This window comes from Pseudomonas sp. 22082 (assembly GCF_052046055.1).
GTDB lineage: Bacteria > Pseudomonadota > Gammaproteobacteria > Pseudomonadales > Pseudomonadaceae > Aquipseudomonas > Aquipseudomonas pharyngis.
In genome coordinates this window covers 67209-124879 of the sequence record NZ_JBQEQB010000012.1, presented here as the reverse complement: position 1 = coordinate 124879, position 57671 = coordinate 67209, and the positions used below count along the sequence as shown (strand labels likewise).

The window sequence follows — 57671 nt, the reverse complement described above, 5'->3', positions numbered from 1 at the left end:
TCGCTGAAGATGCGCTGGCTGTAGCGCAGTCCCAGACAGCTCAACCGCGGCCCCAGCCGCGCCCGGCACAACCGGGCGCTGCGCCCCTGTTCATGCTGGACAAGGCTATGCAACTGCCCGTGAATACCATTGCCGCAAGGCCCGAAACACAGGCGCGCCGAACGATACATCAGCCCGGCAAGGTCCAGGTGCGGATCATCGACCAGCAAGTCGATCTCGAACGCGAAAGGCTCGCTGATGGCTTCGCAACCCGTAAATGCCAGGACTTCAAGCGAGTCGGACAGGCCCGCTACATCGAGACGAAACGACGGCTCGTCGGCTGGATCGAACATGGGGGGATTCTCTACAGGGGGGCGGGCGGGGATTCTCGCCGAGACCCATGGCCGAGTAGAGGGCCGAACTACAAATTCGGAAATGACCTACGCGAAAAGCAGACAACGTCACTTTGCTGGCCTGGAAACAGGCCATTTCGCGAAGAGAAAAAGAAGCGTCTCACCCGGTCATCTGAAACGTCCGCGGTGGGCGGAACAATTTCAGACAACCAGATAAAAGCGGAACCTGGCCTCAGGAGGACAGGTAGGAGGAGCGGGTCAGACCCAGGCGCAGGGCATCGAGGAACTGGGTGCGTTCGCTGGCGCTGATGCGGGCACTGGCGCACTTGTCGCGATAGTGAGTCATCAGTTCTTCCGGCGACAGGTGCACATAGCGCAGCATGTCTTCGATGGTGTCGTGGGTTTCAATGCCGGCGTGGTAAACGCTGCCGTCGGCGTTCTGGTAAATGTTCACCGAGTCGGTGTCACCGAACAGGTTGTGCATGTCGCCAAGAATTTCCTGATAGGCGCCGACCAGGAACACGCCCAGCAGATAGTCTTCACCTTCGTTCAGCGCATGCACCGGCAGGCTGGTCTCGATGCTTTGCTCGTCGACGTACTGGTTGATCTTGCCGTCGGAGTCGCAGGTCAGATCCTGCAGCACCGCGCGACGCAGCGGCTCTTCGTCGAGACGGTGCAACGGGATGATCGGCAGCACCTGATCGATCGCCCAGGTGTCCGGCAGGCTCTGGAATACCGAGAAGTTGCAGATGTACTTGTCGGCCAGCTTGTCGTTGAGTTCGTCCAGCACCTGACGGTGCGAACGCTGACGTGCCTTCAGCGAGTTGTGCAGACGACGGCATACGGCGAAGTAGCACTGCTCGGCCAGGGCCTTCTCGGCCAGGGTCAGTTTGCCGTCGGCGTACTGGGCGGCCACGTCGCTCATGTAGTGGGTGGCGCGCCAGTAGGTTTCGGTGACCATTTCGATGTCGGTCGGGCCCAGCAGGTCAACCAGCCACTGCACGGTTTCCGGCAGCGCTTCCTTGTTCTCGATCAACGGGATTTCGTCGTTGTGTTTCTCGACGTCGGTGACCTGCACCACCAGCATCGCGTGGTGCGCGGTCAGCGAGCGGCCGCTTTCGGAGAAGATGTGCGGATGCGGCAGCGCCTGCGCATCGCAGAACTCCTTGAGCATGCCGACCACGACACCGGCGTAGTCATCCATGTCGTAGTTGATCGAACTGGCGTTGCGCGAGTGCGTACCGTCGTAGTCCACACCCAGGCCACCACCGACGTCGATGTGATCGACCGGCAGACCGAGGTTGCGCAGCTCGCCGTAGTAACGGATCGCTTCCTTGAAACCGTGCTGGTAGTCGGCCAGGTTGGCGATCTGCGAACCCATGTGGAAGTGCAGCAGACGGATGCCCTGATCCAGGCCCGCCGCGCGGAAACGCTCGACCACCGACAGCAGTTGCGCCGCCGACAGACCGAACTTGGATTTCTCGCCACCGGTGTCCGCCCACTTCGACGACGCCAGTGAGGACAGACGCACGCGCAGACCGACCTGCGGCTTGACCTTGAGCGAGGCGGCCTCTTCGATCACCAGACCGACTTCGGATTCTTTCTCGATCACAATGAATACATTGTGGCCGAGCTTCTGGCCCATCAGCGCCAGACGGATGAACTCGCGGTCCTTGTAACCGTTGCAGACGATGGTGCCGCCCTTCGGCGCCAGCGCCAGCACGGCCAGCAGCTCGGGCTTGGACCCGGCTTCCAGACCGATGGAAACGTTCTGGGTGGCGATGATGTTCTCGATCACCGCTTCCTGCTGGTTGACCTTGATCGGGTACAGCGCGGTGTATTTGCTCTGGTATTCCAGACGCTCGATGTTCGCATCGAAAGCGCCGGTCAGCTGACGGACGCGGTCTTGCAGGATGTCGGGAAAACGCACCAGCAGCGGCAGGGACAAGCCACTCTTGCGCAGCTGGTCGACTTGTTCGAACAGATCGATAGGCGAGCTGCTCGGGCCGTTCGGACGAACTTCGACGCGACCGGCTTCATTGATCGCGAAATACCCGGCCCCCCAATGGCGAATCCCGTAAACACTGCGGCTGTCCGCAACTGTCCATTGGCTGCCATCGTCTTTGCGTGTGCGTCGTACGGACATCGAAGTCCCCTATAAAGAAGTCATAGTGCGTCGCCTGATCGCAGGCCGGCGCAGTCTAAAGAATGAAAATGACGGTTCGTCAGCGGGGCGGTAGACCGCGCTGACAGCGTTGAGTTTAGAAACCGGTCATGAACAGGCTCTGTGAAAACCATGGAAACGACGTCAGGCCCAGGGACTCTGGAGCTGAATCAAGCCGCCGGTGGGTTTCACAGAGGCTGCTAGCCGCCGGACTTCTTCGCTTTGAAGCCGTGCTTGACCAACTCGGCCAGGAGCAGCTCGACATGGTCGCCCTGGATCTCGATGATCCCGTCTTTCAACGCACCGCCGGTGCCGCAACGTTTCTTCAACGTTGTCGCCAGCTCCTTGAGTGCGTCTTCGGCCAGAGGCACGCCGGTGATGGTGGTCACCGTCTTGCCGCCACGCCCCTTGCTCTCGCGGCGCACACGGGCAATGCCGTCGCCGGCCGGGATCACGGTTTGCTTGCAGATACAGGCGTCCACCGGCTTGCTGCATTCCGGGCAATGACGACCTGCGTCGGTGGAAAATACCAGGCCGCCCAGGGCGGCGAAGGATGCGGCTTTTTTGGCCACCGGCAATCCTCTCGGGAGGACAAAGACTGATCGCAGCCTTGGGCAAGGCTATCGACCGCGAAGCCCCACTCAGGCAGGGGCAGCGCTACTGCACCGGTTCTTCAATAAAAGCAGGCCGGTGCAGCTTGAAAAGGTCGCGCAGTGTAACGGCAAAAACGCCGATTGCTAAGTGCCAATCGGCGCCAATTTATGTGTTCTTTGCGACGTTGCTTTGCTGAGCCTTCAGATAACGTTTCAAGGCTGCCAGAGAGTCCGGGCAATAAGGCTTTTGCTCGATTTCCCGCATGACCTGTTCGATCGGAATGAAGCGCGCTTCGAGCACCTCCTCCGGCTGCAGGATCAACGGGCCATCCCACACTGCCGAAAACGCCGAACACCACAGGCGATTGCCGGTGTCTTCGAAGTAGAAATGGTCGTGGGCCGTCAGTTCGACACCACTCACCCCCAGCTCTTCCTCCAGCTCACGGGCCGCCGACTCGGCGTAGGTCTCGTTCGCCTGCACCATGCCGCCGGCCGCCACGTCCCAGTAACCGGGATAGATGGCCTTGCTCAGGGTGCGCCGATGCACGCAGAGTTCACCGGCGGAGTTGAACAGCATGATGTAGGTACCACGGCCAATCAGTCCGCGTTCTCGCAGATCCGAACGCACCAGGGCGCCGAGCAGGTTGTCCTGCTCGTCGACCCAGGCGATCTGTTCGGCATCCGAGGCGGCGCGGTGGGCCGCCTCTCTGGCGCTCTCGTCCATGACTCAGCCCTGATTGAGCAGTTGACGCAAATCGATCACGGCCGCGTTGGCCCGGGAAATGTAGTTGGCCATGACCAGCGAGTGGTTGGCCAGCACACCGAAACCGCTGCCATTGAGGATCATCGGGCTCCAGATCGGTTCCTGGGAGGCTTCCAGTTCGCGGATGATCTGACGCACGCTGACGGTCGCGTTCTTCTTTGCCAGCACATCGGCGAAATCGACCTCGATCGCGCGCAGCAGGTGCGACAGCGCCCAGGCCTGACCGCGAGCTTCGTAGAACACGTTGTCGATCTGCATCCACGGAGTCTCGACGACTTCCTCGTCGACCTGCGGCACTTCACCCACCGCCGGCACTTCGGTTTTCAGCGCGGTGTTGAGCTTGACCCGGCCAACACTGGCCGACAGGCGTTGCGACAGCGACCCGAGACGAGTACCGACATCACCCAGCCAGTTGTTCAGGTTGTCGGCACGGGCATAGAACAAGGCATTTTTCTGGGTCGGATCGGACAGGCGCGCCTGATAACGGCTCAGGGAATTGATGCCTTCCTGATACTCCGATTCGCTGGATGGCAGGATCCAGCTCTTGTTGTCGAAGTTGAAGCGCGGCTCGGCCTTGGCCAGGTCGGCGTCTTCAGCCGATTGCGACTGCGAGCGGGCGAAGTCCTTGCGCAAGGCACGGGTCAGGTCGCGGACCTGCACCAGTACGCCGTATTCCCAGCTCGGCATGTTGTCCATCCACAGGCCCGGCGGGAAACGGTCGTTGGAAATATAGCCGCCCGGCTTGTCGAGCAAAGTGCCGGCAACGGTTTTCAGGGTTTCGACGGTGGTGTAGCCGACCACCATCTGCTTGCCCTCTTTCTCGGCGGCAACCTGAGCGTTCTGCGCCACGGGAAACAGCGCCGGCTCCTGGCTCCAGTACCAACCCAGGCCAATGGTCACCAACAGGTAAATGGCAACCAACGTGGCCAGCGCCCGGCTGAACAACAGCCCGCCGACATAGCTGCGGGCGGCCGACTTGGGCTCGGCGGCACGTTCAGGCGCGCTGCCCGCGCGGTTCTTCCAGTCCAGCATGGCGATATCCTTTCAATCTTGGGTTCAACGGTTCGACCACAACCATACAACAACGTGCCTCGACCGGGCACCCGTCAATATTGACAGGCGCTGCCTCGCCACCCGACACAAGGCCGGGACAGACCGCCCTAAGGGATTCCCCGATAGCGAATTCATCGCCATTGCGCTGCCGATACCCGCAACGGGACAGCACAAAGACCCTGCCATCCCTTCCCCGCGCTCCGGTAAATTCATGGTTGCGCAGATCGGCAAATGCCCGGCAGATGGGGGCTTCACCGACGATCAGGTTCAAATTGAAACCCGGCAGTCAGAAACTGAATGGTGACGCACAGCAGATTATTGACGTACGACACTCATGTAAGGGAAAAGAGGTGCTAGCATAGAGCCACCAGTCGATCTCAGCATGCACCCTAACTAGTAGTCAGGATATGACCGAGCCAGAAGACCCCAGCCGTGAGCGCCTCAAGCACCACTTTGCCCAGCGGGTAATTCATCAGGCACGTCAGATTCTTGAGATATGGCAGCGCCTGCAACGCAGTGAGTGGTCCACTGCCGACCTCGCCGAACTGAGCGAGGCCAATCTGCGCCTGCTGCGTTTTGCCGAGCGCTTCGAACAGCCCGAGCACACGCAGTTGGCCCGCCACATCAGCCAGTCGCTGGAAGCGGTGGACGCCAATCGCGGACGCCTGAGCAGCGGCCTGATCACCGATCTCAACCGTTTGATGCAGCGTCTGTCGCGCACCGGGCTGCGCCATGGCGATCAGCTCGATCAGACCTTCCTGCCGCCCCTGCGCAAACCGATCTACGTGATGCTGCAGGATCACGACCGCGCCGAGCGGCTGGCCAAGCAGCTGGAGTTTTTCGGTCTGAGCGCCCAGGCGCTGGACAGTGTGTCGGCGTTTCGCTCCTCAATGGTCGAGCGCCTGCCGGCCGCGATTGTCATGGACGTGGATTTCAGCGGCGCCGGCGTCGGTCTGAAGCTCGCCGCTGAAGCCCAGCAAGGTCTGGAAGAACCGCTGCCGCTGCTGTTCTTCAGCCTGCACGAAACCGACACCCCGACCCGCCTCGCAGCGGTGCGCGCCGGTGGCCAGGAATTTCTCACCGGTACCCTCGAAGCCTCGAGCCTGCTGGAGAAGATCGAAGTCCTGACCTGCGTCGCCCAGTACGAACCCTATAAAGTGCTGATCATCGACGACTCCCGCGCCCAGGCCCTGCACACCGAACGCCTGCTCAACAGCGCCGGGATCGTCACCCGCACCCTGATCGAACCGATCCAGGCCATGGCCGAGCTGGCGGACTTCCAGCCAGACCTGATCATCCTCGACATGTACATGCCGGCCTGCACCGGCACCGAGCTGGCCAAGGTCATTCGTCATAACGATCGCTACGTCAGCGTGCCGATCATTTATCTGTCGGCCGAAGACGATCTGGACAAACAGCTCGACGCCATGAGCGAAGGCGGCGACGACTTCCTGACCAAGCCGATCAAGCCGCGCCACCTGATCACCACCGTGCGCAACCGCGCCGCCCGCGCGCGCAATCTCAAGGCACGGATGGTTCGCGACAGCCTCACCGGCCTGTACAACCACACGCACATTCTGCAATTGCTCGAAGACTGTTCGTTCCGCGCCCGCCGCGAGAACAAGCCGTTGAGCTTTGCCATGCTCGACATCGACCACTTCAAACGGGTCAACGACAGCCACGGCCACCCCATGGGCGACCGGGTGATCAAGAGCCTGGCGCTGTTCCTCAAGCAGCGTCTGCGCAAGACCGACTTCATCGGCCGTTACGGCGGCGAAGAGTTCGCCATCGTCATGCCCGACACCGATATAGAAGCCGCGCACAAAGTGCTCGACGAAATCCGCCAGCGCTTTGCCGAGATTCACTATCCGGCCCAGCCGCAGGATCTGTGGTGCACCTTCAGCGCCGGCGTGGTGGAGATGCGCGACGACTCCGACAGCCTGATGATGGCCAGCCAGGCCGACGAGGCGCTGTACCGCGCCAAGGGCGAAGGGCGCAATCGGGTGCAGACCGCCCGCGACTCAAAGCAAAGTGCCACTTTTTCATCGGAATCGCCCCAATCGGTCATAACCCTGTAACAGAACCGCAATAAATTCAGGCGCTTACCATTCTGCCGTTGGTAGCCGTCATGCGCCTGAAGTTGCTCACCAATCTCAATACTCTGTTGCTGGTCGCCGTCTGCTTGGCGCTCGGCGCCACGTTGTGGTGGTCGCAGAAAGCCCTGGAACGCCCGTATCTGTTGATGGAGCGTTACCTGGGCCTGTCGCAGCAATTTCAGAATGACGTGGCACGCAACGTCGAGGATTACCTCGCCAGCGGCGACGCCCTGCGCCTGAGCAGCGCCAGTCAGGCCATCGATCAATTGCAGAAAGAACTCGGTGAGCTGCCGCCCGCGCTGGCCGACACCTTGCGCCCGAGCCTCAGCGGCCTCGATGAATTCAGCAAGACCGACCTGCTGGCCGCCGGCAAACTCGCCGGTGATCCGCAGGCGTTGCTATTGCAGGCCGAGCGCGAATTGAGCGCCAGTCTCGACCAACTCAGCACCTACGCCGGCGGTAACGCGACCTACCTGACACCCCTGCTGATTGCCTCTCAACATTTGGGCAAACTGTCGCTGGCCCGGGACAAACTGGTCAGCAGCGGACGCAGTGAACTGGCCGCCGATGTCGAGCGCGAAGTCAGCAACATCCGCGCCCAGGCCCAAACGATCGATGCCCTGCCCTTGCTCGGTGTGGTCGCCAGCAGTGAGTCCGGCAGCGACGACTTCGCCGCGCTGATGGGCATCGAAAGCACCGAAAAAGCCGCCGCCGAAGACGCCGGCGTCGGCCTCAAACGCGAACTCAACAGTTTGCTCGGCCGTTATCCGGCGGAGCTGGCGCGCACCCGCGAGCAGATCCAGAAACGCACCGACCTGAGCACCGCAACCCACCAGAAAATCGCCGCCGTGCAACAAGCCATCGCCGGCCTCGAACCGGTGGTACGCGCCCAGCACGGGCAGATCCAGGGCGAAGTACGGCTGATGCAAGGCGTGATGATCGGTCTGATTCTGCTGATCGCACTGCTGATCGATACCCTGCAGCGGCGCCTGGCCCGCACTTTGACCAACCTCGCGCCGGCGCTGTCAACCTGGGCCGAAGGCGACTTCAGCCGCGACATTCATCTGGGCAAGACCAACCGCGAACTGCACGACATCGAAGCCTCGCTCAATCGCTTGCGCGCCTACCTGGTGGATCTGGTCGGGACCATTCGCGGCAATGCCGAGCAGGTGGCGGGCAGCAGCCGCACCCTCGCCGAACTGAGCAATGACTTGCACAGCGGTGCCGAACATCAGGCCGGCGACACAGCGCTGATCCGTGATTCTCTCGGCGAACTGGAAGCGACCATTCAGCAAGTGGCCGGCGATGCGCGCCAGGCCGCCGACGCCAGTCGCCATGCCGGGCTGGCGGTCGAACACGGGCAACAGGTGATCGGCCAGAGCCTCACCGGCCTGCACGCGCTGGTCGGCGAAGTGCAAGGCAACGCGCAGATGATCGAACACCTGGCCGAAGAGTCGGCGACCATCGGCGGCGTGCTGACGGTAATCCGCTCGATTGCCGACCAGACCAACCTGCTGGCGCTCAACGCGGCGATCGAAGCCGCCCGCGCCGGGGAAATGGGCCGTGGGTTTGCCGTGGTGGCCGAAGAAGTCCGCTCACTGGCACAACGCACCGCCGGCGCCACCGCCGAAATCCAGACTCTGATTGCCGGCCTGCAAACCGCCGCCCGGCAATCGGTCGAGGGCATGCGCGCACAGGTCGAACATGCCGAAGCCACCGCCAATCAGGCGCAATCGGCGGACGGGGCGCTGGACAAGATTGTTGGCGCGATCCAGACCATCTCCGACACCGCGATCCGCATCGCCGACATCACCGCGCAACAGAGCGGCGCGGTCAGCGAGATCCGCGATCACAGCGAGCGGATTCACCAGTTGGGCGGGGACAATCTGCTGCGCATCGGTCAGGGCCGCGAGCAAGGCGAGAACCTGCTGTTGCTGGGCGGTCAGCTGCACACCGCCGTGCAGGCGTTCCGCGTGTGACACACAGCTCAGGGCCAAGTCCGCTATCATTCCCGCACCTTTGATTCGCGAGATTGTCATGCGCCGTCTGCTCTGCCTGCTGCTTTTCGTCTTCGCCCTGCCGGCCGGCGCCGCCGGTCTGTTCGACAGCAAACCCAGCGCCACGCTGGGCTCGGTCAACAACAGCGCCGATTTCCTGCCGGTGCGCGAAGCCTTTCAACTGAGTCTGGTCGAGAGCACGCCGCAATCGGTCAAACTGCGCTTCGTCGCCACCGAAGGCTATTACCTCTACCGCCACCGTTTCCAATTTCGCGCCGAGCCGGCGGACGTAAAACTTGGCGCCGCACAACTGCCGCAAGGCGAACAGAAACACGACGAGTATTTCGGCGACGTCGAGGTCTACCACGGCATTCTCGATGTGGAGCTGCCACGCAGTGATGCCCGAGCCTTCACGCTGGCCGTCACCTATCAGGGCTGTGCCGACAAGGGTTTGTGCTATCCACCGGAAACCGAACGCCTGAGCATCGAGGGCAACGCAGCGGCACGTGAGGCGTCCGCTCCGGTGACCGGTTGGGACTGGCGTGATCTGGCGCTGTTTTTCCTGGCGGGCCTGGGCCTGACCTTCACGCCGTGTGTATTGCCGATGCTGCCGATCCTGTCCGGTGTGGTGTTGCGCGGGCAGGTCGGCGGTTTGCGTGGTTTCAATCTGTCGTTGGCTTATGTGCTGCCGATGGCCGCGTGCTTTGCGCTGCTCGGGGCCTTGATGGGGCTCTTCGGCGCGCAACTGAATTTGCAGGCACGGCTGCAATCGGCGTGGGTGCTGGTGCCGTTCTCGATGTTTTTTGCGGTGTTTGCGCTGGCGATGTTCGGCGTATTCGAGCTGAAACTGCCGCACTTCATCAGCAGCCGCCTCGACCGGATCGCCGGGCGCACCGAAGGCGGCTCGTTGTGGGGCGCGGCGGTGTTGGGTGTGGTGTCGAGTTTGCTGGTATCGCCGTGCGTTTCCGCACCGCTGGCCGGCGCACTGCTTTATATAAGCGCCAGCGGCGACGCGTTGGGCGGCGGCCTGAAGCTGTTCATGCTCGGCCTGGGCATGGGCGCGCCGCTGTTGCTGGTGGCTACCGGTGGCGCGGCGTGGCTGCCGAAAAGCGGGCCGTGGATGATGTACGTGAAGAACGGCATCGGCGTGTTGCTGCTCGGGCTGGCGATCGGTCTGCTCAGCCGGGTATTGCCGGGACAGATCACCTTGCTGCTGATCGGCCTGCTGGCCGGCGGCGTCGGCCTGTTCCTCGGCGCTCTGGAATTCGTCTACAAACCGCCGCGCAAACGCCTCGGCCAGTTGCTGGGCCTGTTCCTGCTGTTTTATGCGCTGGCCTGCTGGTACGGCGCGTTCAGCGGGCAGACCGACCCGCTGAATCCAATAGCCCCGGCACGACTTGCCGACAGCGGCTCGACCGCGCAAAACAGCGGCTCGTGGCAGACCGTCAGCACCCCGGCGGAACTGGATCGGGCACTGCTCGAAGCGAAAACCGCCGGCACCCCGCTGCTGCTCGACTGGTACGCCGACTGGTGCATCAGCTGCAAAGTCATCGAACACGAAGTGCTCAATGACGCCACGGTGGTGGAGCGGCTCAAGGGCTATCGACTGATCCGCTTCGACATCACCGCGAGCAATGCCGAACAGCGCACCCTGCTCGACCGCTACAGCCTGTTCGGGCCACCGGCGCTGATGTTCTTCGGCAAGGACGGGGCAGAACGCCGCGATGTGCGGGTGATCGGCGAGATCAACGCCCGCGACTTCGCCGAACGTGTTGCCAGAGCGAATGACCGGATTTAATCAGTCAGTCACATATTTTGCGCAAACATCGGTCATCGTGCTGGCTATTGCAGAGAACTGGACAGTCACAAAGTCTTTGCGGCATAGTCGCCGGGTTCTGACGAAGGCTCACCCATAACAAGGAACACGCAGATGGCAACGCTACTGGTGCTGCACGGCCCCAACCTGAACCTGCTCGGCACCCGGGAACCCGGGACCTACGGGTCGACCACCCTGGCGCAGATCAATCAGGATCTGGAACGCCGCGCCCGTGAAGCCGGCCATCATCTGCTGTATCTGCAAAGCAACGCCGAGTACGAATTGATCGACCGCATCCACGCCGCACGCGGCGAAGGCGTGGACTTCATTCTGATCAACCCGGCGGCATTTACACACACAAGTGTCGCATTACGTGACGCGCTGCTGGGAGTGAGCATCCCATTCATCGAAGTGCATTTGTCCAACGTGCACAAACGCGAACCTTTCCGCCATCACTCCTACTTCTCCGACGTAGCGGTAGGAGTGATCTGCGGCCTTGGCGCCAGCGGTTACCGACTGGCCCTGGAGGCTGCACTAGAGCAGCTTGAACACCAAGCTATACGCCCCTGACCGACCCTTGGGAGTTGATGATTCATGGATATCCGTAAAGTTAAGAAACTGATCGAATTGCTGGAAGAGTCCGGCATCGACGAGCTCGAGATCAAGGAAGGCGAAGAGTCCGTACGCATCAGCCGTCACAGCAAGACCCCGGCGCAGCAGTACTACGCTCCGGCTCCGATGCAGGCTCCGGCCGCTGCACCTGCCGCCGCTGCCGCTCCGGTTGCTGCTGCCGCAGCTCCAGCTGCCGCTGCTGCTCCAGCGCTGAACGGCACCGTTGCCCGTTCGCCGATGGTCGGCACCTTCTATCGCAAATCTTCGCCAACCTCGCCGTCCTTCGTTGAAGTCGGCCAGACCGTGAAGAAAGGCGACACCCTGTGCATCGTCGAAGCCATGAAGATGATGAACCACATCGAAGCTGAAACCAGCGGTGTGATCGAGTCCATCCTCGTCGAAGACGGCCAGCCGGTTGAGTACGACCAACCGCTGTTCACCATCGTTTGAACTGCGGAGAGCCTTTGATGACTGCGAAGTTGGAAAAAGTTCTGATCGCTAACCGCGGTGAGATCGCCCTGCGGATTCTGCGTGCCTGCAAAGAGATGGGCATCAAGACCGTCGCCGTTTACTCCAAGGCCGACAAAGAGCTGATGCACCTGGGTCTGGCAGACGAATCCGTCTGCATCGGCCCGGCTTCTGCCGCTCAGTCCTACCTGCACATCCCGGCCATCATCGCTGCCGCTGAAGTGACTGGCGCTACCGCCATTCACCCAGGCTACGGTTTCCTCGCGGAAAACGCCGACTTCGCCGAGCAGGTCGAGAACTCCGGCTTCGCCTTCATCGGTCCGAAAGCCGAAACCATTCGCCTGATGGGCGACAAGGTATCGGCCAAGCACGCGATGATCGAAGCGGGCGTGCCAACCGTTCCAGGTTCCGACGGCCCGCTGCCGGAAGACGAGGAAACGGCGCTGCGCATCGGTCGTGAAGTCGGCTATCCGGTGATCATCAAGGCCGCCGGCGGCGGTGGTGGTCGCGGCATGCGCGTGGTGCACAAGGAAGAAGACCTGATCGCCTCGGCGAAACTGACCCGCTCCGAAGCAGGCGCGGCGTTCGGCAACCCGATGGTCTATCTGGAAAAATTCCTGACCAACCCGCGTCACGTCGAAGTGCAGGTTCTGTCCGACGGCCAGGGCAATGCCATCCATCTGGGCGACCGCGATTGCTCGCTGCAACGCCGCCACCAGAAGGTTCTCGAGGAAGCGCCGGCACCGGGCATCGACGAGAACGCGCGCAAGGAAGTCCTGGCTCGCTGCGTCAAGGCGTGCATCGACATCGGCTACCGTGGCGCCGGCACCTTCGAGTTCCTGTACGAGAACGGTCGCTTCTACTTCATCGAAATGAACACCCGTGTTCAGGTGGAGCACCCGGTTTCGGAAATGGTCACCGGTATCGACATCGTCAAGGAGATGCTCAGCATCGCCGCTGGCAACAAGCTGTCGTATACCCAGGATGATGTGGTGATCCGCGGTCACTCGCTGGAATGCCGGATCAACGCCGAAGACCCGAAAACCTTCATGCCGAGCCCGGGTACGGTCAAGCATTTCCACGCACCAGGCGGCAACGGCGTTCGCGTCGATTCGCACCTGTACAGCGGTTATGCCGTTCCGCCGAACTACGACTCGCTGATCGGCAAGCTGATCACTTACGGCGCGACCCGCGACGAAGCCATGGCCCGCATGCGCAATGCCCTGGACGAAATCGTGGTCGACGGGATCAAGACCAACATCCCGCTGCACCGTGATCTGACCCGCGACGAAGGCTTCTGCAAAGGGGGCGTGAACATTCACTACCTCGAGCACAAGCTGGCTGGCGAGAAGCACTAAGCTTCAGCCCGCACCTGACAAAGCCGCCTTCGGGCGGCTTTGTTGTTTCCGAAGGTTTCATCTGCTCACACATTCCCCGCTCCCACAAAACCGTCGCGCTCGCGTAAACTTGCGCGCTTCTCGCAGGCCGCTAGGCTGCAATCAATCTTTTTCACAGGTGCCCGCCATGCCTTGGCTGCAAGTAAGACTCGCCATCAGCCCGGAACAAGCCGAAACCTACGAAGACGCTTTCCTTGAAGTGGGCGCCGTTTCGGTGACCTTCATGGACGCCGAAGACCAGCCGATCTTCGAGCCGGAACTCAACACCACCCCGCTGTGGGCACACACCCACCTGTTGGCCCTGTTCGAGGGCGGCACCGAAGCCGCCCCGGTACTGGCCCATCTGGAACTGCTGACCGGCAGCCCGCTGCCCGAGCACCACAGCGAAGTAATCGAAGACCAGGACTGGGAACGCAGCTGGATGGATGGTTTCCAGCCGATGCGTTTCGGTCAGCGTCTGTGGATCGTGCCGAGCTGGCACGCCGCCCCGGAGCCGGACGCGGTCAACCTGCTGCTGGACCCGGGCCTGGCGTTCGGCACCGGTACCCACCCGACCACCGCCCTGTGCCTGGAATGGCTGGACGGCCAGGACTTGAAAGACTGCAACGTGCTGGACTTCGGCTGCGGCTCGGGGATTCTTGCGATTGCCGCCCTGCTGCTGGGCGCGAAAGAAGCCGTGGGCACCGACATCGACGTGCAGGCACTCGAAGCCTCCCGCGACAACGCCGGGCGCAACAACATCGCGGACGAACTGTTCCCGCTGTACCTTCCGGAAGACCTGCCGCAGGTCAAAGCCGACGTACTGGTGGCCAACATTCTGGCCGGTCCGCTGGTTTCCCTGGCGCCGCAACTGTCCGGCCTGGTCAAGTCCGGCGGGCGTCTGGCGCTGTCCGGGATCCTCGCCGAACAAGGTGACGAAGTCGCTGCCGCCTACGCGCAGGACTTCGATCTCGACCCGATCGCCAATCGTGATGGCTGGGTGCGCATCACCGGCCGTCGGCGCTAGAATGACCGCCTGCTCAATCCGGATCGCCGCATGACCGACAGCTTCGTCACCCAGTGCCCGCATTGCCAAACCAGTTTCCGCGTCAGCCACGCTCAGTTGAGCGTGGCCCGCGGGGTGGTTCGTTGCGGCTCCTGCCTGCAAGTGTTCAATGCCGCCAAGCAATTGCTGGAGCAACACGCAGGCAAGGAAGCGGTCACGCCGGTGGCGCCGTTAATCAGCGAGCCGCCGCCGATCAGCGAGCCGGCGCCAGTCGAACCACCGGCCATCGTCGAAACGCCCGAGCCGCGCGCCATCAGCCAGAAGCAATGGAGCGCCGCCGAGCTGGATCTGGACAGCCTGGATCTGGACGAAGAACTGGCCCGCCTCGAGCAACGGGAAATCCAGCCGACCACCGAGTTCGGCCGCCCACGCGAAGACGCCCTGAGCGCCCGCCGCGACAGCCACGAACCGGAAGACACGACTTGGCCGGACAGCCTGTTCAGCGAACCGGCAGATGAGCGCGCACCCGAAGTCGAAGATGAACCCGACGTCGTCGAGCCTGAACCCGTCCGACCGGAGCGAACCGAACCCTCGCTGTCGCTGGAGCCGGTGGATCTCGACGACGAACCGCCGATCCCGCAACTGCGCCTGCACGATCCGATCGACCCGAATGCCCGCCGCGAACGCCTGTCGGCCAGCGATGACGTCGACGACGAACTGCCACTCATCGAAGCACCGCGCAAAAAGCGCGAACGCGTCGAATCCAGCGTTCGCGCCGAAGCGTTGCAGGATCTGACCGACGACCCGCTGCAACTGGACTGGCAGAAACGCCGCTCGCCCTGGGGCCGTCGCCTGCTCTGGCTGTTGCTGATCGTGCTGGCCGCCGCCGGCCTGGGCGGACAATACATCGCCTATCACTTCGATGAACTGGCGCGCCAGGATCAATACCGGCCGTGGTTCCAGCAACTGTGCCCGCAAGTCGGCTGCACGGTGCCTTCCAAAGTGGATATCGCCAAGATCAAGAGCAGCAACCTGGTGGTGCGCAGCCACCCGGAATTCAGCGGTGCGCTGGTGGTGGACGCGATCATTTATAACCGCGCGCCGTTCTCGCAGCCGTTTCCGCTGCTGGAGCTGCGCTTCGCCGACCTCAACGGTCACCTGATCGCCAGTCGTCGCTTCAAACCCGGCGAATACCTCAACGGCGACCTCGAAGGCATGGCGGAAATGCCGCCGCAGACGCCGATCCACATCGCTCTGGACATCCTTGACCCAGGCCCGAAAGCGGTGAACTACAGCCTGAGTTTCCACTCACCCGAGTGAAACGCTTCACCGCTCCCGGATTGACGGCAATTTTCTGACTGCACACCGCGCGACCAAACCGGCGGTAATAACAGAATAACTGTTCAGATTTTGTTCAATTCAGCCTTTATCCAGTCATCGAGAGCGGGTATCATGCCAACCCTTTTTCGAACTCTCATGATCCGGCCCCACTTCAGGGAAGTCCTATGTCGGCGGTACGCATCGGCCCATATACATTGCAGAACGGTTTGATCCTCGCCCCGATGGCGGGTGTCACCGACCAGCCCTTTCGTCAGCTGTGCAAGCGTCTGGGCGCAGGGCTTGTAGTCTCGGAAATGGTCACCAGTGACATGAGCCTGTGGAACACCCGCAAGTCGCGCATGCGCATGATCCACGAAGGCGATCCCGAGCCACGCTCGGTGCAGATCGCCGGTGGCGATGCGCAGATGCTGGCGGATGCGGCCCGGGCCAACGTCGAGCTGGGCGCACAGATTATTGATATCAACATGGGTTGCCCGGCGAAGAAGGTCTGCAACAAGGCCGCCGGCTCCGCGTTGTTGAAGGATGAAGCACTGGTTACCGAGATCCTGCATGCCGTCGTGGCGGCGGTTGATGTGCCGGTGACCCTGAAGATCCGCACCGGATGGGATCGCGACAACAAGAACGGCCTGACCGTGGCGAAGATCGCCGAACAGGCCGGGATCACGGCGCTGGCGGTGCATGGCCGCACCCGCGCCGACCTGTACACCGGCGAAGCCGAGTACGACACCATTGCCGCGATCAAGCAGGCGGTGTCGATTCCGGTCTTTGCCAACGGCGACATCGTATCGCCGGAAAAGGCCCGCTACGTGCTCGACGCGACCGGTGCCGATGGCCTGTTGATCGGCCGGGCCGCCCAGGGGCGGCCATGGATTTTTCGCGAGATCGAACACTTTCTGCGTACCGGCGAAAAACTGCCGGCGCCGGAGCTGATCGAGGTGGAACGCATTCTGCTTGAGCATCTGGCCGCCCTCCACGCCTTCTATGGGGACGTGATGGGCGTGCGAATTGCCCGCAAACATGTGGGCTGGTATCTCGCAACCTTGCCGGGCGCCAAGGAGTTTCGCGCCCACTTCAATCGTTTGGATGGTACGGAAACACAATGCGCCAACGTTCGGGAGTTCTTCGCCGAACGTTACAAGAGCCTGACAGGGGACGGAGAAGGGGTGGCCGCATGACGATGATGACCGAGACTTTAGTGAGTGGAACAACACCCGTGAGCGACAACGTGAATTTGAAACAGCACCTCAATACCCCGAGCGAAGAAGGCCAGACCCTTCGCGGGAGTGTCGAGAAGGCGCTGCACAATTATTTCGCCCACCTTGAGGGCGCGTCCGTCACGGATGTGTACAACCTGGTGCTCTCCGAAGTCGAGGCTCCCCTGCTCGAAAGCGTGATGAACTACGTCAAGGGCAACCAGACCAAGGCCAGCGAGCTGCTCGGACTGAACCGCGGCACGCTGCGCAAGAAACTCAAGCAGTACGATCTGCTGTAAGCATTCAATCAAACCAGAAAGGCGCCCGCGTAAAACCGGTCGCCTTTTTTGCTGACTTCCCTTGCTTTTGATGGAAATTGAGATGACCGACCAGACTACCCGCCTGCCGATCCGCCGCGCCTTGATCAGTGTTTCCGACAAGACCGGGATCCTCGAATTCGCCAGGGAGCTGGAAGCCCTGGGCGTGGAAATCCTTTCCACCGGCGGGACCTTCAAACTGCTGCAGGACAACGGCGTGGCCGCAGTGGAAGTCGCGGATTACACCGGTTTCGCAGAGATGATGGACGGTCGGGTGAAAACCCTGCACCCGAAAATCCACGGCGGGATCCTCGGTCGTCGCGGTATCGACGACGCCATCATGAACGAGCACGGCATCAAGCCGATCGATCTGGTAGCCGTGAACCTGTACCCGTTCGAAGCCACCATCAGCAAGCCAGGCTGCGACCTGCCGACCGCCATCGAAAACATCGACATCGGCGGCCCGACCATGGTCCGTTCGGCGGCGAAAAACCACAAAGACGTGGCCATCGTGGTGAATGCCAGCGATTACGCCAACGTCCTGGAAAACCTCAAGGCCGGTGGCCTGACCTATGCTCAGCGTTTCGACCTGATGCTCAAGGCGTTCGAACACACCGCCGCCTACGACGGCATGATCGCCAACTACATGGGCACCGTGAACCAGGCTGCCGAAACCCTGAGCACCGAAGGTCGCAGCGAATTCCCGCGCACCTTCAACAGCCAGTTCATCAAGGCCCAGGAAATGCGCTACGGCGAGAACCCGCACCAGAGCGCGGCGTTCTACGTTGAAGCCAAGCCTGCCGAAGTCGGCATCGCCACCGCCACCCAGCTGCAAGGCAAAGAGCTGTCGTACAACAACGTGGCCGACACCGACGCTGCGCTGGAATGCGTGAAGAGCTTCGTCAAACCGGCCTGCGTGATCGTCAAGCACGCCAACCCGTGCGGCGTGGCCGTGAGCCCGGACGCCGAAGGCGGCATCCGTCAGGCCTACGAACTGGCCTACGCCACTGACACCGAATCCGCGTTCGGCGGCATCATCGCCTTCAACCGTGAACTGGATGCCGAGACCGCCAAGGCGATCGTCGAGCGTCAGTTCGTTGAAGTGATCATCGCCCCAAGCGTCAGCGAAGAAGCCCGTGCCATCGTCGCTGCCAAGGCCAATGTGCGCCTGCTGGCCTGCGGCGAGTGGTCGGCGGATCGCGTTCCGGCCTGGGACTACAAGCGCGTCAACGGCGGCCTGCTGGTACAGAGCCGCGACATCGGCATGATCGGCGCCGACGACCTGAAAGTGGTGACCAAACGCGCCCCGACCGAACAGGAAGTCCACGACCTGATCTTCGCCTGGAAAGTGGCCAAGTTCGTCAAATCCAACGCCATCGTCTACGCCAAGAACCGCCAGACCATCGGTGTCGGCGCCGGCCAGATGAGCCGCGTGAACTCGGCGCGTATCGCGGCGATCAAGGCTGAACACGCCGGTCTGCAAGTGGCTGGTTCGGTGATGGCGTCGGACGCGTTCTTCCCGTTCCGCGACGGTCTGGACAACGCGGCCAAGGTCGGTATCACGGCAGTGATCCAGCCGGGTGGCTCGATGCGTGATGCTGAAGTGATTGCTGCTGCTGACGAAGCCGGTATCGCCATGGTCTTTACAGGCATGCGCCATTTCCGTCACTGATAAACCGATTCAAATGTGGGAGCGGGCTTGCTCGCGAATGCAATCTGTCAGCGACATTTGTTTCGACTGACACTCCGCTTTCGCGAGCAAGTCGAATCGTCGCACCGCCGCTCCCACAGAAAAGCAGTCTTAGTGCTGCCTCCAGAATTAGCGTCATCCGAGGTTTTTGAAATGAATGTTTTGATCATTGGCAGCGGTGGCCGCGAACACGCCCTGGCCTGGAAAGTGGCTCAGGATCCGCGTGTGCAGAAAGTTTTCGTCGCACCGGGCAACGCCGGCACCGCGATTGAAGCCAAGTGCGAGAACGTCGCCATCGACGTGCTGGCCCTCGAGCAGCTCGCTGACTTCGCCGAGAAAAACGTTTCCCTGACCATCGTCGGTCCGGAAGTGCCATTGGTGGCCGGCGTCGTCGACCTGTTCCGCTCCCGTGGCCTGGACTGCTTCGGTCCGACCGCCGGCGCCGCGCAGCTGGAAGGCTCGAAAGCCTTCACCAAGGATTTCCTGGCACGCCACAAGATCCCGACCGCCGACTACCAGAACTTCACCGAGATCGAGCCGGCCCTGGCTTATCTGCGTGAAAAAGGCGCACCGATCGTGATCAAGGCTGACGGCCTGGCCGCCGGTAAAGGCGTGATCGTCGCCATGACCCTGGCCGAAGCCGAAGACGCCGTGCGCGACATGCTCGCCGGCAATTCCTTTGGCGACGCCGGTTCGCGCGTTGTCATCGAAGAATTCCTCGACGGCGAAGAAGCCAGCTTCATCGTCATGGTCGACGGCAAGAACGTTCTGCCGATGGCCACCAGCCAGGACCACAAACGCGTCGGCGACGGCGACAGCGGCCCGAACACCGGCGGCATGGGTGCTTACTCCCCTGCACCGGTGGTCACCGCCGACGTGCACCAGCGCGTGATGGACCAAGTGATCTGGCCGACCGTGCGCGGCATGGCCGACGAAGGCAACGTCTACACCGGTTTCCTGTACGCCGGTCTGATGATCGACAAGGCCGGCAATCCGAAGGTCATCGAGTTCAACTGCCGCTTCGGCGACCCGGAAACCCAACCGGTGATGCTGCGTCTGCAGTCGAGCCTGGTGCTGCTGGTCGAAGCGGCACTGGCCCAGGCGCTGGACAAGGTTGAAGCGCAGTGGGATCCACGTCCGAGCGTCGGCATCGTGCTGGCCGCCGGCGGTTACCCGGGCGACTACGCCAAGGGCGCGCCGATCAACGGTCTGGACGCTGCCGCCGCACTGGAAGGCAAGGTCTTCCACGCCGGTACTGCGCTCAAGGACGGCAACGTCGTGACGGCCGGCGGTCGGGTGCTGTGCGCCACCGCCATGGGCGCCAGCGTCGGCGCCGCCCAGGAGCAGGCCTACAAACTGGCCAAGGCCATCGACTGGGAAGGCTGCTTCTACCGCACCGACATTGGCTACCGCGCCATTGCCCGTGAACGCGGTGAGTCTCAGTAATAAGCTACGCTGTGTTTCCGGCAGGGGCTCATCGCCCTTGCCGGACTGTTCCGACGCTGCGCATCGTTATATTCTGGCATCAACCTACGAAGGGATTTCGCCGTGCGCTGGCTCAGGATTGCCATAGGCTTCACCGTCACGCTGTTGACCTTGCTCTGCATGCTCCCGGCCCAGGCCGCGCAAGGCAGTGGCTGGTCGGTATTGCTTGACGATCAGGGCAACCTGCAGCTGAGCGACATCCGCTCCGCCCGCTACACCAATCAATTCAGCCCTATCGAGCTTGACCGCCTCACCGCGGCCGAACCCGATGGCGCCCTGTGGCTGCGCTTCAGGCTGGCGCCCGGCAAGCACGAACAAGTGCTGCGGATCTTCGCCCCCGACCTGTCGCACCTCAATCTGTATGTCCTCGACGGCGATCGCCTGATCGAACAGCGCGACACCGGCACCACCCAGCCCCAGGTGGAACGACCGCTGCCGAGCAGCGATTTCATGCTGCCGCTGCCGCAAAGCGACAAACCCCTCGACGTCTACCTGCGACTGGTCTCCGATCACCAGTTGCGCCCGTATATCACCCTGCAATCGGCAGTGATGGCCGGGGCCAATCACAACCAGACGCTGATCTACGGCCTGCTGTTCGGCTGTCTGGCGATGCTGATCCTGCACAACCTGATCCGCTACGCCTACACCCGCTCACGCAGCAGTCTGTGGCTCGCGGTGTGTGAAGGCCTGTTGAGCCTGAGCCTGTTGCTGTTGCTCAACCTCGCCGGTCCGTGGCTGCCGAACTGGCATGCGATCCAGACTCCCGGCGCCTATCTGGCCCTGCTGCTGACCGCTCCGGCGGGCCTGATGTTCGCCTACCGTTTCTTCGCGCCGCTCGGCCCGCATCCGCTGAACAAGCTGCTGATCGGCGACATCCTGTTCATCGTGATCTGCAGCCTGCTGCTGTTGTTCGTCAACACCCTGCCGCTGAACATCATCACCTACGCGCTCGTAGCCCTGGCTGGGCTGAGCATGCTGCTGGTGGGTTTCTATCACTGGCAGAAAGGCTACCGCCCTGCCCGCTTGTTCGTTGCCGCGATGGTGGTGTTCAACATCGGCACACTGATCATTCTCCCGGCCTTGCTGGGGCTGACCCTGGTGGCGCCGCAAGGCCTGATCATGACCCTGATGGGTTTCATCTGCATCAGTGGCCTGCTGATGAGCATCGCCCTCGGCGAACGTCAGCGCAGCATTACCGAAAGCCGTTTCAGCATCAGCCGCGACCTCGCCGCGAGCAACGCCGAGATCAACGCCAAGGCCGAGTTCCTGGCCAAGATCAGCCACGAAATCCGCACGCCGATGAACGGCGTACTGGGCATGACCGAACTGCTGCTCGGCACGCCGCTGTCGGTCAAGCAACGCGACTACGTGCAAACCATCCACAGCGCCGGCAACGAATTGCTGACCCTGATAAACGAGATCCTCGACATCTCGCGGCTCGAGTCCGGGCAGATCGAACTCGACGACGTGCAGTTCGACCTCAACGCGCTGATCGACGATTGCCTGAGCATCTACCGCGCCAAGGCCGAACAGCAGAACGTCGAGCTGATCAGTTTCATCCAGCCGCAAGTGCCACGGGTCATCAGTGGTGATCCGACGCGCCTGCGCCAGACACTGCTGAGCCTGCTGGAAAACGCCCTGAAGAAAACCGAGGAAGGCGAAGTGCTGGTGGTGGTCGCCCTCGACGAACGCAGCGCCGGCCCACGCCTGCGCATTGCCGTGCAGGACAGCGGCCAGCCGATGGATCAGGAAGAGCGCGACGCGCTGATGCACGCCGAGTTGCACAGCAAGCACTTCCTGTCGGCCAACCGTCTGGGCGGCAACCTCGGGCTGGTGATCGCCCGCCAATTGATCCGTTTGATGCAGGGCGAGTTCGGCATCAAGAGCGGCGCCAGCCAGGGCAGCACGCTCTGGCTGACCCTGCCGTTGGATCCCGATCGCCTGGAGCACCCGACCTCGGACCTCGACAGCCCGCTGCAAGGCGCACGCGTATTGGTGGTCGACGACAACGACACCTGCCGCAAGGTGCTGGTGCAGCAATGCAGCGCCTGGGGCCTGAACGTCAGCGCCGTGCCGTCGGGCAAGGAAGCGCTGGCCCTGCTGCGCACCAAGGCGCACCTGCGCGACTATTTCGACGTGGTTCTGCTCGACCAGAACATGCCCGGCATGACCGGCATGCAACTGGCGGCCAAGATCAAGGAAGACCCGAGCCTGAACCACGACATCCTGCTGATCATGCTCACCGGCATCAGCAATGCGCCGAGCAAGATCATCGCGCGCAATTCGGGGATCAAGCGCATCCTGGCCAAACCGGTGGCCGGCTACACCCTCAAGACCACGCTTGCCGACGAACTGAACCAGCGCAACCGTGGCCAGGTGGCATTCCAGCCGCAGCCGGCCAGCCCCGCTGCGCCGGTCAAGGTGCCGAGCGACTTCCGCATTCTGGTGGCCGAAGACAACACGATTTCCACCAAGGTCATCCGCGGCATGCTCGGCAAACTCAATCTGCAACCGGACACCGCCAGCAATGGCGAAGAAGCCTTGCAGGCAATGAAAGCCCAGCGTTATGACCTGGTGTTGATGGACTGCGAAATGCCGATCCTCGACGGGTTCTCGGCGACTCAGCAATTGCGCGCATGGGAAGTCAGCAACCAGCGCATTCGCACGCCGATCGTTGCCCTGACGGCGCACATCCTCGCTGAACACAGGGAGCGCGCGCGTCAGGCCGGGATGGACGGGCACATGGCCAAACCGGTGGAGCTGTCGCAACTGCGTGAGCTGATCGAACACTGGGTGGCGCAGCGCGACCAACAGAATCGCACCGCCTCAACGTTCTGAGCGGCGTTGCCGATCAAGCGTCTCGCCGTTATTCAACAGCCATCTGCAAAACGTGAGCCGCACGCCTGTCCCTGACTTTCAAGGCGATGGCATCACGTACAGGCCCGTAGAGTGTTTCCGACAAACTGGCTTTGGCGTAGCGCAAGCAGACCGCTCCCTGTATGTCCCGTGCTTCGAAACGCTGGGCCAGCGGGTTGAGTTCGATAGACCCATGAGCCTGGAACTCAACATAGACGCTCGAAATGCGCATTGGCGTCGAGGCAATGATCACTAGCAATCGCACGGATCCGGCAGGGTCATGAGCCTCACCGGGTAGGAACTTGGTCCTTTGCACGTGCGCTCGCAGCAGCGCCATGACGGGATCGGCTCCCGATAACTGAGCCAAACGCTGCAAGGTCGCCACCGCAGCACTGGCGTTTTGCGAATCACCTTTGGCAATAGCGCCACTGATCCATTCGCTGACGGATTCGACATCCCCCTCATTGACGGACCAGTCTTGTCGGGCGCGCGCGTAGCGCAGCCAGTAGTCATCCATCAATTGGATGTAAGCGTCATACCAGTCGCTACCTTGCGACTTTTCGACTTTCTTGCTCGCGGCCAACTGCGCCAACAACACGGAGTTGACCAGATCGCTGTAACTATCCGCATCGTCCGCTGTCGGTAGCAACATCACGCAAGCGCCAACGATCAAAACCGAATAATCAAGTTTCATATCGTCCCCCCATAAAAAAGGCGACCTGTTACGGCCGCCTTTTCACTCATCAAATGTCGATCTCGTCAATTTTGTCTTTATGCGGAATCAACTTGTTCTTGATCAAATCACGGACGCCATCCGCCACGAATGTATTTTTGGCAAATACCGTTTCACCGCGATACAACTTCACATTACGAATATCAACATCCACAAACATGACTTTGGTCGAGGTGTTCCGACGCAGGAAGCGCACTGCGCCGACCGCCATGATCGCTTCACCGTCGACTTCCACGCAGGCGGCGCTGGAAACACCACCGACGCCATGCTCGAGCAGATTGCGTTCGTAAACGGTCAGTGCTGCGGTGTCACGCTTTTGCAGGGCGGCAATGGCATCGCCCGCTACTTTCAGCATCAATGCGCTGGTTGGGCCAGGCAAGGCAACACCAGCGACCACCGAGCCCAGAATCTCCAGAACCAGTTTGTCCATGCGAACACTGGTACCACCCACTTGCAGATCGCTGTAGTAACGGCTGACAGGGGTCCAGCCTGCCATGGTCATGATGTCCCGGAAGTACAGGTACCATTCCTTGCCCTGAGATTCTTCAGGGTATTTTTTGTTTGCTGCACGCGTTGCGAATAAAAAAGCATTCTGCGCATCGGACTTGTTATCGCCAGTGAGGTTACTGGAGAAACCCAGCACGCCCTCACCGACGATGCTACCGCGCGACGGCGCTTCAACATCATCACCGGAAATCTGCAAGCCACGTGGCTTGATAATCAGCGGATCACCGATATCACACTCACCCAGCGTTTCAAGACAGGTGTTTACATAACTTTCACGAACAGCTTGATTATACATTTGACACATCCATTAGTTAGAATCACAAGCTCCTCATGAACTTGCCAAATAACAATAACCAAGTATCAAACAAACAACAAAGCAAAACATGTAACTTGATATCTGAACTTTCCACCCACTTAGCAACTTCCATACAAGTTAAATCAAACCTGATTAAAACCACGCTTCCAGACACAAACAACTAAACCACTGATAGACTCCACGTCGTCCACTCCACAGCGGCGAGTCGAAACCATGCTCCATGTGTTGTTCAGCGTTTACCTGAAGATGCTTGTGCTCTACAGCCCGTTCTTCGTGCTGTCCTGCTTTATCAGCCTGACCCGTGGTTATTCGCGCAAGGAGCAACGACGCCTGGCCTGGAAAGTGGCGATCGCCACGCTGGTCTCCAGCGTTCTTCTGTATTTGTTCGGGCGAGTGATTTTCGATGTGTTCGGCATTACCGTGGATGCTTTCCGGATCGGCGCCGGCAGCGTGCTGTTCATCTCTGCACTGGGCATGGCGCAAGGCAAGTCGGTGGTGCAGACGGACAATGTGCAGCAGGACGTGACGATCGTGCCGCTGACCATTCCCCTGACTGTCGGCCCGGGCACTATTGGTGCGTTGCTGGTCATGGGCGTCAGTCAGCCCCACTGGGACGATAAACTCACCGCCATCATGAGCATCGCCCTGGCCAGCTTTACCGTGGGTGTCGTGCTTTATCTGTCGAATCGCATCGAACGGATCCTCGGCGATCAAGGCTTGCAGATCGTCAGTCGCCTGATGGGATTATTCGTGTGTGCGCTGGCCGCACAGATCATCTTCACCGGGGTCAAGGGCTATCTGGTGCCATAAAACCGGAATGCAAAAGACCGCCAATACTTCCATCGGCGGTCTTCTTTGGTCACTGACAACTATTTTTCAAGCACAACTGAATCGTTAACTCAAATCGTTGATTCAGTCATGACCTTGCTCTTCGCCTCCTCTATCAAGCTTTTGAGTGTCACGCTGCCTGTCCCGCCCTTGCGCCCCATCATCCCTCGAGCGAGCGTCGATATCTGGCAAGGTCGCAACCCCTTGACCTCGAGTATGACGTCGCCGTGCAATGCCGGATCGTTCGCGCAGGCATCACGGAACAACACGCAGAGTCCGGAATCAGGATCGATCAGCATCAGGTGATCCCCGGCAATGCCGACCTCCAGCGCTTGCGATGTGTCCAGCGTCCAGATCAGGCGACTCATCAGCGCTGGCGGGCCGGCCATCGGGAACCGGGCATCAATGACCAGCCGTTCCAGTCTGCGCGTCAGAGCCTGCGACAGATGGCACTTCATGGAGCCGTGGCCCATCCGCACCACCAGTGTGCGCACGCCATCGGGAATCAGCGGCAACAAGTTCGGCGCATCCACCTGCCCTTCGATCACCAGCACCTCGGCGTTGCGCTGGACGTAATCCAGCGGCCCGATCTGCCGCTTGCTCGGATAACCCCGAATCAGTCGCTGCCCTGAATCGTTCAGAAGGACATCCGAGGGTCGCCGGACGCCCAGCAACTCGTAATCCCCGGGTAGATCCTGCGCTGCGATCCGGATCAATCGCGCACTGTCGACGAAGTACCAGCACGCGCTGGCGTCGCGGGTGGCGATGGAAATGAACGGGCGATGCGCCTGGTTCACCAGCATGGCCTTGAGGTCACGGATCAGGTGCTCGTCATGAGCGACCACCCAATCGAGCGCCACACCGGCCAGCACAGGTTGCGCCTCAGCGTGCAACTGCAACACCTGGCCATCGAGGGTCGTGCCCAGCAGCCCCGTACCGTCGATCCTGACGTCGGCGAAGCTCCACGGTGCCCATTGCCGTTCCGGCAAGGGCAACACTTCAGCGTGCAACAGCTGCGCAGCGGTTCCGAACGCCTGATCCAGTCGCTGCGGATCGATCAACGCCTGCCGCCAGACTTGCCCTGCCGCTGGTTCGAACAACCACGCCGCCTGTCTGTCGGGGGTCAGTCCCAGAAGACGTACATCGCCCTGTCGCGCCCTACACAGCACCAGATGACTATCCACGTACCAGGCATGCAAACGCGCGTCTGCGGTGGCATTGGCAACGCCGACAATCGTGAACCGTTCAACGGAGTACCGCTTGGCCAGCCCTTCCAGCGCCAGCCACCATTGGGCGCGGCCCTTGAGCCATTGTTCGCCCACAACGGCGAAGCGCACCTCACCGGTGCTGTCGATTTCAAACGAAAGCCCCTCTGCGGTACTCGCCAGATAGCCGTTTTCCTGTGCGGCAATCTGCTTCAATCCAGCCGGTTGCACCCAGCGGTGTGCCCATTGCACCTGTCCCTTGACCTTGGTGCGGTGCGTCCGGCACAGGGTCTGCGCGTTACGGTCATAGATGACAAATACATCGCTGTCATCAGCCACCGTCAGCAGCATCAGGTCGTTCAGATTCTGGATCGAATCGGCCCAGCCCCGGGCGCGATGACGACGCGGCACCGGGCGAATGATCAGGTCGTCGCGGGTGCGGATCCAGGCCATGTCACGGAGGTTTTTTTCGATCATCCAGCAGATCGACACATAGGGCGCGAGCTGCCAGTGGACCGTCGCGTAGGACTTGTCATGACTCGACTTGAGCACGATCTGTTCGCCGAGCACAGACGTCCAATCGGTCAACGGGGCCGTTTCATCAAGGAGCGCCTCGAATGCCGGTTCAAGACCGCGCGTGACTGAACTCAACCATAACTGCCCATCGTGAATGAGGTAATTGAAGCGCTCCACACGGCCGTCGGCCTGCAGATACTCCTGCACCACATGAACCACACCCTGCCCGTCGGCCTCCACACTGCGAATCGAGCTGGTGCCACGCGGCTTTAACAACAGACGATAGCGATGGCTGAGCAACCCGGTGTTCGCCTCGACCTGCCAGATTTCGAAACCCTCGGCCGATTGAAAAAACGCCGACTCGCCCACCACGACCGACAACTGCGCATCGTCGGCCGACACGTCATCATTGCGCACGTAAAGAATCCGGTCCTCACGGGCGTCGTACCAACCGGTGGTGTAACGCGGTGCATCGGCTGGTTCGAATGGAATCAGATAATCGTGGATCGGCGTGTAGGGCAGCACCAGCCGATGGGCCCGGGCCAGTTCCTGCAGATGATTCTGCAATACCTGTCCGTGCTGTTCCTGAGGGGGGTGGTCCAGCAATAACGTGAGTATGCGGCCTTCGACTTTGAACAGGTTGCCGCCTTCGAGCAGCACATACAGATCAGGTGGAACACCGGCACTGACCTTGAACCGGCAATCCTTGACGCTGAACCGGCCGTCCTCGCCGAACACGATGTCGGTTTCACGAGCCCAGGGCGCCGCGATAATCCAGCGATCCTTCTGCGCACCAATCGTCTGCAACTCAACGTCGACACCGGGATTGAGCACCAGCGTGCAAGTCCCGCCGCCCCCCTGCAGCCGATAGGAAACCTTGCCCCGCCACAGGGACGGGATCACCGGCACGACCAGCTTGCGCTCGCGGGCATCAAGCTTGACGGTGATATCGGTGGGTCGGTAATCGGGATAAATCCGATAGACGACGTATTCGCTGGGAAAGGAATAGAACGAAAACAGGAACAGCCATTGGCCGTCCGGTTTTTTCTTTTCCAGGCGACGTGCAATGTCAAAACCCTTGTCGTGAAACACCGAGACAAACGGCAGGGTCTTGTACTCGTAGCGATAACAGTTCAGCGGTGTACAGGGTAAAACGATGGGTTGATCGGAGGGCGCAGTGAAACTCATCTCGTCGGGATAACCCAATTCGGCACTGAGGTTGATGGCGCGTGAGTAATCGGCTTCGAATTCCGGCACTCCGAAATGATCACGCAGCGGATACAGCCGGGTGCTGTCCAGCTGCATCCTGCCGTTGCCCAGATCCAGCTGCCTGATAATCAGCGACGGTCGCGGCAGCCAGGCACCTTGCGTGCCGTCGTACCGGTAGCCGGCACCGCGATGAGCCTGCTCGATTTCATCGAAGAACAGACCGACGGCTTTTGCCTCCTCGGCAATGATGGCGTAGGCATGTGCCAACGCGGTCACCCCGATCGCCAGCCCGCCCAGAATCACCCCGGCGCCACCCAGCACCGCAGCGGCCGTACCCGCCCCCAGGGCCGCCGCAGCAAGCCCTGTACCGGTCAGGGCCAGGCTCGCCGCGTCAAAGCCCAACTGAGTACCGTAAGTCGCGACCTCCACATCGTTCTTTGCGTTCGCCAACTGATAGATATCGAACCCGACATTGGCCAGCCCCAGTACCGCGCCAACGCCTTCATTGGCCACATGCCCCGCCACATTGCCCAATGTCCTGGCGGTCAGTGGCGCCAGCGCTTCGGCCACCACTTGCCCAGTGGTCCGGGCCATGATCCTTTCATCACGCAATGCCGTTTGCAGGACCCCGACCAGCCCCGCCACGTCCACCAGATTGCCATGCACCAGCTGCGCATAGTTGACGTAGGCATGCCATTGCACGGCGGTGGTCAATGTGCGGCCTTCACCTTCGCGGTCGCGCAAGGCATTCATCAACGCCTGAACGGCGAACCCGGCGTTGAGAGTGTGAACAGCGGAAGCTTCCGTCGGATCGACTGGCGCGCCGGCCCGGGTACGTTTTTGGGCCAGCGTCGAAAACAGCTCGGCCAGATAATTTTTGATCCGCAGCAGACGGCTGTCGCGGCTGATGACCGTTGCCATCACCTCGCCGCTCTTCGGATCGAGCATGCTCACCCGATAGGTGCCCTCGAGGGTGACCTCCAGCGACTCGAATAACGGCACCAGTGGCGACACTGACTCATGCCCCTCCTGCAACCGCGAAGTCACGTCTGCGACCTGTTCGGCCCACCAGTGGCTGTCGGACTGCAGCAATGTGCTGGCCAGGTGTGGATTTTCAACCAGCGATTGTCCGTGTGCGCTGAAAAGCCGCTGGCGAACCCTGCGCAGCGGCATGCTCGGCAACGCATCCTCCCTTAAAAGGTGTGCCACCTTGGCACCGCTCGACAGATCCAGATCGGCTACCCGTTCCCCCTGGAGATCGATCAGATCGAACTGCGGACGGTCAGGCTCACCATAGGCGGCGTAATGTCTGGTCATGCCTCTCTGGAAAAATCTCGTCAGTACCGCTCTGAATGTGGCAGCAGTCTCGAACTCGAAGAGGCCGAAGTTGGGATCATAAAAGTGGTAGATGACTTCCGTGCCGTTGACGGTACGAGCAACCAGCATCGAATGATTGTCAGAGTTGAGCATCAAGGTTCGAGTACCGACAGACTCCTCGAGGGTCGCCGTGACCTGGTCCAGATCCAGCCGCCCCAGCGGAGTCCCGACATCGCCATACTTCACGCCACGCATCTCCTCAAGTGCCCCCAGAAAGGCGATTGTGTCAGCGTGTTCCGGCTCGAGTACCGCAAGGTAAAAACGCTCGTGCAATCGCTGGGTGGCAGCCTTGCCCTCAGTGATGGCTGCACTCATCGCCAGCGCAAGAGGAAAACATCGCCCGGCAGTCATATCGCCCATTCCGTGCATCAGCAGGTCCTGTGGCGCCAGTTTCACGGCACCGCCCTCGAGCTGATTGAGCACCTGCTCCAGGCGATCCTGCACTTGCTCACGATGTTCCTGGAGGGCCACCTTCTTGATCTGCGCGACCTGCTGCCCCCACTCATACAGCGTCGTCGCCCCGGCCAGGGCGGCTTTCTTCAGACTCAGCGCACTCGGCAAGTCCATCGGCAGTTCGTGCTGGACACTGTTCAACCCGGCAACGAATGCGGTGTCCCTGCGCTGAAACAGATGCTGCTCGATCGCCCCGAACCGTCCCGAAGTCCCGCGCTCCCTGACACTGTTGATCAGGTTTTCCATCACACTGTTCTGCGCCAGCAAACTCTGTTCATCCAGCGATTCAACGCCGAGCAAGGCCCCGAGTGTCAGGCGCTGCAACGGACTGAGGTGAGCCCGTTGCAAGGAGCCCGCCCCCAGACGCACCAGCACTTCGTCCAGCGCAAGGCTCCGGGTCTGTTCATTGGCCAGAGAAGCCGGTGGTCGCAGCCGCGTGTCCTGATTGCGGATCGCCTGACGGTCGTCGAAATCCAGTGGCAGCCGGTCGACGAACACTACCGGGCCGTCATGGCCGTTCATCATCGCCTGGGTAAACGGTTTACCCAGACGCTCGGCCAGGCGTTGCAGCAGCCCGGTCAGCAGAACATGGCGCCCTTCAATGAGCGGCCAGCCGAGCTCGAACTCGACGGTGGAATGATTGAGCAGTTCGTCGAGGTCGCCGGCGTAACGGGTGGTGTATCGGCCGTCGCGAAAACGCTGCTGTTCGTTCCTGACCCACTGTTGTTCATCGGCTCCGTTTTCTTTCCAGGAATGATCCAGCTCTTCCTCGCTTGAACGACTGACCGTGCCCTTCGGTTCAATGCCGACTTCAGCCCGAGAGGCTTCGCCAGCACGCGGGGTGAAATGCGCCTGCTCGTAATCTCCCATGCCAAGACGCATGGCAGCCGGTCCGGTGAGATAGATCGTGCCCTCACGTTCAAGGCGAATGCCGTCGCTGTAGTAACTGGCAGCGGCGTCCGCCAGATATCTCATCGCGATTTCATCCTGGTCCGACAGCCCCTCCAGGGCACCGAGGCGATCCTCAAGCTCCGCGATCGCCAGGGCTTGCATGGAGTCATCGTCGTGAGGGGCTACACCTTTTTCAGCCGCCGTCCGGAACACTGCGTTGACCACTTGATAGTTAAAACCCAGCCGCTGCATGACGGCCTCCAGCATTGGCGAGCCCGGGTGCGCCATCAGCCAGGCATTGCTCAACGAATTGCCCTCACGCACAGCACGCAACATGTAGGGGCGTGCAAGGAGATCGGAAGGGGGCTGGAAAACCTGATTCAGCGCAGGGCGGCTTCCGGCGAACGCTTCCAGCGCCTGGCGATGCTCTGCGGGAATACTGTCGGCATAATCCGTGTAACCGCTGCGCACTGCCTGGCGCCCCGGCATCCAGTGCGGATTGTGGTCCAGCAATAATTGCAAAATCCCCCGCTGGCCATCGCTTCCGACCGTACTGATATCCACGCCGCCCAGTACCTTCATGAACGGCGGGAGATTATCGACATCCGCGTACAGCCCCCCTTCGGGGAGCAATGCCTCCAGCCGCACGACATCGGACCCGGCGGCAAGATTGCCGCGCAAGCGCATCTCCTGATCGTAGATCGCTTGTAGCCGCATGGGTTGCGCAGCCCCGGCGAGATCACGCAACTGCAAGTCGCCACCGACCAACGCATGCACGCTCTGCAAATTGCGCTCTTTCAACGATTTGAGTCTTTCTGCCTGCTGTCCGTACGCCCGACTCAACAACTGCGTCCGAGCCTCATCAGCCGACACCCCGTTTGCAACAGCCTGATTGATGTGCGCGAACATCTGCTGTTTCAGTACGATGGCCCGCGCCTCATACATTGATCCAAGCTGCGCTTCAGTGGAGCTATCCATACCGCCGTTCTGCAGGCTGTGCAGTTTCGCAGCCTCGCTGATCAGCCGATTGGTTTCATGCGCCAACATGGCATCACTGTCATACCAGAGGTTGATCTTGTAACCCTCTCCAGCCAGCACTTGTTTCCAGAGATTGATGTAGTCGCGCTGGATCTCGCCGAGCCCGCCACCGAGCCAGACGAAGTGCAGGATTTTCGGCACGGCCGTAGCCGGAAGTTTCATCAACTCGACACTGGAGTGCAGGCGCGACTCGACAACTTCGAGCCTGTCAAAGATCTGCGCAAGATTCGGCGCTGTCCCGCCGTCCGGTGTCGATACCGGTGCCTTCTCTAAACTACGGCGCACTCGCCCCTTGTTCAATTCTCCCAGTGCCTGCTTGAGCAGCGCCAGCGGTTGCAACAGTCGAGGCGAGTCGAGCAGATCGATACACGCAGAATAGTAAAGAAGCGCCGCGTCATATTGCGCGCTGTCCTTGTAAGGCTGCAAAGCCTGCTCAAATTCGGAAAACTTGAACAACGTCGCAAACTTCAAATGACCGACATCGGCAACATCATTATTAATTTCCCGCATACATGAACCCCCGAAATAATAAATTACACGAGCCGATTGAAAATCACGCACACGAATACCCATTACAAAAAAACCGCTCTTGCAACAAGTTGATATCAATGCACGAACAACAGATTCGACACGCACTTTCCGGAAGCGAAACTAGTATAAAAAAACCAACTCAACAAACAACAAGCCATTCAAACGATTTCAACGGAAACTTCCCGCGACATCAAAACTTCCAAACAAGTGTCACAGATATATAAATTGCCGTGCGATACGAAAGACAAGGCCGCGAACAAACCATTCGCGGCCTTGTCTTGTCAATCGATACCCGAGGGGGCACACGTCATGGAAAGGAGCATCAGCCGCCAGGCTTTTCGCCATACCAGCGGGGGGTGTACACCCAGTCGCCTTCCGTCGCGCGGGGGAAGGTGCAGGTGGTGGATGAACCGATCAGCACCATGGTGCGCATGTCCACCTGATCCGGGGTCAATGCGCCCAGCGTAGTGGTACGCAGAGTCTGTCCCGGTCTGCCGATATCGCGACCGAGCACCACCGGCGTCTGCGGCGTGCGATGTTGGGCAACGATTTCCAGGGCTCGTCCCAACTGCCACGGACGGGCGCGGGAGATCGGGTTGTAAAACGCCAATGCCAGATCGGCCTCGGCGGCCAGGTCCAGGCGCTTCTCAATGATCGACCACGGCTTGAGGTTGTCCGACAGCGACATCACGCAAAAGTCGTGTCCCAGCGGTGCACCGGCCTGAGCGGCGGTGGCAAGTGACGCGGACACACCCGGCAGGATTTCCAGATCGACGCTGTGCCACGCCGGATCCGTCGACTCGTGCAACGCTTCGAGCACCGCCGCCGCCATGGCGAACACCCCCGGATCGCCGGACGAAACCACAATCACCGAACGGCCCTGTGCGGCCAGTCGGAAAGCGTGGCGGGCACGCTGCATTTCTTCGCGGTTGTCGGTGCAATGCTGCACCTGATCGTCGCGGAAGGGACCTGCCATGCGCACGTAGGTTTCATAACCCAATACGTCGGTGGCACGGGCCAGCTCGGCTTTTACCGCCGGCACCATCAGCTCTGCCGCGCCCGGGCCGAGGCCGATGACGGCCAGACGTCCGCGCGGACGACCGATCTGCGAAACATCCAGTGGCTGTTCTGCCACTGCGATGGCAAGGTCGCGGGATGTTTTGATGATTCGAGCGTCGGGGACAGCATCGCGAGCCAGCTCACCAATGTCACTCGCCGGCGCGACAAAGCGCAGCGGCACTCCCAGCTCGAGCGCTGCTTCACGCAGCGCCGGGCTGGCCATCTGAACGTCCGCCGCCACCAGACAGGCCAGCGATTGAATCGCCACACCAGCCTGCTGCAACGCATCACGGATGGTGCCCGGCAGGTCGACCACGTCAGCACCTACCGCTACCGCTACCGCCACACTGCGTGGATAAATCAACAACTCACTGGCGCTCGCCGCGCGAGCATCGCTGCCCACATGAATCGAGCGCTGCGCCTGTGGATCTTCCGGCAGTTGCGCCTGCGCAAGCCACGGCGCGGCACCGTCGATGCGCACGCTGTGGCCGGCGAGCAGATCAGAGACAAATCGCTTGCCCTGCTCCAGATCGCCGAGCGCGTAACCGCCGGGTGGATTGAGCAGGCAAGTACCGAAACGCAACTCGCCGCTGGTGGTGATTGCCGCTGCCACTTCAAGTGCAGCCGCGATCTCGCGGGCCATGCCATTGACCCCGCCGAGGCCGCCGAGCAGCGGCACCACGGCGCTGCCGTCTTCAGCCACGGCGAGCACCGCTGGCTCGGCGCCCTTCTCCAGCAACAGCGGCGCCAACGTGCGGATGACAATGCCCGCCGCGCACAGGGCAATGATCGGCGTGTCCTGTTGATACAGCTCGCGCAGGGTCGCGCCGAAGTCGCTGTAAGTCAGGTCGGCGCCTTCGACGCGCCCTTTGAGCCCATGAATCTGCGCGGCCGGATAGACCTGCTGAAGGCGACGGGCCGTAGCGAACGCGCCCTGGCCGAGAATGACGATGGCCGGTGTGGAATGAGTCATCAGCCTTGCCACCGTTCGCCGGGCACAATGATCAGCGAGAAGTACGGTGACGACATCGGCTCGACCTCATCCAGCGGCACGATCTTCTGGTTGGCCATGGTCGCGCGCTCGACGTACAGCGCACGCTCGGCCAGGCCCAGCTCCGCCAACACATCACGCACTTTCGGAAAGTTGCGCCCCAGCTTCATGATCACCGCCGCGTCGGCATCGGCCAGACGACGTTTGAGCTCGTCATGAGGCAGGACACCGGACAATACCGACAGGCTCTGATTGCGATACACCAGCGGCGCGCCCAGCACCGACGCGCCGCCGAGCATCGAGCAGACGCCCGGCACCACTTCGGCTTCATAACGGTTGGCCAGGCGGTCATGCAGGTACATGTAGGAACCGTAGAAGAACGGGTCACCTTCGCAGATCACCGCTACATCGCGGCCGGCATCCAGATGCACGGCCACTTCCTCGGCGGCGTCATCGTAGAAATCGCTGATCACCTGTTCGTAGGACAGTGGCGCCGGCAGTACTTCGGTGGTTACCGGGTACACCAGCGGCAGCAGATTCTGCGCGTCCTGCAGGTGCGCTTCGATGATGCCGAACGCGTTACCCTTTTTGCCCTTGGCCACGAAGTACGCCACCACCGGCGACTCGCGCAACAGGCGCAGGGCCTTGACGGTAATCAGTTCCGGATCACCGGGGCCGACGCCCAGGCCAATCAAACGTCCTTGAACCTGCATCATTCGATCTCCGTGGCGAGGGCATTGACCGCCGCGGCGGCCATGGCGCTGCCGCCGAGGCGGCCCTGCATGATCACGAACGGCACCCCACGGCTGTTGGCGGCCAGCTCGGCCTTGGATTCGGCAGCGCCGACGAAGCCCACCGGAAAGCCGAGGATCAGCGCCGGTTTCGGGGCACCGGCGTCGAGCATTTCCAGCAGATAGAACAGCGCGGTCGGCGCGTTGCCGATCACCACCACGCTGCCCTCCAGATGCGGACGCCACAGTTCCAGCGCCGCTGCCGAGCGGGTGTTGCCCAGCTCGCGCGCCAGCTCCGGCACGCTGTCGTCGCGCAGGGTGCAGATCACTTCGTTGTTGGCCGGCAGGCGCGCACGGGTCACGCCCTCGGAAACCATCCGCGCATCGCACAGGATCGGCGCACCGGCAGCCAGCGCATCGCGCCCCGCCTTGCCGGCGCCTGCGGAGAATTGCAGCCCGTCGATGGCCTCGACCATGCCGCAGGCGTGGATCACCCGCACGGCGAGTTTTTCCAGGTCGGCCGGGATGCGCGCGAGGTTGGCCTCGCGGCGAATGATCGCGAAGGAGTTGCGATAGATCTCCTGACCGTCGCGGATGTAATCAAGCATCAAGGGGGCTCCGTGAGCGGGCGACGAGCAGGGTCGCGGCCGCTTCGATAGTAAGGTTTTGAGCGTGCAGCGCGCCGAAACCGGGCACCGCTGCATCGCGAATGTAGAGGTCGTAATGACCGGGGCTGACGGCCAGCAACGTTGCCGGAGCACGGTGGGCGGCGGCGCAGGAACGCGAGCAGCCGGACAGGTGCACATCCACGGCGTGGGGCAACAGCGTCGCCAAAAGGCGGGCATCGTGTTTGGTGTCGGCCAGGCCTTTGCCGCAACCGTTGGAGCCGGTGCAGGCGATCAGGTGCGCTACAGGATTTTCGGCATGGGTCAGCAGGTTCAGCTTGCCCAATTCGTCGAGCACTTGAACCGCAGCGGTTTCCCGCACATTGGGCAGCAACAGACTCTGCCAAGGGGTGAAACGCAGGGTGCCGTCGCCGAAAGTTCTGGCCAGTTGCGCGGCGCCACGCAGCATGTCCGGATCGAGGCGGCCAAACGCCGGTGCGGCACCGACATACACCTGACCGGCCGATGGCTGAGGATGGATGCCGATGTGCAAGCCTTCCGGCGTCGATTCACGCCGCCAGTCGCCGACGCTTTGCAGACGGATCCGCCGCCCGAGTGTTGCCAGGAACATCGGCGCCGGACATTCATCCAGCAGATGACGCATTCGCGTCTGCTCCGGTCGAGCCAGATCGAGGAACACCTCCAGTACCGCCACCACCAGCGCATGTCCGTGCGCAAGCGCCACGGCGGCCAGCGGTCGCTCCGTCGGGCAACCCGCCAGGCCGAATGCCAACAGCGTTTCCCCGCGCTCGTCGTATACCGACAACCACAGATCATGGGGATGTTCGAGCATCGCCAGCGCTTCACCGCCATCCAGTTGCACGGCGAACTTGGCGCTCAACTCGTGGAAACGCGGATGGCTTTGCAGGGTATCGAGAATCTGCCCGGCGAGCGTGCGGGTATCCAGGCGCATCTGCGGGTCGATCCCTGCAGCAGGGCTTAGCATCAGGTTGCGCACATCATCACCGGCGGCGGTTCGCGGCCCGAGGCCGGCGGCCAGCAGCCTGTCGATCAGCGCGGTGCCGTGCTCGCCGATCCCGCGAATCTGCAGGTTGGCACGGTTGGTTGCCTCGATCACGCCACTGGCGAAACGCTCGGCGGCATGCGCCACCACCTCAGCCTGATCGGCGCTGATCGAACCACCATTGAGTTTGATCCGGCAGATACCGCCATCCAGCGCCTGGACGATACGCAGCAACCCCGGACAAGCCGAGGGGCGTAGAGCTGTTGACATCGAGCGTTCGTTCAAGGGATGACCGGCTGGCTGGCAGCACCGTGAGGGCGAAAGGTCGCCATTATGCCTGCTTTGCCCGAGCGCATGAAAATGCCTGCCGGTCGGATTCTGCGTTGCCGGGCTATTCCCGTGGAAGAAAATCGCCTCAGAGGGAGGCGGTCACAGCGGGTAATCCTCGAAATTGAATTTGATCCCCTCCAGCGCCTTTATCACACTGGCTCGACGAGCGTCCAAGACCCGGCGACTGATCACCACCTTCCGAGCCAGAACATCCAGCTGAGTCATTACTTGCGAAACGTTCCAGAAAAAATACCCGGTGTTCAGGCTCGACTTGATGAACCGGGTATTTGTCACGATCAATTCCATATCACCATTGGCGTTGTAATTGATCGGCATGATTTTGAAATCGAAGACCTTGCCACTAAGGCCTTTGACCTTTTTCAACAGTTCAACGTCGCCTTCGAGCGCCATCAGCCCTCGATCAACGCCAGCCACCTGTTCAGCACTCAGCAGCGGCGATGCCAGTCGTGACCAGACCTCGCGCACGCTGCCCCTGAACTGCGTTTGAACGTGCTCGATCGGTTGATAATCACGGCTCCAGCCATGCGACCACAGTACATCGGTAAAATAATCGGTCCATCGTCCAGGCTGGGTCGCACTGTTATAAGTCATATCCGCCTGGCGCTGTGCCAGGTAAGTACAGTTCAACGCGAACTGATAATCCTCGTTTGATTGCCCCCGACTGCCGGTCAGCAATATATCGCCGACTAGTGTCGCATTATGTTTTATGTCATCCATGTTTATCCTCACATCCCTATCACCGGACGCCAGCAAGGCGTTCAATCACTAGTTAATTAAATAATCGTTCAGAAGATGATCCAGCCCGTTTTATGGGTAACGTTCAACTTGATCAAAAACCAAAATAACAAAGACGTTCGATCCGCCAATCGGTTTTCAACCACATAACATGTCTACCGCTGCCTTCGCCTGCAACAAGGCAGCAGCGCCAGACAACAGAAGCCGCGCTATCATGCGCCGCTTGAACGGCGCATGAGATTGAGGAACGGCATGACACCCTGGCTGACGGTAGTGGGAATCGGTGAAGACGGCTTCAAGGGCCTGGGCAAGAATGCCCGCCGCGCCGTGCTGGGCGCCTCGCGGATCATCGGCGGCCAGCGTCAACTGGACCTGTTGCCGGCGTGCATCGGTGGCGAGCGCCAGTTGTGGCCGAGCCCGTTCTCCCTGGCCCCGGTTCTTGAACGCCGTGGCGAAGCGGTGTGCGTGCTGGCCAGCGGTGATCCGATGTTCTACGGCGTTGGCGCAAGTCTGGCGCGGCAGGTGCCAGGAACCGAAATGCTGGTTCTGCCATCGCCATCCTCATGCTCGCTGGCGGCCTCCCGACTGGGCTGGCCGTTGCAGGACGTCAATGTGCTGTCGCTGGTGGCCCGCCCTCTTGCGGCCCTCAATGCGCAACTGTTCAGCGGCGTGCGCCTGTTGCTGCTGAGCAATGACGGCCAGAGCCCGGCGGCGGTTGCCACGTTGCTGCGTGAACGCGGATTCGGCGCCAGTCGTCTGAGCGTCCTGGAGCATCTGGGCGGCAGCGCCGAACGCCGAATCGACAGCACCGCCAACCACTGGAACGATCCGCTCATTGCCGACCTCAATGTGATCGCCATCGAATGCATGGCCGATCCGCATACACCGCGCCTGTCGCGCTTGGCCGGCCTGCCGGACTCGGCCTTCGAGCACGACGGCCAACTGACCAAGCGCGACGTACGCGCCATCACCCTCGCCCGCCTCGCCCCGACCCCGGGCGAACTGTTGTGGGACGTCGGCGCCGGCAGCGGCTCGATCGGCATCGAGTGGATGCGCGCGCACCCGAGCTGCCGCGCCCTGGCCATCGAGGCCGACGAGGGTCGCCAGCAACTGATCGAACACAACCGTGATGCCTTGGGCGTTCCTGGCCTGCAACTGATTCGCGGCAGTGCTCCTCAGGCCCTCGCCGGTCTTGAGCGTCCGGACGCCATTTTCATCGGCGGCGGCGTGACCCGCGAAGGGGTGCTCGACACCTGCTGGGAACACCTCAAACCCGGTGGCCGACTGGTGGCCAACGCCGTGACGCTGCAAAGCGAAATGACCTTGATGGCCTGGCGCGAACGCCACGGTGGCGAGTTGACCCGCATCCACATTGCCCAGGCACAGCCGCTGGGCGAGTTCGACACCTGGCGCCAGGCCTTGCCGATCTCCCTGCTCGATCTGGTCAAACCCCTTGATGCGTGACGAAACCGCCGAACAACCCGCGCCCCTGCGCAGCGGTCTGACCACCGGCAGCTGCGCCACGGCCACCAGCCTCGCCGCTGCCCGTCTGCTGCTCGGTGGCTCATCGGCCGACGCCGTGCAGATCGTGTTGCCCAAGGGCAAGCAGGTGCAGATGCGTCTGGAGTTCTGCCGGCTGACCGAAGACGGCGCCGAAGCCGGAACGATCAAGGATGCCGGCGATGATCCGGACGTGACTCACGGCGCCCTGCTTTATTCGCGGGTGCGGCTGATGGCCGAGCCGGGGATTCGCTTCATGGCCGGCAAGGGCGTCGGCACCGTGACCCGGCCGGGGCTGGTGCTGGGCGTCGGCGAACCGGCGATCAACCCGGTGCCGCGCAAGATGATCAGCGATCACCTGACCCTGCTCGCCGAAGAAACCGGCTATCGCGGCGGCTTCGAGGTGACGGTCAATGTCGAGGGCGGCGAAGCTTTGGCATTGAAAACCATGAACCCGCGCCTGGGGATTTTGGGCGGGCTGTCGATCCTCGGCACCAGCGGCATCGTCCGGCCGTTTTCCTGCGCGGCGTACATTGCCTCGATCCATCAAGGCATCGACGTGGCAAAAACCAACGGCTACCTGCACATCGCCGCCTGCACCGGCAACGCCAGCGAAGACACCATGCGCCGGGTCTACAACCTCCCGGAAATCGCCTTGATCGAAATGGGCGACTTCGTCGGCGCCGTGCTCAAGCACCTGCGCAAAGTGCCTGTGGATAAACTCAGCCTGTGCGGGGGCTTCGGCAAGATCAGCAAACTGGCGGCCGGGCACATGGACCTGCACTCGCGTCATTCGAGCATCGACCTGCCGCAACTGGCCGACTGGGCGGCGGCAATTGGCGCCGACGACACCTTGCAGCAAGCCATTCGCGGGGCGAACACCAGCCAGCAGGCGTTGGCGATGGCCAGTGCGGCGGGTGTTGCCCTCGGTGATGAAGTTTGCCGCCATGCTCTGGAGTTCGCCCGCAGCGTGGTGCTGGCTCAGGTGCAGGTCGAGGTGTTTGCGATTGATCGTCAGGGTGGCATTGTTGGCCATGCGGGTGCCTTTGAATGAAGCGAATCTTGTTGCTCGGCGGCGTGACTGAAGCGCTCGCCATCGCACGCACGTTGGGACCGGAGCACATCTACAGCCTGGCCGGCGTCGGCCGGGTGCCGACCGATCTGACGTGTCAGGTGCGCGTCGGCGGCTACGGTGGCGACGAAGGTCTGGCGCAGTTCATTCGCGACGAAGGCATCACACTTTTGCTCGACGCGACCCACCCCTACGCCGCACAGATTAGCCAGAACGCCGCCACCGCTGCGCAACTCACCGGCATTCCCTGCTGGGCCCTGCGCCGCCCCGCGTGGCAACCGCAACCCGGCGATGACTGGCGCGAAGTCGCCGACTGGGCCGAACTGATCACCGCCCTCGAACCCTTCCGCCGCCCCCTGTTCACCCTGGGCCGCGAACCGCTGCAACACCTCGACGAAATCCCCGCGCACCAGTTCTGGACCCTGCGCGCCCTCGACATTTATCCCGGCAACGAACGCTGCGAAATCATCGGCGCCCGTGGACCGTTTCTGCTGCAGGATGAACGGACCCTGTTCGAAAGCCGGCAGATCGACGTGCTGATCAGCAAGAACAGCGGCAGCACCGCAACCGAGCCGAAACTGGAAGTGGCGCGGGAGCTTGGGGTTCCGGTGATGGTGTTGAAGCGGCCGGTGTTGGCGAGGGTTGATCGGGAGTTCAAGAGTACGTCTGAAGTCCTGGAAGCCCTCTCTACGTCAGATAATTCCTGATTTCGAGCTAATCCTTGATTTGACCGGCAGAATTTCAGGAACCAGCCGACTGTTCGCCCCTGCCACCTCACGCCAAGATTTCGATTCCTTTAATCCACACAGATTTGCAGCGAGCAAATTCTTGAAGCGCACTGCTGCCTTCAAGAAAAATGCGGCTTGTCAGTCTGTATCCCAAGGAATACGATTTCGACATGATCGAATTTGAACGATCCCCTGCATTTGCCGATTGGCTCGACTCGATGAAAGACACCAACGGCAAAGCTCGCATCATCGCCAGAATTCGAGGTGCAGAGCATGGAAATATGGGTGATTGCGAGTTCGTTGGCAGTGCCGTTTATGAAATGCGCGTTCATTACGGTCCCGGCTACAGGATGTACTTCACACGTAAAGGTAACGTGATTTATCTGCTACTGCTGGGGGGCGACAAGTCGACACAAAAACGAGATATCAAACGCGCCATCCGGATGGCGCAAAGCATCGGTAATGAGGAGTAAGTCATGACCGAAAAATTCACCCGCTTCGACGCTGCAGAGTTTCTTAAAACGCCGGAGGAAATGGCGGCTTACCTGGACGCCTGTTTTGACGAAGATGCTGGCGATGGCGTTCTCATCCGTGCAGCGCTTAATGACATTGCCCGCGCCCAAGGCATGACTCAGGTTGCGCGGGATGCAGGTCTGGGTCGTGAAAGCCTTTATAAAGCGCTGAGCAGCACTGGAAATCCGGAATTCGCGACTATCATGAAAGTCATGAAGGCGCTGGGTTTGCGGCTGCATGCCGTAGCAGGCTGAATCCTCTGCGACACCAAACCGCACGACGCTTTTTTACTTATCGGCCCTGATCAGGCTAAATAGCCGCGCCTGATCGCCCACCCCACGGATCTGTCCCATGAACCGACACCGGCTCGCATTTGCCTGGATCGCCTGCTTTGCAGTGCTGTTCAACATGCTCGCCATGCCGTTGACGGGAGCGATGGCGCAGGCGGCGCAGACGCCGGCCGAGCAGTTGTTGTGGAGCAGTTTCTGCACCGGCAGCGGGACGAAGATGGTGGCGATCGACATCGGCAGCCTCGATCAAAAAGCGCCGCAAAGCGGTGACAATCATTCGACCATGCAGCATTGCTGGTGCTGTTCCGGATCGGCGCCGGTGGTGGCGTTGCCGGGGCATTCGCCGCAGCTGTATTTCGCTCAGTACGAAAGTAATCGCAGTGTGGCGCCCGCCTTGCTGCAAACCCCGACACCGCGCCAGCAATGGCCGAGCCTCAATCCCCGCGCCTCTCCTCTGGTCTGATTTGTTCCCGCATTTGACCTGCGTTTCAAATCGTTCTGGAGAACTGCCATGTTGAACAAATTCATCGTCATCGCTGCGCTTTTGCTGCCTGCGTGCTTCGTCCATGCCCACGAATACAAGGCCGGCGAGCTGGAAATCGCCCACCCGTGGTCGCAGGAACTGCCGCCGAACGCGCCGACCGTTGCCGCGTATTTCATCATTCACAACGCCGGCAAGACGGCTGACCGCCTGCTCAGCGTCGACTCGCCGATTGCCCCGACAGCGGAACTGCACGAGCACGTGATGCAGGGCGATCTGATGAAGATGCAACAGGTGCCGAACGTGGCGATCCCGGCCGGTGAAAACGTGACATTCGCGCCGATGGCCTATCACGTGATGCTGATGAATCCGACCGACCGCAGTCTGCTGACCGACGGCAAGCGCTTTCCCCTGACGATGCACTTTGAAAAGGCCGGTGACGTGACCGTCGAAGTTGCCGTGCAGAAGAAGCCGCCGCAAGCCACGCAAGCCCACGCGCACGCCCAGTAACCGTTCCGGCAGACTCCACCCATGCGCCCCCTGAGCGCCAGGCCCTCCCTGCAACGCCGTCAGACTGAACACCTGACCCGCGGCAGCTGGATCGCCCTGTTCGCCATGTTGATGATCTTCATCGGCCCGCTGATTTCCCAGTCAATGCCGATGGATCAGCACGCCTCGACAACCATGCCAATGAGCATGGACATGTCGATGGACATGTCGGGTATGGATCACTCCGGGCACACCGCGCAACCCACCGCCGAACACTGTCCGCCGCAATCCTCGCACCATGTGCTGTGGGAAAAATGCGGCTATTGCAGCCTGCTGTTCAACTGCCCGGCGCTGACCGGCGGCGGCAGCTTCGCCACTTTCAGCATTCCGCTCGTCAACACCTTCACCCCGCCCTCCCCGCGTCTGGGCCATGCCCGGCAGACCTTCTTCCCCGGCGCCCGCACCCGCGCCCCGCCCGTCGCAGCGTAAACACCCACCTCTGATTGCACACGGTTGAGAAGACAGCCTCAGGCTGCCGGCCGTGTCGTTTACGACTGTTTGATGGAAATTGTCATGTCCAGGTTTTCTGCTGCCCCACGCCCGGGTTCTGCCCCGGCGTCCTTTGCCCTGAACGAATCCCGCGTTCGTTTCAGGCACGCGACCGCCGTCCTTTGCGGCGTCCTGCTGTCCCCGCTGGTCCACGCCGACGAACACGCCGGCCACACTGATGAGCTGAGCCCGACGGTGATCACCGCCATCGCCCCGAGCTCGCCGCTGACCATCGTCACCAACCCGAAAGACCCGCGCCAACCGGTGCCGGCCAGCGACGGCGGCGACTACCTGAAGACCATTCCCGGCTTCGCCCTGGTGCGCAACGGCGGCACCAACGGTGATCCGGTATTGCGCGGCATGTTCGGTTCGCGCCTGAACATCCTCACCAACGGCAGCATGATGCTCGGCGCCTGCCCCGGCCGGATGGACGCGCCGACCTCGTACATCTCGCCCGAAACCTACGACAAACTCACCGTGATCAAAGGCCCGCAAACCGTGCTCTACGGACCGGGCGCGTCGGCCGGCACGATCCTGTTCGACCGCGAGCCGGAAAGCTTCGGCGAGCTCGGCACCCGGGTGAACGCCAGCGTACTGGCCGGCTCCCACGGGCGCTTCGACAAAGTCGTCGATGCAGCAGCCGGCGGCCCGCTCGGCTATGTGCGGGTGATCGGCAACACCGCGCATTCCGACGACTACCGCGACGGCAACAACGACATCGTTGCCTCGCGCTATGACAAGTGGAACGGCGACGTGGCGCTGGGTTGGACCCCGGATGCCGACACCCTGATCGAACTCACCGCCGGCAAGGGCGACGGCGAAGCACGCTACGCCGGGCGCGGCATGGACGGCTCGCAATTCCTGCGTGAAAGCCTCGGTCTGCGTTTTGAGAAATCCAACATCAGCGACGTGCTGGAGAAGCTTGAAGCGCAGGTCTACTACAACTACGCCGACCACGTGATGGACAACTACACCCTGCGCACGCCGTCCGGCACCGGGATGATGGCGGGACCGATGGCGTCCAACGTCGACCGTCGTACCCTCGGCGCGCGCATCAAGGCCACCTGGCGCTGGGCCGACATCCAGCTGATCACCGGGCTCGATGCGCAGACCAACGAACACCGGCAGCGCAGCGGCATGGGCATCGATACCTACAAGGATCAGCCGTTCACCAAGGACGCCGACTTCCATAACTACGGCGTGTTCAGCGAAATGACCTGGTACGCCGCCGACCGCGACCGGCTGATTGCCGGCGCCCGGGTCGACCGCGCCTCGGCCAAGGATTATCGGCAGAGCACCGGCTCGGGAATGATGTCCCGGCCGAACCCGACCGCTGGCGATACCCGCGCCGACACCCTGCCGAGTGGTTTCATCCGTTACGAGCATGACTTGGCTGACAGCCCGACCACGCTCTACGCCGGGCTCGGCCACGCCCAGCGTTTTCCGGATTACTGGGAGCTGTTTTCGCCCAAATCCGGCCCGGCGGGTTCGGTCAATGCGTTCGATTCGATCAAGCCGGAAAAGACCACCCAGCTCGACTTTGGCGTGAACTATAAGAGCGCCGAGCTTGAAGCCTGGGCCTCGGGTTACATCGGCCAGGTGCGCGATTACATCCTGTTCGATTACACCCCGGGGATGATGGGCATGAGCACTTCCCGCGCCGAGAACATCGACGCGCGGATCATGGGCGGTGAACTCGGTGCCGCTTACAAACTCACCGACAACTGGAAAGCCGATGCGACCCTGGCCTACGCCTGGGGCAAGAACAGCACCGACGGCAAGGCCCTGCCGCAGATGCCACCGCTGGATGCCCGTTTCGGCCTGACTTATACCGAAGACAACTGGAGCGCCGGCGCACTGTGGAGGGTGGTTGCCGCGCAAAACCGTATCGACCAGAACAAGGGCAACGTGGTCGGCAAGGATTACGACAAGAGTTCAGGCTTCGGCGTGTTCTCGCTCAACGGTGCCTACCGGATCAACAAACACTGGAAGGTCAGTACCGGCGTCGACAACCTGTTTGGCAAGGCTTACGCCGAACACCTGAACCTGGCGGGCAACGCCGGGTTCGGCTACCCGGCCAACGACCCGCAAGCGATCAATGAACCGGGGCGCACGCTCTGGACCAAGGTGGACATGAGTTTCTAACCCTCAAGGGCACTCGCTCCCCTTGAGGGAGCGAGTGACAACAGACAACGAGAAGATCCAAGCCAAGCGGAGCACACGTGATGAAACAGCCCAAACCGAATTTCTACAACCTGGCCTGGCGTTGGCATTTTTATGCCGGATTGTTCGTCGCCCCGTTCATGGTGATGCTGGCCCTGACCGGCATCATTTACCTGTTCAAGCCGCAACTCGATTCGCTGATGTACAGCAGCCTGCTGAACGTCCCGGCCGGGCATCACACCGTGCCGGCCGACGACCTGCTGCAAAAGGTCAAAAGCGCTTATCCACAGGGCCAGGTCACCCAGTACCTGCCGCCGGTGAATGCCGAGCGCAGCGCGCAGTTTGTCGTGGCCAATGCCGGCCATGAGCTGAACGTGTTCGTCGATCCGTACCACGGCGACATCCTCGGCGAGCAGGATGCCAGGCAGAACCTGCAAGCCATCGCCCGGGCGATCCACGGCGAACTGATGATCGGCACCGTCGGTGACCGGTTGATCGAAATGGCCGCCGGCTGGGGCGTGGTGCTGGTGGTGTCCGGGGTTTTCCTGTGGTGGCCGCGAGGTCAGGCAGCGGGGATTCTGTGGCCACGCCTGAGCAGTCGCGGCCGCGTGCTGTGGCGTGACCTGCATGCCGTGACCGGATTCTGGGGCGCGGCATTGCTGCTGGTGATGCTGCTCAGCGGCATGACCTGGACCGGCTTCTGGGGCAAGCAGTACGCCCAGGTGTGGAACGTGTTCCCGGCGGCGATGTGGGACAACGTGCCAACCTCCGACGTCGAGGCCGGCAGCCTCAACAACGCCGCGCGCCAGACCGTACCCTGGGCGATGGAAAACACCCCGATGCCGATGTCCGGCGACCACGCCGAACACATGGCCCACGGTGGCATGCAACACGGCCCCGCTGCACCGACCATCCGCCTGCAGGATGTGCAAAACATCGCCGTTGAGCGCAAGGTCGAGCCGGGCTACAGCATCACCCTGCCGACCACCGCCACCGGCGTGTTCACCATCGCCGTGTTCGCCGACGACCCGCGCAACGACGCCACCCTGCACATCGATCAGTACACCGGCAAAGTCCTCGCCGATGTGCGCTTCGAGCACTACGGCGCGGTTGCCCGGGCTACCGAGATCGGCGTGATGCTCCACGAAGGCAAGATGTTCGGCACCTTCAACCAGATCATCGTGTTGCTGATCTGCCTGATGATCCTGCTCAGCGCCGTCAGCGGCGTGGTGATCTGGTGGAAGCGTCGGCCACAGGGCAAGTTCGGCGTGCCGCCGCTGCGCCACGATCTGCCGAAATGGAAAACCGGGGTGGCGATCATGCTGGTGCTGGCGGTGGTGTTTCCGCTGGTGGGGGCTTCGCTGGTGGTGGTGTGGTTACTGGATCGGCTGTTGTTGTCGCGTCTGGGCCGACAAGCTGAATCTGCCTCAACTTCATCGTGAATCACGCGAGATGCGCGATCCAGACAGATCTTTAAACTGCCGGGGCTTAAACTTCGGCATTTTTTAGTGTTACTGTATAACGCAAATTTGCTGCTCTGCCCGCAGCCATGCACCGTCATGAGCCTGCGGGCTTTTCTTTTGAAGAAGTGATTCACCGCCCCGATGAACAAGTACCTCTTGTCCAGCCTCTGTCTGTTCGCCCTGAACCACAGCGCCCACGCCGACAACGCGCCGCTGACGCTGCCCACCGGCACCATCACCGCCCCGGCCAATGACGACCCGACCGTCAGCCTGACCACGCCGACCAGCGCCGGCTCGCGCCTGAACCTCAGTGCGATAGAAACCCCGGCCAGTGTCGAAAGCCTGAGCGGCGAACAGGTCCGCGCCCGTGGTGATCGCAGCGTGCAGAACGCGGTGTCGCGCAGCACCGGCATCAGTCGCACCGGCACGCCGGGTGATGGCGGCACTTCGTTGCAGGCCCGGGGTTTTACCGGGCAGAGTTCGGTGATGCAGTTATATGACGGCAACCGCATGTACACCGGCATGGGCACCGTGACGTTTCCGGTCGACACTTGGTCGGTGGAGCGCGTCGACGTGCTGCGCGGCCCGGCCTCGGTGTTGTATGGCGAGGGCGCGACCGGCGCGGTGGTCAACGTGATCCCGAAGAAGCCGTTCGAAGGCGAAATCGAAAACCATGTGCGGGTCGGTTACGGCTCGTTCGACCGCCAACAGCAGGCGTTCGACAGCGGCGGCTCGCTGAGCGACACCCTCAGCTATCGACTCAACCTCAACCGCCTGCGCAGCAACGGCTGGGTCGATCGCGGTGATTCATCCAGCGACTTCATCAGCGCCGCCCTGCGCTGGCAGGCCACGGACGATCTGACCTTCACCCTCGCCCACGATTACGGCGATCAGCGCCCGCAGAACTACTTCGGCACGCCACTGATCAACGGCCAGTTGAAGGACAGCCTGCGCAACAAGAACTACAACGTGCGCGACGACAAGCAGCACTACAACGATCAATGGACACGCCTGACCACGGATTGGCAGATCAACGATGCAGTCAGCGCCAGCAATGAGCTGTACTACCTCAAGGCCCAACGCCGCTGGCAGAACGCCGAGAACTACAACTTCGACGCTGACAGTCAGCAGCTCAGCCGCAGCGGCTACTTCGGCATCGGCCACAAGCAGGAACAGGTCGGCGACCGCCAGACCTTCACCTTCAAGCACTCGCTATTCGGCCTCGACAGCCAGACCGTGACCGGCGTCGACTACAACCGCATCCGCTTCCAGCTCGACAGCAACTCGCCGTTCAACGACGTATTGCCGAACGGCCAGCCGCTGGATCGGTATCACCCGCAACCCGGCTATTTCGAGAGCGCCGATCCGTATCGCGATCAGTTCGACAGCACCACCAGACAGATGTCGGTGTTCGCCGAAAACCGCACGCAACTGAGCGAGCGCTGGTCGCTGGTGACCGGTGTGCGCCGCGACTACGTGCATGTGGATCGCAACAACCTGGTCGACGGCAGTCAGAGCGACAAGACCCTGACCGGCAACAACTGGAAGGCCGGCCTGGTGTTCGCGCTGACGCAAGACACCTCGTTCTACGGCCAGGTTGCCACCAGCACCGATGGCATCGGCGGTTTGATTTCCCTGAGCCCGAGCCAGCAGCAATATGACCTGTCCACCGCGCGGCAAACCGAGATCGGCCTGAAGCAGCTGTTCTGGGATCAGCGTGGCGAGTTCACGCTGGCGGCGTATCGCATCGTGAAGAAGAAGTTGCTGACCGACGATCCGGGCAACCCGACGCTCAAGCAACAGGTCGGCCAGCAGTCGTCGAACGGCCTGGAGGCGAGCCTCGATCTGCAACTGCCGCACGCCTGGCAACTGCAGGCCAACGCCGCCATCGTCAAAGCCAAGTACGACGATTTCGAAGAAGTGGTCGGCGGCGTGCCGGTGTCGCGCAACGGCAATCGCCCGGTGGACGTGCCACGACGCACCGCCAATCTTTGGCTGAGCAAAGCGCTGGCCGATGACCTGAAAGCCGGCGCCGGCGTGCGTTATGTCGATGCGCGCTACGCCGATATGGCCAACCGCAACGAGCTGCCGAGCTACACCGTGGTCGATGCAACGTTGTCATGGAAAGCCCTGCGCAACACCACGCTGGGGTTGCAGGTGAACAATCTGTTTGACCGGACGTATGCACAAAGCCAATACAATGAGGGCCAGCAGTGGATTCTGGGTGAGCCTCGTTCGTTCTTTGTCACCGCTGACTACACCTTCTAGAACAGGAACGAAATGACCTCACTGTCCCTCACCCATCTCGCCTGGACACCCCTGGGCCACGGCCACTGCCATCACCAGTTCCAGCTGCGTGACGCCTCGTTGCAAGTGGCCGCCGGGGAGTTCGTCGGGTTGATCGGGCCCAATGGCAGCGGCAAGACCAGCCTGTTGCGTTGCGCCTACCGCTTCAGTCAGCCGGAACACGGTGAGGTCAGACTCGATCACCACAACGTGTGGAAGCAATCCTCGCGCTGGTGTGCGCAACACATCGCCGTGGTGCTGCAGGAGTTCCCCGACGCCTTCGGCCTGACCGTCGAAGAAGTGGTCGCCATGGGCCGCACGCCGCACAAAGGCCTGTTCGACGGCGACACGCTGGAAGACCGTCAGCTCGCCACCCAGGCCCTCACATCCGTGGGTCTCGATGGCTTCGAAGATCACGCATTCGCCACGCTGTCCGGCGGTGAAAAACAGCGGGTGATTCTCGCCCGGGCCCTGACCCAGCAACCGCAACTGCTGATCCTCGACGAGCCGACCAACCACCTCGATCCACGCTATCAGCTGGAACTGCTGCAACTGGTCAAGCGTTTGCAGATCGGCACCCTGGCAAGCATTCACGACCTGAACCTCGCTGCCGCGTTCTGCGACCGTTTGTATGTGATCAACCACGGTCGCATCGTCGCCAGCGGCACGCCGCAACAAGTCCTGACCGTCGAACTGCTGCGCGACGTATTCGGCGTCGAAGCACTGATCGATTCCCACCCCCTCCACGGCTACCCGCGAATCACCTGGATAACCCAACCATGACTGTGCGTTCCCTGCTTTGTCTCGCCCTGTTGCTGGGCACCACCCACGCCTTCGCCGAGGCGACGAAGTACCCGCTGACGATCCACAGCTGCAACCGTGAAGTGACCTTCAAGGAAGCGCCGAAGCATGCGGTCAGCCACGACATCAACATGACCCAGATGATGCTCGCCCTCGGCCTCAAGTCGAAGATGGCCGGGTACAGCGGCGTCAGTGGCTGGAAGTCGGTAACGCCTGAAATGCAGAGCCTGCTCGACGGTTTGCCGGAGCTGGCGGCCAAGTACCCCTCGGTGGAAACCCTGCTCAACGCCAACGTCGATTTCTTCTTCGCCGGTTGGGATTACGGCATGCGTGTCGGCGGCGATCTCACGCCGCAGACCCTGCAACCGCTGGGCATCAATGTGTATGAATTGACCGAATCCTGCGCCTTCGTGATGAAGCGCCCCGCCGCCACGCTGGACGACACCTACAACGACCTGCGCAATCTCGGAAAGATCTTCGACGTGCAGGATCGCGCCAACGCGCTGATCGCCGACATGCAAAGTCAGGTCGCCGAAGTCCGCAAAGCCCTGCCCGCCGAAAAGCCCCGTGTTTTCCTGTACGACAGCGGCGAAGACCGCGCCATGACCTCCGGCCGCCTCGGCATGCCGCAGGCGCTGATCGACGCCGCTGGCGGGCACAACGTTCTCGATGACGTCGAAGCGAGCTGGACCCGGGTCAACTGGGAAACCGTGGTCGAGCGTAATCCACAGGTGATCGTCATCGTCGACTACAGCGAAATCACCGCCGAGCAGAAGATTGAATTCCTGCTGAAGAACAAGGCGCTGCAATCGGTGGACGCGATCAAGAACCAGCGCTTCATCGTCATCCCCTACGTGCAGGCCACGCCGGGGATCGACAACGTGCTGGCGGTGGAAACCCTGGCCAAAGGTTTCCACGGCGAATGATCGATCGTCGCTATGCGCTGCTGCTGATCGCCCTCGGTGCCGTGCTGCTGGTGTCGTGCGTGGTGTCGCTCGGCTTCGGCCCGGCGCGGGTGCCGGTGGACGTGGTGTGGCGAATTCTGCTGCACAAACTGTTCGGTCTCGGTGTGGCGGACTGGAGCGCCGGCCAGGAACACATCGTCTGGCTGATTCGTGTGCCGCGCATGCTGCTCGGTGCATTGGTCGGTGCCGGGCTGGCGTTGATCGGCGCGGTGCTGCAAGCGGTGACGCGCAATCCGCTGGCCGATCCACACCTGCTTGGCGTCACCTCCGGTGCCACGCTCGGTGCAGTGATCGTGGTGCTGCACATCGGCGAAATCGTCGGCCTGCTGACCTTGCCGATCGCCGCGTTCATCGGCGCGTTGCTGAGCATGTTTCTGGTGCTGGGCATCGCCAACCGCCAGGGTCGGCTGGACAGTGATCGTCTGCTGCTGTGTGGCGTGGCCGTGTCGTTCGTGATGATGGCGATCGCCAATCTGCTGTTGTTCATGGGCGATCACCGTGCCAGTTCAGCGGTGATGTTCTGGATGCTCGGTGGCCTGGGTCTGGCGCGCTGGGAGTTGTTGGCGGTGCCGGCGCTGAGCGTGTTGCTCGGCTTGCTTCTGCTGATCGGCATGGCCCGCCCGCTGAACGCCTTGATGGCCGGCGAACAGACCGCCGTCACCCTCGGCCTGAATGCCCGGGCGGTGCGCCTGCGGGTGTTCGTGATCGCTTCGCTGATGACCGGAGTGCTGGTGTCGATCAGTGGCTCCATCGGTTTTGTCGGGCTGATGGTGCCGCACATTGCCCGGCGCCTGATCGGTGCCGAGCATCGGCGTCTGCTGCCGGTGTGCGTGTTGCTCGGCAGCGTTTTCCTCGTCTGGGTGGACGTCGCCGCCCGCACACTGATCGCCCCCGAAGACTTGCCCATCGGCGTTGCCACCGCGGCCCTCGGCGGCCTGTTCTTCATCGGCCTGATGCGCCGTCGCTGAACCCTGGGGGCGCGCCCCAATTTGGCGCGCCCCACTGCACCTTTGCATGCAACGCGTCCCCTCATGGTGCGCCGTCTCCGCGTGCGACCGCTCTAAACCGACATTTCCCTGCCCAAACCCGACCGGGCACAGCCCTTGCAAAACAGCCTTCAGTCGTTCGCATCTGCCAACCATAAAAAACTTTAACGTTCATGGAGATCGCACAATGAAGCGTCGCAGTTTGATCAAGGCTTTCACACTCACGGCATCGATTGCCGCGATGGGCATGACCTGGACCGTACAGGCCGCCGAGACCATCAAGGTCGGGATTCTGCATTCGTTGTCCGGCACCATGGCGATCTCCGAAACGTCGCTCAAGGACATGGCGTTGATGACCATCGACGAGATCAACGCCAAGGGCGGGGTGAACGGCAAGATGCTTGAACCGGTGGTGGTCGACCCGGCGTCGAACTGGCCGCTGTTCGCGGAAAAGGGCCGCCAGTTGCTGACCCAGGACAAGGTCGCGGTGGTGTTTGGTTGCTGGACCTCGGTGTCGCGCAAATCGGTGCTGCCGGTGTTCGAAGAGCTCAACGGCCTGCTGTTCTACCCGGTGCAATACGAAGGTGAAGAGATGTCGCCGAACGTGTTCTACACCGGCGCCGCGCCGAACCAGCAAGCGATCCCGGCGGTTGAATACCTGATGAGCGAAGAAGGCGGCAGTGCCAAGCGCTACTTCCTGCTTGGCACCGATTACGTGTACCCGCGCACCACCAACAAGATCCTGCGCTCGTTCCTGCACTCCAAAGGCGTAGCGGATAAAGACATCGAAGAGGTCTACACCCCGTTCGGCCACAGCGACTATCAAACCATCGTCGCCAACATCAAAAAATTCTCGGCCGGCGGCAAGACCGCTGTGATCTCCACCGTCAACGGCGACTCCAACGTGCCGTTCTACAAAGAGCTGGCCAACCAGGGCCTGAAGGCGACCGACGTACCGGTGGTGGCGTTCTCGGTGGGCGAAGAAGAACTGCGCGGCATCGACACCAAGCCGCTGGTGGGCAACCTCGCGGCATGGAACTACTTCGAGTCGGTGGAGAACCCGGTGAACAAGAAGTTCGTCGATGACTGGAAAGCCTACGCGAAGAAACACAACCTGCCGGGCGCCGACAAGGCCGTGACCAACGACCCGATGGAAGCCACTTACGTCGGCATCCACATGTGGGCGCAGGCGGCGGAGAAAGCCAAATCCACCGACGTCGACAAGGTCCGCGAAGCCCTCGGCGGCCAGACCTTCGCCGCGCCGTCCGGCTACACCCTGACCATGGACAAGACCAATCACCACCTGCACAAACCGGTGATGATCGGCGAGATCCAGAGCGACGGTCAGTTCAACGTGGTGTGGCAGACCGAAGGGCCGATCCGTGCGCAGCCGTGGAGCCCGTTCATTCCGGGTAATGACAAGAAGCCGGAGTATGCGGTGAAGAGCAACTGAGTTAACCCGCTCAACCTGATCGTTCCCACGTCGAGGCGTCGAACCGTCTGCGTGGGAATGCCTCAATGGACGCTCTGCGTCCGCTTTTGGGACGCGGAGCGTCCCGGGCTGCATTCCCACGCGGAGCGTGAGAACGATCAATACAGGAACGCCCGTTATGCCCACTGCCCTTTACCGCTTGATCCTGGCCCTCGCACTTTTGCTGCCGATGGCCACCCATGCAGGCGACGCCGAAGACTTCGTCGCCGCCAACCCGACGCAACAGGCCAGACTGCTGGAAGCCTGGGCCGCGCAGCCCGATCCGGCGCGTGTCGAACTGATCAACGCCCTGCAACAAGGCGAACTGACCGTCGACGGCCAACCCAAGACCCTGCGCCTGAACAACCGCCTGCGGGGTCTGATCGACACCGCGCTGGCCAGCCACCAATTGCTCGCCGCCGACGCCAAAACCCGTCTGAGCGCCGCGCAGCAATTGCAGAAAAGCGCCAAACCCGCGCAGCTGAAATTCCTCGACCGGCAACTGGCTGGCGAACAAGACGAAAGCGTCCACGCCGCCCTGAGCCTGGCGCTGGCCAACCTGCAACTGGTCGACACCGACCCGGCGGTGCGCCTGGCGGCCGTGCGTCTGCTCGGTGAAACCGGCGACCCATTGGCCCGTACTCGCCTCGAAGGTTTGCTCGAACCCGGCGTCGAAACCGATGCCAATGTGCGCACCGCCGCCGAAACCAGCCTCGCCCAGGTCAAGCGCAAACTGCTGATCGGCGAACTGCTCGGCCAGGCCTTCAGCGGCATGTCCCTCGGTTCGATTCTGTTGCTCGCGGCGCTGGGTCTGGCGATCACTTTCGGCCTGCTCGGCGTGATCAACATGGCCCACGGCGAGATGCTGATGCTCGGCGCCTACTCGACCTACGTGGTGCAGTTGATGTTCCAGCGCTACGCGCCGCAGGCCATCGAGTTCTATCCTCTGATTGCGCTGCCGGTGGCGTTCTTCGTCACCGCCGCCATCGGCATGGCCCTGGAACGCACGGTGATCCGTCACCTCTACGGTCGACCACTGGAAACCCTGCTCGCCACCTGGGGCATCAGCCTGATGCTGATTCAGCTGGTGCGTCTGGTGTTCGGTGCGCAGAACGTGGAAGTGGCGAACCCGGCGTGGCTGTCCGGCGGGATTCAGGTGTTGCCGAATCTGGTGCTGCCGTACAACCGCATCGTGATCATCGCGTTTGCGTTGTTCGTGGTGGTGCTGACCTGGCTGCTGCTGAACAAGACCCGCCTGGGTCTGAACGTGCGTGCCGTCACCCAGAACCGCAACATGGCCGCCTGTTGCGGCGTGCCCACCGGGCGCGTCGACATGCTCGCCTTCGGCCTCGGCTCGGGCATCGCCGGGCTCGGTGGCGTGGCGCTGAGCCAGATCGGCAACGTCGGCCCGGATCTCGGCCAGAGCTACATCATCGACTCGTTCCTGGTGGTGGTGCTCGGCGGCGTCGGGCAACTGGCCGGCAGCGTGTTCGCCGCGTTCGGCCTGGGCATCGCCAACAAGATTCTCGAACCGCAGATCGGTGCGGTGCTCGGCAAGATCCTGATCCTCGCGCTGATCATTCTGTTCATCCAGAAACGTCCGCAAGGCCTCTTCGCACTGAAAGGACGGGTGATCGACTGATGAACCAGCCTCTACTAGTCACGGCCACACAAAAGGCCGGCCCGAAAGTCACCCTCGCCATCGGCGCGGTGGTGCTCGCCTTGCTGATCGCCCTGCCGCTGCTGTCGCTGTTGCCGGCGGACAGCTCGCTGCATGTTTCGGCCTACACCCTGACGCTGGTGGGCAAGATTCTCTGCTACGCCATCGTCGCCCTGGCACTGGATCTGGTCTGGGGTTACGCCGGTCTCCTGTCGCTGGGCCACGGTCTGTTCTTCGCCCTCGGCGGTTATGCGATGGGCATGTACCTGATGCGCCAGGCTGCCGGTGATGGCTTGCCGGCGTTCATGACCTTTCTGTCTTGGACGGAATTGCCGTGGTACTGGAGCGGCACCGGCAGCTTCCTCTGGGCGATGTGCCTGGTGGTGTTGGCGCCGGGGTTGCTGGCGCTGGTGTTCGGTTTTTTCGCCTTCCGCTCAAGGATCAAGGGCGTGTATTTCTCGATCATGACCCAGGCCCTGACCTTCGCCGGGATGCTGCTGTTTTTCCGCAACGAGACCGGCTTCGGCGGCAACAACGGCTTCACCAATTTCCGCACGATCCTCGGTTTCGGTATCACCGAACCGGGCACTCGCGCGGTGCTGTTTCTGGCGACGGTGCTGTTGTTGGTGGCGAGCCTGTTCATCGGCTGGCGGCTGGCGCGCAGCAAGTTCGGCCGGGTTCTGACCGCGTTGCGTGACGCGGAAAATCGCCTGATGTTCTGCGGCTACGACCCGCGCGGCTTCAAGCTGTTCGTCTGGGTGTTGAGTGCGGTGTTGTGTGGTCTGGCCGGTGCGTTGTACGTACCGCAGGTGGGGATCATCAACCCGAGCGAAATGTCGCCGACCAACTCGATCGAAGCCGCTGTGTGGGTGGCCCTTGGCGGACGCGGCACCTTGATCGGCCCGCTGCTCGGTGCCGGCGTGGTCAACGGCATGAAGAGCTGGTTCACCGTAGCGTTCCCCGAATACTGGCTGTTCTTCCTCGGCGCGCTGTTCATCGTCGTGACGTTGTACCTGCCCAAGGGCGTGATCGGTCTGCTGAAGAAACGAGGTGAATCATGAGAGTCACGGCGAGCGCTGAATTCATGCTGGAACCGGCCTTTTTCCCGGTGGAACCGAACAAGGACGAAGGCACCAGCCGCGACTCGATCGGCCTCGGGCAACGCGTCGGTCCGGGCCTCGATATCCGTCACGGCACGATCCTGACGCTGGAAGACATCAGCGTCAGCTTCGACGGCTTCCGCGCGCTGAACAATCTGAACCTGTACATCGGCGTCGGCGAACTGCGCTGCATCATCGGCCCCAACGGCGCGGGCAAGACCACGCTGATGGACGTGATCACCGGCAAGACCCGCCCGAGTCATGGCAAGGCGTGGTTCGGCGAAACCCTCGACCTGACGCAGATGAGCGAAGTGCAGATCGCCCAGGCCGGCATCGGTCGCAAATTCCAGAAACCGACGGTGTTCGAAGCATTGAGCGTGTTCGAAAACCTGGAGCTGGCACAGAAAACCGACAAGTCGGTGTGGGCCAGCCTGCGGGCAAAGTTGAGCGGCGAGCAGAAAGACCGGATCAGCGAAGTGCTCGACACCATTCGCCTGACCACCTCGGTCAATCGTCCGGCAGGGCTGCTGTCCCACGGGCAGAAACAGTTTCTGGAAATCGGCATGTTGCTGATGCAGGACCCGCAACTGCTGCTGCTCGATGAACCGGTGGCCGGCATGACCGACGCCGAAACCGAGTTCACTGCCGAGCTGTTCAAGTCGCTGGCAGGCAAGCATTCGCTGATGGTGGTGGAACACGACATGGGCTTCGTCGGCTCGATTGCCGACCACGTCACGGTGTTGCATCAGGGCAGCGTGCTGGCCGAGGGATCGCTGGAGCAGGTGCAGGACAACGAGCGCGTGATCGAAGTCTATCTCGGCCGCTGAAACTGCAAACACCTTTCCAATGTGGGAGCGGGCTTGCTCGCGAATGCGGTGTGTCATTCAAAGTTGATG

45 protein-coding genes (1 of these 45 only partly in view) are annotated in these 57671 nt (G+C 61.7%); 32 read left to right on the top strand and 13 right to left on the bottom strand.

The window, feature by feature from the left end; translation table 11 throughout:
* The 5 genes from ACTJK9_RS15980 to ACTJK9_RS15960 all read right to left on the bottom strand — a co-directional run.
* On the bottom strand, positions 1–332 hold the beginning of the coding sequence (locus ACTJK9_RS15980) for a type VI secretion system Vgr family protein (RefSeq protein ID WP_221398610.1). 1018 nt of this gene lie to the left of the window's left edge; only the first 332 of its 1350 coding nucleotides appear in the window; its start codon is at positions 330–332; the stop codon falls past the left edge of the window.
* Positions 333–564: 232 nt separating this feature from the next.
* Positions 565–2478 carry an arginine decarboxylase gene (speA, locus tag ACTJK9_RS15975; protein ID WP_440814793.1) on the bottom strand — a complete coding sequence of 638 codons (1914 nt, stop codon included), beginning with the start codon at positions 2476–2478 and terminating at the stop codon, positions 565–567.
* 218 nt (positions 2479–2696) lie between these two features.
* Complete coding sequence (locus tag ACTJK9_RS15970) at positions 2697–3068, bottom strand: translation initiation factor Sui1 (RefSeq protein WP_007951016.1); 372 nt, start codon at positions 3066–3068, stop codon at positions 2697–2699.
* A gap of 187 nt (positions 3069–3255) precedes the next feature.
* The gene (locus ACTJK9_RS15965; RefSeq protein ID WP_085611003.1) at positions 3256–3813 is read right to left on the bottom strand and encodes an NUDIX hydrolase; all 558 of its coding nucleotides are present in this window, start codon (positions 3811–3813) and stop codon (positions 3256–3258) included.
* A 3-nt stretch (positions 3814–3816) separates the two neighbouring features.
* Positions 3817–4884, bottom strand: coding sequence for a DUF2333 family protein (locus ACTJK9_RS15960; protein ID WP_039772049.1), 1068 nt, complete (start codon positions 4882–4884; stop codon positions 3817–3819).
* A 428-nt stretch (positions 4885–5312) separates the two neighbouring features.
* Here ACTJK9_RS15960 and gcbA point away from each other — a divergent pair, with 428 nt between their 5' ends.
* The 13 genes from gcbA (at position 5313) to ACTJK9_RS15895 (ending at position 23140) form a co-directional block, all read left to right on the top strand.
* Positions 5313–6983: a diguanylate cyclase GcbA gene (gene gcbA, locus ACTJK9_RS15955; protein ID WP_039772046.1), complete on the top strand. Its 1671-nt coding sequence runs from the start codon at positions 5313–5315 to the stop codon at positions 6981–6983.
* A gap of 50 nt (positions 6984–7033) precedes the next feature.
* Positions 7034–8980 carry a methyl-accepting chemotaxis protein gene (locus tag ACTJK9_RS15950; RefSeq protein WP_085611005.1) on the top strand — a complete coding sequence of 649 codons (1947 nt, stop codon included), beginning with the start codon at positions 7034–7036 and terminating at the stop codon, positions 8978–8980.
* Positions 8981–9038: 58 nt separating this feature from the next.
* Positions 9039–10796: a protein-disulfide reductase DsbD gene (locus ACTJK9_RS15945; RefSeq protein ID WP_085611006.1), complete on the top strand. Its 1758-nt coding sequence runs from the start codon at positions 9039–9041 to the stop codon at positions 10794–10796.
* 132 nt (positions 10797–10928) lie between these two features.
* Positions 10929–11384: a type II 3-dehydroquinate dehydratase gene (aroQ, locus tag ACTJK9_RS15940; protein ID WP_064593231.1), complete on the top strand. Its 456-nt coding sequence runs from the start codon at positions 10929–10931 to the stop codon at positions 11382–11384.
* A 24-nt stretch (positions 11385–11408) separates the two neighbouring features.
* A complete protein-coding gene (gene accB, locus ACTJK9_RS15935) occupies positions 11409–11876 on the top strand; it encodes an acetyl-CoA carboxylase biotin carboxyl carrier protein (protein ID WP_007951023.1) in 468 nt (155 codons plus the stop codon).
* 17 nt (positions 11877–11893) lie between these two features.
* Positions 11894–13252, top strand: coding sequence for an acetyl-CoA carboxylase biotin carboxylase subunit (gene accC / locus ACTJK9_RS15930; protein ID WP_064593229.1), 1359 nt, complete (start codon positions 11894–11896; stop codon positions 13250–13252).
* 166 nt (positions 13253–13418) lie between these two features.
* On the top strand, positions 13419–14297 hold the full coding sequence (prmA, locus tag ACTJK9_RS15925) for a 50S ribosomal protein L11 methyltransferase (RefSeq protein ID WP_007951025.1): 879 nt from the start codon (positions 13419–13421) through the stop codon (positions 14295–14297).
* A 30-nt stretch (positions 14298–14327) separates the two neighbouring features.
* Positions 14328–15596: a DUF3426 domain-containing protein gene (locus ACTJK9_RS15920; protein WP_440814789.1), complete on the top strand. Its 1269-nt coding sequence runs from the start codon at positions 14328–14330 to the stop codon at positions 15594–15596.
* A 185-nt stretch (positions 15597–15781) separates the two neighbouring features.
* Positions 15782–16792 (top strand): tRNA dihydrouridine synthase DusB, encoded by a 1011-nt coding sequence (dusB, locus tag ACTJK9_RS15915; RefSeq protein ID WP_085611009.1) that lies wholly within the window; start codon positions 15782–15784, stop codon positions 16790–16792.
* On the top strand, positions 16789–17109 hold the full coding sequence (fis, locus tag ACTJK9_RS15910; RefSeq protein ID WP_002555375.1) for a DNA-binding transcriptional regulator Fis: 321 nt from the start codon (positions 16789–16791) through the stop codon (positions 17107–17109). Before dusB ends, fis begins: the two co-directional genes overlap by 4 nt.
* A gap of 82 nt (positions 17110–17191) precedes the next feature.
* Positions 17192–18799, top strand: a complete 1608-nt coding sequence (gene purH, locus ACTJK9_RS15905) for a bifunctional phosphoribosylaminoimidazolecarboxamide formyltransferase/IMP cyclohydrolase (protein ID WP_039772035.1) — start codon at positions 17192–17194, stop codon at positions 18797–18799.
* Positions 18800–18970: 171 nt separating this feature from the next.
* Positions 18971–20263 carry a phosphoribosylamine--glycine ligase gene (gene purD, locus ACTJK9_RS15900; RefSeq protein WP_007951030.1) on the top strand — a complete coding sequence of 431 codons (1293 nt, stop codon included), beginning with the start codon at positions 18971–18973 and terminating at the stop codon, positions 20261–20263.
* A 102-nt stretch (positions 20264–20365) separates the two neighbouring features.
* Positions 20366–23140, top strand: coding sequence for a hybrid sensor histidine kinase/response regulator (locus ACTJK9_RS15895; RefSeq protein ID WP_221398607.1), 2775 nt, complete (start codon positions 20366–20368; stop codon positions 23138–23140).
* 28 nt (positions 23141–23168) lie between these two features.
* Here ACTJK9_RS15895 and ACTJK9_RS15890 read toward each other — a convergent pair whose 3' ends face one another.
* Together ACTJK9_RS15890 and ACTJK9_RS15885 are read right to left on the bottom strand one after the other, a co-directional pair.
* Positions 23169–23852, bottom strand: coding sequence for a hypothetical protein (locus tag ACTJK9_RS15890; RefSeq protein ID WP_440814786.1), 684 nt, complete (start codon positions 23850–23852; stop codon positions 23169–23171).
* Between the two features lie 49 nt (positions 23853–23901).
* The gene (locus ACTJK9_RS15885; protein WP_440814784.1) at positions 23902–24693 is read right to left on the bottom strand and encodes a hypothetical protein; all 792 of its coding nucleotides are present in this window, start codon (positions 24691–24693) and stop codon (positions 23902–23904) included.
* Between the two features lie 234 nt (positions 24694–24927).
* Here ACTJK9_RS15885 and ACTJK9_RS15880 point away from each other — a divergent pair, with 234 nt between their 5' ends.
* On the top strand, positions 24928–25524 hold the full coding sequence (locus ACTJK9_RS15880; RefSeq protein ID WP_064593220.1) for a MarC family protein: 597 nt from the start codon (positions 24928–24930) through the stop codon (positions 25522–25524).
* 89 nt (positions 25525–25613) lie between these two features.
* On the opposite strand, the gene ACTJK9_RS15875 is transcribed toward ACTJK9_RS15880, so the two are convergent.
* The 6 genes from ACTJK9_RS15875 to ACTJK9_RS15850 form a co-directional block, all read right to left on the bottom strand.
* Positions 25614–32741 carry a TcdA/TcdB pore-forming domain-containing protein gene (locus ACTJK9_RS15875; RefSeq protein WP_440814781.1) on the bottom strand — a complete coding sequence of 2376 codons (7128 nt, stop codon included), beginning with the start codon at positions 32739–32741 and terminating at the stop codon, positions 25614–25616.
* A gap of 343 nt (positions 32742–33084) precedes the next feature.
* On the bottom strand, positions 33085–34794 hold the full coding sequence (gene cobJ, locus ACTJK9_RS15870) for a precorrin-3B C(17)-methyltransferase (RefSeq protein WP_440814779.1): 1710 nt from the start codon (positions 34792–34794) through the stop codon (positions 33085–33087).
* Entirely contained in the window at positions 34794–35528 is a 735-nt protein-coding gene (locus ACTJK9_RS15865; protein ID WP_440814777.1) for a precorrin-2 C(20)-methyltransferase, read from the bottom strand. Before ACTJK9_RS15865 ends, cobJ begins: the two co-directional genes overlap by 1 nt.
* A complete protein-coding gene (locus ACTJK9_RS15860) occupies positions 35525–36151 on the bottom strand; it encodes a precorrin-8X methylmutase (RefSeq protein WP_064593212.1) in 627 nt (208 codons plus the stop codon). Before ACTJK9_RS15860 ends, ACTJK9_RS15865 begins: the two co-directional genes overlap by 4 nt.
* On the bottom strand, positions 36144–37442 hold the full coding sequence (gene cobG, locus ACTJK9_RS15855; protein ID WP_440814775.1) for a precorrin-3B synthase: 1299 nt from the start codon (positions 37440–37442) through the stop codon (positions 36144–36146). The genes ACTJK9_RS15860 and cobG overlap by 8 nt, the downstream gene beginning before the upstream one ends.
* Positions 37443–37601: 159 nt before the next feature.
* Complete coding sequence (locus ACTJK9_RS15850; protein WP_221398603.1) at positions 37602–38240, bottom strand: hypothetical protein; 639 nt, start codon at positions 38238–38240, stop codon at positions 37602–37604.
* 270 nt (positions 38241–38510) lie between these two features.
* On the opposite strand from ACTJK9_RS15850, the gene cbiE reads away from it, so the two are divergent.
* The 18 genes from cbiE (at position 38511) to urtD (ending at position 57602) form a co-directional block, all read left to right on the top strand.
* Positions 38511–39722: a precorrin-6y C5,15-methyltransferase (decarboxylating) subunit CbiE gene (gene cbiE / locus ACTJK9_RS15845; RefSeq protein ID WP_440814773.1), complete on the top strand. Its 1212-nt coding sequence runs from the start codon at positions 38511–38513 to the stop codon at positions 39720–39722.
* Complete coding sequence (locus ACTJK9_RS15840) at positions 39715–40812, top strand: cobalt-precorrin-5B (C(1))-methyltransferase (RefSeq protein WP_440814771.1); 1098 nt, start codon at positions 39715–39717, stop codon at positions 40810–40812. Before cbiE ends, ACTJK9_RS15840 begins: the two co-directional genes overlap by 8 nt.
* Entirely contained in the window at positions 40809–41537 is a 729-nt protein-coding gene (locus ACTJK9_RS15835; RefSeq protein ID WP_440814769.1) for a cobalt-precorrin-6A reductase, read from the top strand. The genes ACTJK9_RS15840 and ACTJK9_RS15835 overlap by 4 nt, the downstream gene beginning before the upstream one ends.
* Positions 41538–41728: 191 nt before the next feature.
* Entirely contained in the window at positions 41729–42031 is a 303-nt protein-coding gene (locus tag ACTJK9_RS15830; RefSeq protein WP_085611238.1) for a type II toxin-antitoxin system RelE/ParE family toxin, read from the top strand.
* A 3-nt stretch (positions 42032–42034) separates the two neighbouring features.
* On the top strand, positions 42035–42325 hold the full coding sequence (locus tag ACTJK9_RS15825; RefSeq protein ID WP_085609233.1) for an addiction module antidote protein: 291 nt from the start codon (positions 42035–42037) through the stop codon (positions 42323–42325).
* Between the two features lie 97 nt (positions 42326–42422).
* Complete coding sequence (locus ACTJK9_RS15820; RefSeq protein WP_039772017.1) at positions 42423–42824, top strand: DUF2946 domain-containing protein; 402 nt, start codon at positions 42423–42425, stop codon at positions 42822–42824.
* Positions 42825–42872: 48 nt separating this feature from the next.
* Positions 42873–43352 (top strand): copper chaperone PCu(A)C, encoded by a 480-nt coding sequence (locus ACTJK9_RS15815; protein ID WP_085611022.1) that lies wholly within the window; start codon positions 42873–42875, stop codon positions 43350–43352.
* Positions 43353–43373: 21 nt separating this feature from the next.
* On the top strand, positions 43374–43820 hold the full coding sequence (locus ACTJK9_RS15810; RefSeq protein ID WP_440814767.1) for a DUF2946 domain-containing protein: 447 nt from the start codon (positions 43374–43376) through the stop codon (positions 43818–43820).
* Positions 43821–43904: 84 nt separating this feature from the next.
* Entirely contained in the window at positions 43905–46025 is a 2121-nt protein-coding gene (locus ACTJK9_RS15805) for a TonB-dependent copper receptor (RefSeq protein ID WP_440814765.1), read from the top strand.
* Between the two features lie 80 nt (positions 46026–46105).
* Positions 46106–47485 carry a PepSY-associated TM helix domain-containing protein gene (locus ACTJK9_RS15800; protein ID WP_440814763.1) on the top strand — a complete coding sequence of 460 codons (1380 nt, stop codon included), beginning with the start codon at positions 46106–46108 and terminating at the stop codon, positions 47483–47485.
* Positions 47486–47647: 162 nt separating this feature from the next.
* A complete protein-coding gene (locus tag ACTJK9_RS15795) occupies positions 47648–49774 on the top strand; it encodes a TonB-dependent receptor (protein ID WP_440814761.1) in 2127 nt (708 codons plus the stop codon).
* A gap of 12 nt (positions 49775–49786) precedes the next feature.
* Positions 49787–50575, top strand: a complete 789-nt coding sequence (locus ACTJK9_RS15790) for an ABC transporter ATP-binding protein (protein ID WP_440814759.1) — start codon at positions 49787–49789, stop codon at positions 50573–50575.
* Positions 50572–51519 carry an ABC transporter substrate-binding protein gene (locus tag ACTJK9_RS15785; RefSeq protein ID WP_440814757.1) on the top strand — a complete coding sequence of 316 codons (948 nt, stop codon included), beginning with the start codon at positions 50572–50574 and terminating at the stop codon, positions 51517–51519. Before ACTJK9_RS15790 ends, ACTJK9_RS15785 begins: the two co-directional genes overlap by 4 nt.
* Positions 51516–52526, top strand: coding sequence for a FecCD family ABC transporter permease (locus ACTJK9_RS15780; RefSeq protein WP_085648093.1), 1011 nt, complete (start codon positions 51516–51518; stop codon positions 52524–52526). Before ACTJK9_RS15785 ends, ACTJK9_RS15780 begins: the two co-directional genes overlap by 4 nt.
* 205 nt (positions 52527–52731) lie before the next feature.
* On the top strand, positions 52732–53997 hold the full coding sequence (gene urtA / locus ACTJK9_RS15775) for an urea ABC transporter substrate-binding protein (RefSeq protein WP_011332239.1): 1266 nt from the start codon (positions 52732–52734) through the stop codon (positions 53995–53997).
* Positions 53998–54154: 157 nt separating this feature from the next.
* Positions 54155–55657, top strand: a complete 1503-nt coding sequence (gene urtB, locus ACTJK9_RS15770) for an urea ABC transporter permease subunit UrtB (protein WP_221398596.1) — start codon at positions 54155–54157, stop codon at positions 55655–55657.
* On the top strand, positions 55657–56736 hold the full coding sequence (gene urtC / locus ACTJK9_RS15765) for an urea ABC transporter permease subunit UrtC (protein WP_039766758.1): 1080 nt from the start codon (positions 55657–55659) through the stop codon (positions 56734–56736). The genes urtB and urtC overlap by 1 nt, the downstream gene beginning before the upstream one ends.
* Positions 56733–57602, top strand: coding sequence for an urea ABC transporter ATP-binding protein UrtD (gene urtD / locus ACTJK9_RS15760; RefSeq protein WP_440814754.1), 870 nt, complete (start codon positions 56733–56735; stop codon positions 57600–57602). Before urtC ends, urtD begins: the two co-directional genes overlap by 4 nt.
* Positions 57603–57671: the final 69 nt, after the last annotated feature.

Bases quoted from the DNA above. Each gene is read 5' to 3' on its own strand.
- ACTJK9_RS15815 (WP_085611022.1), top strand. From the start codon at position 42,873: ATGTTGAACAAATTCATCGTCATCGCTGCGCTTTTGCTGCCTGCGTGC.
- ACTJK9_RS15945 (WP_085611006.1), top strand. From the start codon at position 9,039: ATGCGCCGTCTGCTCTGCCTGCTGCTTTTCGTCTTCGCCCTGCCGGCC.
- ACTJK9_RS15860 (WP_064593212.1), bottom strand. From the start codon at position 36,151: ATGCTTGATTACATCCGCGACGGTCAGGAGATCTATCGCAACTCCTTC.
- ACTJK9_RS15825 (WP_085609233.1), top strand. From the start codon at position 42,035: ATGACCGAAAAATTCACCCGCTTCGACGCTGCAGAGTTTCTTAAAACG.
- purD (WP_007951030.1), top strand. From the start codon at position 18,971: ATGAATGTTTTGATCATTGGCAGCGGTGGCCGCGAACACGCCCTGGCC.
- ACTJK9_RS15830 (WP_085611238.1), top strand. From the start codon at position 41,729: ATGATCGAATTTGAACGATCCCCTGCATTTGCCGATTGGCTCGACTCG.
- ACTJK9_RS15950 (WP_085611005.1), top strand. From the start codon at position 7,034: ATGCGCCTGAAGTTGCTCACCAATCTCAATACTCTGTTGCTGGTCGCC.
- urtC (WP_039766758.1), top strand. From the start codon at position 55,657: ATGAACCAGCCTCTACTAGTCACGGCCACACAAAAGGCCGGCCCGAAA.
- ACTJK9_RS15835 (WP_440814769.1), top strand. From the start codon at position 40,809: ATGAAGCGAATCTTGTTGCTCGGCGGCGTGACTGAAGCGCTCGCCATC.
- ACTJK9_RS15795 (WP_440814761.1), top strand. From the start codon at position 47,648: ATGAACAAGTACCTCTTGTCCAGCCTCTGTCTGTTCGCCCTGAACCAC.
- gcbA (WP_039772046.1), top strand. From the start codon at position 5,313: ATGACCGAGCCAGAAGACCCCAGCCGTGAGCGCCTCAAGCACCACTTT.
- accC (WP_064593229.1), top strand. From the start codon at position 11,894: ATGACTGCGAAGTTGGAAAAAGTTCTGATCGCTAACCGCGGTGAGATC.
- prmA (WP_007951025.1), top strand. From the start codon at position 13,419: ATGCCTTGGCTGCAAGTAAGACTCGCCATCAGCCCGGAACAAGCCGAA.
- ACTJK9_RS15820 (WP_039772017.1), top strand. From the start codon at position 42,423: ATGAACCGACACCGGCTCGCATTTGCCTGGATCGCCTGCTTTGCAGTG.
- ACTJK9_RS15805 (WP_440814765.1), top strand. From the start codon at position 43,905: ATGTCCAGGTTTTCTGCTGCCCCACGCCCGGGTTCTGCCCCGGCGTCC.
- accB (WP_007951023.1), top strand. From the start codon at position 11,409: ATGGATATCCGTAAAGTTAAGAAACTGATCGAATTGCTGGAAGAGTCC.
- ACTJK9_RS15865 (WP_440814777.1), bottom strand. From the start codon at position 35,528: ATGATGCAGGTTCAAGGACGTTTGATTGGCCTGGGCGTCGGCCCCGGT.
- ACTJK9_RS15920 (WP_440814789.1), top strand. From the start codon at position 14,328: ATGACCGACAGCTTCGTCACCCAGTGCCCGCATTGCCAAACCAGTTTC.
- aroQ (WP_064593231.1), top strand. From the start codon at position 10,929: ATGGCAACGCTACTGGTGCTGCACGGCCCCAACCTGAACCTGCTCGGC.
- urtA (WP_011332239.1), top strand. From the start codon at position 52,732: ATGAAGCGTCGCAGTTTGATCAAGGCTTTCACACTCACGGCATCGATT.
- purH (WP_039772035.1), top strand. From the start codon at position 17,192: ATGACCGACCAGACTACCCGCCTGCCGATCCGCCGCGCCTTGATCAGT.
- cobG (WP_440814775.1), bottom strand. From the start codon at position 37,442: ATGTCAACAGCTCTACGCCCCTCGGCTTGTCCGGGGTTGCTGCGTATC.
- ACTJK9_RS15965 (WP_085611003.1), bottom strand. From the start codon at position 3,813: ATGGACGAGAGCGCCAGAGAGGCGGCCCACCGCGCCGCCTCGGATGCC.
- ACTJK9_RS15885 (WP_440814784.1), bottom strand. From the start codon at position 24,693: ATGTATAATCAAGCTGTTCGTGAAAGTTATGTAAACACCTGTCTTGAA.
- ACTJK9_RS15960 (WP_039772049.1), bottom strand. From the start codon at position 4,884: ATGCTGGACTGGAAGAACCGCGCGGGCAGCGCGCCTGAACGTGCCGCC.
- cbiE (WP_440814773.1), top strand. From the start codon at position 38,511: ATGACACCCTGGCTGACGGTAGTGGGAATCGGTGAAGACGGCTTCAAG.
- cobJ (WP_440814779.1), bottom strand. From the start codon at position 34,794: ATGACTCATTCCACACCGGCCATCGTCATTCTCGGCCAGGGCGCGTTC.
- ACTJK9_RS15800 (WP_440814763.1), top strand. From the start codon at position 46,106: ATGAAACAGCCCAAACCGAATTTCTACAACCTGGCCTGGCGTTGGCAT.
- ACTJK9_RS15810 (WP_440814767.1), top strand. From the start codon at position 43,374: ATGCGCCCCCTGAGCGCCAGGCCCTCCCTGCAACGCCGTCAGACTGAA.
- dusB (WP_085611009.1), top strand. From the start codon at position 15,782: ATGTCGGCGGTACGCATCGGCCCATATACATTGCAGAACGGTTTGATC.
- ACTJK9_RS15850 (WP_221398603.1), bottom strand. From the start codon at position 38,240: ATGGATGACATAAAACATAATGCGACACTAGTCGGCGATATATTGCTG.
- ACTJK9_RS15875 (WP_440814781.1), bottom strand. From the start codon at position 32,741: ATGCGGGAAATTAATAATGATGTTGCCGATGTCGGTCATTTGAAGTTT.
- ACTJK9_RS15880 (WP_064593220.1), top strand. From the start codon at position 24,928: ATGCTCCATGTGTTGTTCAGCGTTTACCTGAAGATGCTTGTGCTCTAC.
- ACTJK9_RS15790 (WP_440814759.1), top strand. From the start codon at position 49,787: ATGACCTCACTGTCCCTCACCCATCTCGCCTGGACACCCCTGGGCCAC.
- urtB (WP_221398596.1), top strand. From the start codon at position 54,155: ATGCCCACTGCCCTTTACCGCTTGATCCTGGCCCTCGCACTTTTGCTG.
- fis (WP_002555375.1), top strand. From the start codon at position 16,789: ATGACGATGATGACCGAGACTTTAGTGAGTGGAACAACACCCGTGAGC.
- urtD (WP_440814754.1), top strand. From the start codon at position 56,733: ATGAGAGTCACGGCGAGCGCTGAATTCATGCTGGAACCGGCCTTTTTC.
- ACTJK9_RS15890 (WP_440814786.1), bottom strand. From the start codon at position 23,852: ATGAAACTTGATTATTCGGTTTTGATCGTTGGCGCTTGCGTGATGTTG.
- speA (WP_440814793.1), bottom strand. From the start codon at position 2,478: ATGTCCGTACGACGCACACGCAAAGACGATGGCAGCCAATGGACAGTT.
- ACTJK9_RS15840 (WP_440814771.1), top strand. From the start codon at position 39,715: ATGCGTGACGAAACCGCCGAACAACCCGCGCCCCTGCGCAGCGGTCTG.
- ACTJK9_RS15780 (WP_085648093.1), top strand. From the start codon at position 51,516: ATGATCGATCGTCGCTATGCGCTGCTGCTGATCGCCCTCGGTGCCGTG.
- ACTJK9_RS15785 (WP_440814757.1), top strand. From the start codon at position 50,572: ATGACTGTGCGTTCCCTGCTTTGTCTCGCCCTGTTGCTGGGCACCACC.